At 60.6% G+C, this 56,922-nt stretch carries 51 protein-coding genes, 1 tRNA gene and 4 pseudogenes (2 of these 56 only partly in view); 35 read left to right on the top strand and 21 right to left on the bottom strand.

The features are described 5' to 3' along the window. The 5 genes from edd to QA644_RS02005 form a co-directional block, all read right to left on the bottom strand. Window positions 1-943 carry the 5' portion of a phosphogluconate dehydratase gene (gene edd / locus QA644_RS01985; protein ID WP_074066709.1) on the bottom strand. It extends 878 nt beyond the left edge of the window, so only the first 943 of its 1,821 coding nucleotides appear in the window; the start codon lies at window positions 941-943; its stop codon lies beyond the left edge, outside the window. 65 nt (window positions 944-1,008) lie between these two features. Beyond that, entirely contained in the window at window positions 1,009-1,707 is a 699-nt protein-coding gene (gene pgl, locus QA644_RS01990) for a 6-phosphogluconolactonase (protein WP_074066710.1), read from the bottom strand. Window positions 1,708-1,718: 11 nt separating this feature from the next. Further along, window positions 1,719-3,194, bottom strand: a complete 1,476-nt coding sequence (zwf, locus tag QA644_RS01995; protein ID WP_283070844.1) for a glucose-6-phosphate dehydrogenase — start codon at window positions 3,192-3,194, stop codon at window positions 1,719-1,721. A gap of 135 nt (window positions 3,195-3,329) precedes the next feature. Further along, a complete protein-coding gene (locus tag QA644_RS02000; protein ID WP_283070846.1) occupies window positions 3,330-4,628 on the bottom strand; it encodes an FAD-binding oxidoreductase in 1,299 nt (432 codons plus the stop codon). Between the two features lie 12 nt (window positions 4,629-4,640). Next, the gene (locus tag QA644_RS02005; protein WP_283070849.1) at window positions 4,641-6,077 is read right to left on the bottom strand and encodes a glutamine synthetase family protein; all 1,437 of its coding nucleotides are present in this window, start codon (window positions 6,075-6,077) and stop codon (window positions 4,641-4,643) included. A 121-nt stretch (window positions 6,078-6,198) separates the two neighbouring features. Between QA644_RS02005 and QA644_RS02010 the strand changes: the two genes are divergently transcribed. The 5 genes from QA644_RS02010 (at window position 6,199) to QA644_RS02030 (ending at window position 13,755) form a co-directional block, all read left to right on the top strand. Further along, window positions 6,199-7,386, top strand: coding sequence for an NAD(P)/FAD-dependent oxidoreductase (locus QA644_RS02010; RefSeq protein WP_283070850.1), 1,188 nt, complete (start codon window positions 6,199-6,201; stop codon window positions 7,384-7,386). Between the two features lie 150 nt (window positions 7,387-7,536). Continuing rightward, complete coding sequence (locus QA644_RS02015; RefSeq protein WP_167377832.1) at window positions 7,537-7,680, top strand: hypothetical protein; 144 nt, start codon at window positions 7,537-7,539, stop codon at window positions 7,678-7,680. Between the two features lie 296 nt (window positions 7,681-7,976). Beyond that, a complete protein-coding gene (locus tag QA644_RS02020) occupies window positions 7,977-10,508 on the top strand; it encodes a HAMP domain-containing methyl-accepting chemotaxis protein (protein WP_283070853.1) in 2,532 nt (843 codons plus the stop codon). A 217-nt stretch (window positions 10,509-10,725) separates the two neighbouring features. Further along, window positions 10,726-12,570, top strand: a complete 1,845-nt coding sequence (locus QA644_RS02025) for a methyl-accepting chemotaxis protein (protein WP_074066716.1) — start codon at window positions 10,726-10,728, stop codon at window positions 12,568-12,570. A gap of 315 nt (window positions 12,571-12,885) precedes the next feature. Continuing rightward, on the top strand, window positions 12,886-13,755 hold the full coding sequence (locus QA644_RS02030) for a LysR family transcriptional regulator (RefSeq protein ID WP_283070854.1): 870 nt from the start codon (window positions 12,886-12,888) through the stop codon (window positions 13,753-13,755). A 3-nt stretch (window positions 13,756-13,758) separates the two neighbouring features. On the opposite strand, the gene QA644_RS02035 is transcribed toward QA644_RS02030, so the two are convergent. The 3 genes from QA644_RS02035 to aceA all read right to left on the bottom strand — a co-directional run bounded on the left by QA644_RS02035 (window position 13,759) and on the right by aceA (window position 16,507). After that, window positions 13,759-14,850, bottom strand: a complete 1,092-nt coding sequence (locus QA644_RS02035) for a helix-turn-helix transcriptional regulator (RefSeq protein ID WP_283070855.1) — start codon at window positions 14,848-14,850, stop codon at window positions 13,759-13,761. A gap of 108 nt (window positions 14,851-14,958) precedes the next feature. Then, window positions 14,959-15,195, bottom strand: coding sequence for a hypothetical protein (locus tag QA644_RS02040; protein ID WP_022717214.1), 237 nt, complete (start codon window positions 15,193-15,195; stop codon window positions 14,959-14,961). Window positions 15,196-15,217: 22 nt separating this feature from the next. Then, entirely contained in the window at window positions 15,218-16,507 is a 1,290-nt protein-coding gene (aceA, locus tag QA644_RS02045; protein WP_283070857.1) for an isocitrate lyase, read from the bottom strand. Window positions 16,508-16,691: 184 nt separating this feature from the next. Between aceA and QA644_RS02050 the strand changes: the two genes are divergently transcribed. From QA644_RS02050 to QA644_RS02070, 5 genes are all read left to right on the top strand, one after another. Further along, a complete protein-coding gene (locus QA644_RS02050; RefSeq protein ID WP_283070858.1) occupies window positions 16,692-18,104 on the top strand; it encodes a short-chain fatty acyl-CoA regulator family protein in 1,413 nt (470 codons plus the stop codon). A 139-nt stretch (window positions 18,105-18,243) separates the two neighbouring features. After that, on the top strand, window positions 18,244-19,341 hold the full coding sequence (locus QA644_RS02055; RefSeq protein ID WP_283070859.1) for a polyamine ABC transporter substrate-binding protein: 1,098 nt from the start codon (window positions 18,244-18,246) through the stop codon (window positions 19,339-19,341). A 96-nt stretch (window positions 19,342-19,437) separates the two neighbouring features. After that, entirely contained in the window at window positions 19,438-20,580 is a 1,143-nt protein-coding gene (locus QA644_RS02060) for an ABC transporter ATP-binding protein (RefSeq protein WP_283070860.1), read from the top strand. A gap of 2 nt (window positions 20,581-20,582) precedes the next feature. After that, complete coding sequence (locus QA644_RS02065; protein WP_283070861.1) at window positions 20,583-21,494, top strand: ABC transporter permease subunit; 912 nt, start codon at window positions 20,583-20,585, stop codon at window positions 21,492-21,494. A gap of 3 nt (window positions 21,495-21,497) precedes the next feature. Continuing rightward, a complete protein-coding gene (locus QA644_RS02070) occupies window positions 21,498-22,316 on the top strand; it encodes an ABC transporter permease subunit (protein ID WP_283070862.1) in 819 nt (272 codons plus the stop codon). A 3-nt stretch (window positions 22,317-22,319) separates the two neighbouring features. Here QA644_RS02070 and QA644_RS02075 read toward each other — a convergent pair whose 3' ends face one another. Continuing rightward, window positions 22,320-24,209, bottom strand: coding sequence for an AsmA family protein (locus tag QA644_RS02075; protein ID WP_194729010.1), 1,890 nt, complete (start codon window positions 24,207-24,209; stop codon window positions 22,320-22,322). A gap of 165 nt (window positions 24,210-24,374) precedes the next feature. Here QA644_RS02075 and QA644_RS02080 point away from each other — a divergent pair, with 165 nt between their 5' ends. Beyond that, the gene (locus tag QA644_RS02080; protein ID WP_239595460.1) at window positions 24,375-26,327 is read left to right on the top strand and encodes an acetoacetate--CoA ligase; all 1,953 of its coding nucleotides are present in this window, start codon (window positions 24,375-24,377) and stop codon (window positions 26,325-26,327) included. Between the two features lie 218 nt (window positions 26,328-26,545). Here the strand turns inward: QA644_RS02080 and QA644_RS02085 are convergent, their stop codons facing one another. Beyond that, entirely contained in the window at window positions 26,546-30,088 is a 3,543-nt protein-coding gene (locus tag QA644_RS02085) for an ATP-binding protein (protein ID WP_283070863.1), read from the bottom strand. A gap of 215 nt (window positions 30,089-30,303) precedes the next feature. On the opposite strand from QA644_RS02085, the gene QA644_RS02090 reads away from it, so the two are divergent. The 5 genes from QA644_RS02090 to QA644_RS02110 all read left to right on the top strand — a co-directional run bounded on the left by QA644_RS02090 (window position 30,304) and on the right by QA644_RS02110 (window position 32,171). Further along, window positions 30,304-30,753, top strand: coding sequence for a phasin (locus QA644_RS02090; RefSeq protein ID WP_039844018.1), 450 nt, complete (start codon window positions 30,304-30,306; stop codon window positions 30,751-30,753). A gap of 130 nt (window positions 30,754-30,883) precedes the next feature. Beyond that, window positions 30,884-30,960: transfer RNA gene (locus QA644_RS02095), tRNA-His, on the top strand. Window positions 30,961-31,162: 202 nt separating this feature from the next. After that, window positions 31,163-31,408, top strand: a complete 246-nt coding sequence (locus QA644_RS02100; RefSeq protein ID WP_022717225.1) for a helix-turn-helix transcriptional regulator — start codon at window positions 31,163-31,165, stop codon at window positions 31,406-31,408. 135 nt (window positions 31,409-31,543) lie between these two features. After that, a complete protein-coding gene (locus QA644_RS02105; RefSeq protein ID WP_283070864.1) occupies window positions 31,544-31,981 on the top strand; it encodes a DUF4174 domain-containing protein in 438 nt (145 codons plus the stop codon). A gap of 25 nt (window positions 31,982-32,006) precedes the next feature. Further along, window positions 32,007-32,171: a hypothetical protein gene (locus QA644_RS02110; protein ID WP_239595455.1), complete on the top strand. Its 165-nt coding sequence runs from the start codon at window positions 32,007-32,009 to the stop codon at window positions 32,169-32,171. Here the strand turns inward: QA644_RS02110 and QA644_RS02115 are convergent. Together QA644_RS02115 and QA644_RS02120 are read right to left on the bottom strand one after the other, a co-directional pair. Further along, window positions 32,168-33,049 (bottom strand): LysR family transcriptional regulator, encoded by an 882-nt coding sequence (locus QA644_RS02115; RefSeq protein ID WP_283070865.1) that lies wholly within the window; start codon window positions 33,047-33,049, stop codon window positions 32,168-32,170. The genes QA644_RS02110 and QA644_RS02115 overlap by 4 nt on opposite strands. Beyond that, window positions 33,046-33,411, bottom strand: a complete 366-nt coding sequence (locus QA644_RS02120; protein ID WP_283070867.1) for an antibiotic biosynthesis monooxygenase — start codon at window positions 33,409-33,411, stop codon at window positions 33,046-33,048. The genes QA644_RS02115 and QA644_RS02120 overlap by 4 nt, the downstream gene beginning before the upstream one ends. Before the next feature lie 199 nt (window positions 33,412-33,610). Between QA644_RS02120 and QA644_RS02125 the strand changes: the two genes are divergently transcribed. From QA644_RS02125 to QA644_RS02175, 11 genes and pseudogenes are all read left to right on the top strand, one after another. After that, entirely contained in the window at window positions 33,611-35,107 is a 1,497-nt protein-coding gene (locus QA644_RS02125) for a CoA-acylating methylmalonate-semialdehyde dehydrogenase (RefSeq protein ID WP_283070869.1), read from the top strand. 155 nt (window positions 35,108-35,262) lie between these two features. Next, window positions 35,263-35,701 (top strand): annotated as a pseudogene (locus tag QA644_RS02130) (DUF898 family protein); the annotation flags it as partial. Next, window positions 35,698-36,143, top strand: a pseudogene (locus QA644_RS02135) (M48 family metallopeptidase); the annotation flags it as partial. The pseudogenes QA644_RS02130 and QA644_RS02135, both read left to right, overlap by 4 nt. 128 nt (window positions 36,144-36,271) lie before the next feature. Then, window positions 36,272-36,748: an iron-responsive transcriptional regulator RirA gene (gene rirA / locus QA644_RS02140; RefSeq protein WP_074066732.1), complete on the top strand. Its 477-nt coding sequence runs from the start codon at window positions 36,272-36,274 to the stop codon at window positions 36,746-36,748. A 342-nt stretch (window positions 36,749-37,090) separates the two neighbouring features. Further along, a complete protein-coding gene (locus tag QA644_RS02145) occupies window positions 37,091-38,686 on the top strand; it encodes an ABC transporter substrate-binding protein (RefSeq protein WP_194729017.1) in 1,596 nt (531 codons plus the stop codon). Window positions 38,687-38,772: 86 nt separating this feature from the next. Next, window positions 38,773-39,777, top strand: coding sequence for an ABC transporter permease subunit (locus QA644_RS02150; protein ID WP_239595453.1), 1,005 nt, complete (start codon window positions 38,773-38,775; stop codon window positions 39,775-39,777). A 25-nt stretch (window positions 39,778-39,802) separates the two neighbouring features. After that, window positions 39,803-40,699, top strand: coding sequence for an ABC transporter permease subunit (locus QA644_RS02155; RefSeq protein ID WP_239599607.1), 897 nt, complete (start codon window positions 39,803-39,805; stop codon window positions 40,697-40,699). After that, the gene (locus QA644_RS02160) at window positions 40,699-41,715 is read left to right on the top strand and encodes an ABC transporter ATP-binding protein (RefSeq protein ID WP_074070171.1); all 1,017 of its coding nucleotides are present in this window, start codon (window positions 40,699-40,701) and stop codon (window positions 41,713-41,715) included. Before QA644_RS02155 ends, QA644_RS02160 begins: the two co-directional genes overlap by 1 nt. Continuing rightward, complete coding sequence (locus QA644_RS02165; protein ID WP_074066735.1) at window positions 41,712-42,665, top strand: peptide ABC transporter ATP-binding protein; 954 nt, start codon at window positions 41,712-41,714, stop codon at window positions 42,663-42,665. The genes QA644_RS02160 and QA644_RS02165 overlap by 4 nt, the downstream gene beginning before the upstream one ends. A gap of 28 nt (window positions 42,666-42,693) precedes the next feature. Then, the gene (locus tag QA644_RS02170; RefSeq protein WP_239595449.1) at window positions 42,694-43,227 is read left to right on the top strand and encodes a gluconokinase; all 534 of its coding nucleotides are present in this window, start codon (window positions 42,694-42,696) and stop codon (window positions 43,225-43,227) included. A 76-nt stretch (window positions 43,228-43,303) separates the two neighbouring features. Beyond that, the gene (locus QA644_RS02175; RefSeq protein ID WP_239595446.1) at window positions 43,304-43,690 is read left to right on the top strand and encodes an ester cyclase; all 387 of its coding nucleotides are present in this window, start codon (window positions 43,304-43,306) and stop codon (window positions 43,688-43,690) included. Between the two features lie 24 nt (window positions 43,691-43,714). Here the strand turns inward: QA644_RS02175 and QA644_RS02180 are convergent, their stop codons facing one another. From QA644_RS02180 to QA644_RS02190, 3 genes are all read right to left on the bottom strand, one after another. Beyond that, window positions 43,715-44,962, bottom strand: a complete 1,248-nt coding sequence (locus QA644_RS02180; RefSeq protein ID WP_283070871.1) for an FAD-binding oxidoreductase — start codon at window positions 44,960-44,962, stop codon at window positions 43,715-43,717. A gap of 77 nt (window positions 44,963-45,039) precedes the next feature. Then, window positions 45,040-45,543 (bottom strand): isoprenylcysteine carboxylmethyltransferase family protein, encoded by a 504-nt coding sequence (locus tag QA644_RS02185; RefSeq protein WP_283070873.1) that lies wholly within the window; start codon window positions 45,541-45,543, stop codon window positions 45,040-45,042. After that, entirely contained in the window at window positions 45,540-46,592 is a 1,053-nt protein-coding gene (locus tag QA644_RS02190; protein ID WP_283070875.1) for a type III polyketide synthase, read from the bottom strand. Before QA644_RS02190 ends, QA644_RS02185 begins: the two co-directional genes overlap by 4 nt. Window positions 46,593-46,761: 169 nt before the next feature. Between QA644_RS02190 and QA644_RS02195 the strand changes: the two genes are divergently transcribed. The 6 genes from QA644_RS02195 to QA644_RS02220 all read left to right on the top strand — a co-directional run bounded on the left by QA644_RS02195 (window position 46,762) and on the right by QA644_RS02220 (window position 51,394). Further along, window positions 46,762-47,307, top strand: coding sequence for a tetratricopeptide repeat protein (locus tag QA644_RS02195; protein WP_074066741.1), 546 nt, complete (start codon window positions 46,762-46,764; stop codon window positions 47,305-47,307). 37 nt (window positions 47,308-47,344) lie between these two features. Beyond that, the gene (locus QA644_RS02200) at window positions 47,345-47,950 is read left to right on the top strand and encodes a sigma-70 family RNA polymerase sigma factor (protein WP_039844034.1); all 606 of its coding nucleotides are present in this window, start codon (window positions 47,345-47,347) and stop codon (window positions 47,948-47,950) included. Further along, a complete protein-coding gene (locus QA644_RS02205) occupies window positions 47,947-48,738 on the top strand; it encodes an anti-sigma factor (protein ID WP_239595433.1) in 792 nt (263 codons plus the stop codon). The genes QA644_RS02200 and QA644_RS02205 overlap by 4 nt, the downstream gene beginning before the upstream one ends. A gap of 78 nt (window positions 48,739-48,816) precedes the next feature. Beyond that, window positions 48,817-49,344 carry a hypothetical protein gene (locus QA644_RS02210; protein WP_283070878.1) on the top strand — a complete coding sequence of 176 codons (528 nt, stop codon included), beginning with the start codon at window positions 48,817-48,819 and terminating at the stop codon, window positions 49,342-49,344. Window positions 49,345-49,421: 77 nt separating this feature from the next. Next, window positions 49,422-49,586 carry a DUF1328 domain-containing protein gene (locus QA644_RS02215; RefSeq protein WP_022717247.1) on the top strand — a complete coding sequence of 55 codons (165 nt, stop codon included), beginning with the start codon at window positions 49,422-49,424 and terminating at the stop codon, window positions 49,584-49,586. Window positions 49,587-49,771: 185 nt separating this feature from the next. Then, window positions 49,772-51,394: an ABC-F family ATP-binding cassette domain-containing protein gene (locus tag QA644_RS02220; protein WP_239595427.1), complete on the top strand. Its 1,623-nt coding sequence runs from the start codon at window positions 49,772-49,774 to the stop codon at window positions 51,392-51,394. A gap of 24 nt (window positions 51,395-51,418) precedes the next feature. Here the strand turns inward: QA644_RS02220 and pepT are convergent, their stop codons facing one another. Next, on the bottom strand, window positions 51,419-52,651 hold the full coding sequence (gene pepT / locus QA644_RS02225) for a peptidase T (protein ID WP_283070881.1): 1,233 nt from the start codon (window positions 52,649-52,651) through the stop codon (window positions 51,419-51,421). A gap of 113 nt (window positions 52,652-52,764) precedes the next feature. Here pepT and QA644_RS02230 point away from each other — a divergent pair. After that, window positions 52,765-53,154, top strand: a pseudogene (locus tag QA644_RS02230) (DUF2950 family protein). A gap of 197 nt (window positions 53,155-53,351) precedes the next feature. Here the strand turns inward: QA644_RS02230 and QA644_RS02235 are convergent. From QA644_RS02235 to QA644_RS02255, 5 genes and pseudogenes are all read right to left on the bottom strand, one after another. Then, window positions 53,352-54,410, bottom strand: coding sequence for an adenylate/guanylate cyclase domain-containing protein (locus QA644_RS02235; protein ID WP_283070883.1), 1,059 nt, complete (start codon window positions 54,408-54,410; stop codon window positions 53,352-53,354). A gap of 137 nt (window positions 54,411-54,547) precedes the next feature. After that, entirely contained in the window at window positions 54,548-54,997 is a 450-nt protein-coding gene (locus QA644_RS02240) for an SRPBCC family protein (RefSeq protein ID WP_239595417.1), read from the bottom strand. Window positions 54,998-55,184: 187 nt separating this feature from the next. Continuing rightward, the gene (locus QA644_RS02245) at window positions 55,185-55,529 is read right to left on the bottom strand and encodes a DUF899 family protein (protein WP_283070886.1); all 345 of its coding nucleotides are present in this window, start codon (window positions 55,527-55,529) and stop codon (window positions 55,185-55,187) included. Between the two features lie 104 nt (window positions 55,530-55,633). Continuing rightward, a pseudogene (locus QA644_RS02250) lies at window positions 55,634-55,897 on the bottom strand (hypothetical protein); the annotation flags it as partial. Then, window positions 55,878-56,714 carry a thioredoxin family protein gene (locus QA644_RS02255; protein WP_283070888.1) on the bottom strand — a complete coding sequence of 279 codons (837 nt, stop codon included), beginning with the start codon at window positions 56,712-56,714 and terminating at the stop codon, window positions 55,878-55,880. The gene QA644_RS02255 and the pseudogene QA644_RS02250, both read right to left, overlap by 20 nt. 119 nt (window positions 56,715-56,833) lie before the next feature. On the opposite strand from QA644_RS02255, the gene QA644_RS02260 reads away from it, so the two are divergent. Further along, window positions 56,834-56,922: the 5' end (the start) of a helix-turn-helix domain-containing protein gene (locus QA644_RS02260; protein ID WP_283070890.1), read on the top strand. Its footprint extends 1,132 nt past the window's final position; 89 of the gene's 1,221 nt are visible here — the first part of the coding sequence; the start codon lies at window positions 56,834-56,836; its stop codon lies off the right edge, out of view.

Raw genomic sequence — 56,922 nt, forward strand, 5'->3', positions numbered from 1 at the left:
CGCGCGCCATGGCGACGAGATGCAGCGTGTGGTTCGTGGAGCCGCCGGTTGCGTGCAGGCCGACGACGCCGTTGACGATGGAGCGCTCGTCGATCATTTCGCCGGCGGGCGTGAATTCGTTGCCGAGCGCAGTGATCGCCAGAGCGCGCTTTGCCGCCTCGCGCGTCAGCGCTTCGCGCAGCGGCGTGCCTGGGTTGATGAAGGAAGAGCCGGGCAGATGGAAGCCCATGATCTCCATCAGCATTTGGTTGGAGTTTGCCGTGCCGTAGAAGGTGCAGGTTCCCGGGCCGTGATAGGACTTGGACTCGGCTTCGAGCAGCTCGGCGCGGCCGACCTTGCCTTCCGCATAGAGTTGGCGGACACGAGACTTCTCGTCGTTGGGCAGCCCGCTGGTCATCGGCCCCGCCGGCACGAAGATCGAGGGCAGGTGGCCGAAGGAGAGGGCCGCGATCACGAGGCCCGGCACGATCTTGTCGCAGACGCCGAGGAAGAGTGCCGCATCGAACATGTTGTGCGACAGACCGATGCCGGCAGACATGGCAATCAGGTCGCGGGAAAAGAGCGACAGCTCCATGCCCGGCTGGCCCTGCGTGACGCCGTCGCACATGGCCGGAACGCCGCCGGCGACCTGGGCAATGCCCCCAGCTTCCGCCGCAGCTTCGCGGATGATCGCCGGATAGGTCTCGAACGGCTGATGGGCCGAGAGCATATCGTTGTAGGCGGTGATGATGCCGAGATTGGGCACGCGGTCGCCCGCCAGTGCATCCTTTTCGGAGGGGGAACAGATCGCAAAGCCGTGGGCGAGGTTGGCGCAGCCGAGTATCGAGCGGCTCACGCCGTTGGAAGTCGCGGCCTGCAGGCGTTCCAGATATCGCTCGCGCGTCGGTTTTGATCGTTCGACGATGCGGGATGTGATCGCGGAAATGCGTGCGTTAGCGGACATGGGAGGTATCCTGCCTTGGTTGCTCTCAAGTTTTACGTTCGGCGGCTGTGCCCGAAGGCTTGGTCTTACGGCGCCCAGTAGATTTCGACCGGGGAAGCCGCCCGGCGCAGAACGGCCCGGATCGGCATCTCGGCCTCTTCTCCGGCATCTTCCGCTTTCGACAGCGTATCTTTCTTACCCGCGCCTTCGATGTGAAGCACCAGGAGCCCGGCATCCTGAAGGCTGGAGAAGGTGAAGGTCAGGCGCGGCTCGCCGGCGCCTTCCGCTTCCATCGTGATGATGCCGCGCGGCGTCGCCGGATCGAGCGCGGCAGCAAGGTTGCTGCCGCCGGGAAAGAACGATGCCGTGTGGCCGTCGCCGCCCATGCCGAGGATCACCACATCGAACGGGTTGCCAATCGCTTTCGTCTCGGCAGTCGCAAGCTTTGCCGCATCTTCGGCAGAGCCTGATTTCTGATAGAGCGGCAAAAAGCGCGCCGCCTTCGCCTTGTTCTGCAGCAGATTGTTCGCGACCAGCAGATGGTTCGAACGCTCATTGTCCGCGGGAACGAAGCGCTCGTCAACAAGCGTGACGGTCACCTTGCTCCAGTCGAGGTCGCGGACGGAGAGCTCTTGGAAGAAGGCTTTCGGGGTCGAGCCGCCGGAAACGGCGATGCTGGCCGCTGCGCGGGCTGTGATCGCGGCAGAAAGCCGCTCCGTCACCTTGTCCGCAAGGCCGCTTGCAAGTTCCGCTGCATTGGTAAAAGCATGCAAGGTTGCTGCCATCGCTCGCGATCCTAGATGTTGTCGTGCCAGGTGCGGCCTTCACGCTCGATGAGCGCGATGGCCTGGCTTGGGCCCCAAGTGCCGGCGGTATAGCCTTGAACGAGCTGGCCGGTTGTTTCCCAACCCTTGAGCATCGGATCGACCCACTGCCAAGCGGCTTCAACTTCGTCGCGGCGCATGAAGAGCGTCTGATTGGAGCGGATGACGTCCATCAGCAGGCGCTCATAGGCGTCCGGATTGCGCACATTGAAGGCTGACGCAAAGCTCATGTCGAGCGAGACGTTGCGCAGGCGCATGCCGCCCGGGCCGGGATCCTTGATCATCAGCGACTGCTTGACGCCTTCGTCCGGCTGTAGGCGGATGATGAGCTGGTTCTGGTTGATGCGGCCGGCCGCCTGGTCGAAGATTGCGTGCGGGATTGGCTTGAAGGTAATGACGATTTCCGACATGCGGCCGGTAAGACGCTTGCCGGTGCGGATGAAGAACGGAACACCCGCCCAGCGCCAATTGTTGATCTCGGCCTTGATGGCAACGAAGGTTTCGGTGTTCGAAACGCCGCCTTCGAGCTCTTCGAGGTAGCCCTTGACCGGGCCGCTGCCGGAGGCGCCGGCGCGATACTGGCCGCGCACGGTGACCTGCTCGACGTTGGAAGCATCGATCGGCTTCAGGGCGCGCAGGACCTTCAGCTTTTCGTCGCGGACCGCCTCGGAATCCATCGATGACGGTACTTCCATGGCGGTCAGGCAGAGGAGCTGCAGAATGTGGTTCTGCACCATGTCGCGCAATGCGCCGGCGGTGTCGTAATAGCCGGCGCGGCCTTCGAGGCCGACGGCTTCGGCAACCGTGATCTGCACGTGATCGATGTAATTGGCGTTCCACAGCGGCTCGTAGAGGGCGTTCGCAAAGCGCAGCGCCATCAGGTTCTGCACCGTTTCTTTGCCGAGATAGTGGTCGATACGGAAGATCTGCTCTTCCTTGAAGACACGGCCGATCGTATCGTTCAGTGACAGCGCCGAGGAAAGGTCGCGGCCGATCGGCTTTTCGACGACGATGCGCGTCGACTTGGTGATCAGCTTGTGTTCGGCGATCTTCTGCGAGATGTCACCGAAGATGCCGGGTGCGACGGCGAGGTAGAAGGCGCGGACGCGGTCCTTGCCGTCGTCCAGCAGCTTCTTCAGCTGATCCCAGCCGCCGTCAGAACGCGCGTCGACGGAGACGTAAAAGAGGCGCTTGCAGAATTTCTCGACTTCCGCCTCGTCATACTCGCCCTTCTTCAGATGCTCCTTGAGGGCATCCTGCGCGAACTTGCGGTATTCGTCATCGGAAAGCGGGCTGCGCGAAGCGCCGATAATGCGCGTCGGCTCGGTGAACTGGCCCTCGATCTGGCGGTGATAAAGTGCGGGAAGGAGCTTGCGCTCGGCAAGATCGCCGCTGCCGCCGAAGACGACATAATCAAAGGGTTCGACGGGAATGATCTGGCTGCTCATGAGCTCTTCTCTCAATCAGGCTGGTTGCGGCCGTTTTAATCTAATCGATTTAAAAAAGCCAGTGTGCGATGCAATGAATCTGTCGGGTCTCGGTTTTAAAGCGAATTGCCCCGGGAGGAAATCCCGCAATCGCCCTTAAAACTTGTCGCGCAGCGCGAACCACGACAAGGCGAGGAAAAGCAGCGGCGCGCGCATTGCCGCACCACCGGGAAATGCCGGAATATCGAGCGCCTTGAAGAGCTCGAGATCGGCTGATTTTCCAAGCACCGTTTCTGCATAAAGTTTGCCGCAGTAATTTGACAGCATCACTCCATGGCCCGAATATCCGCCGATTGAGGTGACGCCCGGCATCACTTCGCGCACGAAGGGCTGGCGCGGCATCGTTATGCCGACGCTGCCGCCCCAGGCGTGCGTGATCTCGATGTCCCTGAGTGCCGGATAGATTTCGGCGATCTGGCGGCGGATATGCTCGCTGATATCGCGCGGATTGTCGGCGGTATAGGCTTCCCGCCCGCCGAAAAGCAGTCGTCCATCCTTGGACTTGCGGAAATAACGCACGACGAAACGCGAGTCGGCGACGGCTTCCCCGCCGGGAAGCACGGCAGGATATTTGTCGAGCGGCACGGTTGCGCCGATGAAGGAGCGGATCGGCATGACATGGCTTGCCGTCACCGGCTCCAGATTGCCGATATAGCCGTTGCAGGCAATCAGCGCGCGGGACGCGGCAATTGTGCCCTTCGGCGTTTCGATCGTCACCTTGCCGCCGCCCTGGCCGATTGCGGTCGCCTTGGTCATCTCGAAAATCTGCGCCCCGGCATTGGCCGCAACGCGCGCCAGCCCGATCAGCAGCTTCAGCGGATGAATGTGGCCGGTGCCGGTGTCGCGCACGCCGCAGTAGTAGCGTTTGGAGCCGAGGCGTTCGTGCGTCTCTTCTGTGTCCATGAACCGCACATGCGGATAATCATAACGAAGGGCTACGATCTCGGCATTTTCGTAGTAGAAGCGCTTGTAGCTTTCCTTGTGCGAGACGTTCATCTGGCCGGGCATGAATTCGATGTCGATCTGATGTTCGGTCGCAAAATCGAGCAGGTGTTTCTTGGAAGCCTCCGCAAGATCGAAGAGCGCTTTGGAACGCTCGTAGCCGATCTTCTCCTCGAGTTCCTCCGGCCACCAGCGCTGGCCGGTGCCGAGCTGCCCGCCGTTGCGGCCAGATGCCCCGTCGCCGAAACGGCAGGCATCGATCAGCACGACCGAGACGCCAGCTTTCGCCAGATTGTATGCCGCCTGCAAGCCGGTATAGCCGCCGCCCACGATGGCGACGTCGCATGTCTTCGATCCGTCAAGCTCCGGATAGGTCGGCCGCTCGCCCACCGTCGCCTGGTACCACGAAACGCCCGGCGCGATGGGGCTCTGCCAGTTTTCTTGCACCGTCATGCGGCGGCCTCCTCACACGTTGAGCAGCAGGAATTCGCGCTCCCAGGGGCTGATCACCTGCATGAAGGTTTCGAACTCTCCCCGCTTCACGCCTGCATAAAGGCCGATGAATTCCTTGCCGAACACCTCCTCGAATGCCGGTTCGTCTTCCAAGAGTGCCACGGCTTCGAGCAGGCCGCGCGGAAGGTCGATCGACCCTTCATTGGCTGCGTCCTCGGTCGGTGCCGTCGGCTCGATCTCCTTGATGATGCCGAGAAGGCCCGATGCCAGCGAAGCAGCCAGGGCCAGATAGGGGTTGGCATCGGAACTCGGCAGCCGGTTTTCGACGCGCCGTGCCTGCGGGTCAGAAACCGGCACGCGGAATGCGGTGGTGCGGTTGTCGTAACCCCAGGCGTTGTTGACTGGGCAGGACATGTCCGGCGCAAGGCGCCGGTAGGAGTTGACGTAGGGCGCCAGCATCACAAGTGCGCTCGGCACATATTTCTGCATGCCGCCGATGAAGTGGAAGAACTCCTTCGACGCCGATCCGTCGGAATTGGAAAAGACGTTCTTGCCGGACCCGATGTTGACGACCGACTGATGGATATGCATCGCCGACCCTGGCTGACCCTGCATCGGCTTCGCCATGAACGTCGCATAGATATCGTGCTTCAGCGCAGCCTCGCGGATGGTGCGCTTGAACATGAAGACCTGGTCGGCAAGCTCGATCGGGTCGCCATGGCGCAGATTGATCTCGAGCTGCGCTGGGCCCTCCTCATGGATCAGCGTGTCGATCTCGAGGCCCTGTTTCTCGGAGAAATGATAGATATCGTCGATCAGTTCGTCGAACTCGTTGATGCCGGCGATCGAGTAACCCTGGCCGCCGAGGATCGAGCGGCCCGAGCGTCCCTTCGGCGGGCGCAACGGATAATCCGGGTCGTCGTTGTTGGCGACGAGATAGAATTCGATCTCCGGCGCGACGACAGGTTTCCAACCGCGTTCGGCGTAAAGTCCCATGATGCGCTTGAGGAGGTTGCGCGGTGTATAGGGAACCTCCTCGCCTTCCGAATTGACGATATCGCAGATCACCTGCGCCGTCGGATCAGTCTCCCAAGGAACGACGGAAAGCGTCGAAAGATCGGGCATCAGCTTGAGGTCGCTGTCACGGGGCTCGTAGCGGAAGCTCTCGGTCTCCTCGGGATATTCGCCGGAAATCGTGTGGCGATAGATCGCCGAGGGCAGGGCCAGCGACGTATTGGACGTGAATTTCGATGTCGGCATCATCTTGCCGCGCGGAACGCCGGCGAGGTCCGGGGTGATGCACTCGATGTCCTCGATGCCGCGTGCGCGAAGCCACTGCGCCGCTTCCTTCCAGCTTGCCACACCGCGCGAAGATCCGGGATCTGGGGGAATTTTCGTAGAGGCAGGCACGTTTCTGGCAGGCTTCAGCGTCGTCTTCTTGGGTGACATGACACACATGTTCGCGGTTGATCGGAAGGTCATCATAACTGGAGTTTGGCAATTGGCGAGGGGCGGGAGCGTTGACTTTCGCCATTTGATAGAAAAAGAAGGCGCCATTCACAGAAGGGAAATGGGCTTGAGACTGAAGAGCGACGTGATCGTCATAGGCGCGGGCGCCGCCGGAATGATGTGCGCCATCCGCGCCGGGCAGCGCGGCCGCTCAGTGGTCGTGCTCGATCACGCGAAAGCGCCGGGGGAGAAAATCCGCATCTCGGGCGGCGGCCGCTGCAACTTCACCAATATCCATGCTGGCCCGAAGAACTTCCTGTCCGCCAATCCGCACTTCTGCAAATCCGCCCTTGCACGCTTTACGCCTGCCGATTTCATCGCCATGGTCGACCGGCACGGAATTGCCTGGCACGAAAAGTCGCTCGGCCAGCTCTTCTGCGACAACAGTGCCAAGGACATCATCCGGATGCTGCTCGACGAGATGCGGGCGGCAGGTGTGCAACTTCGGATGCAGACCGAAATGCTGGCCGTTGAAAAAGACAGCGACGGCTTTCGCGTCAGGACGTCCGAAGGCGAATACGAGTGCGCCTCGCTCGTCGTGGCGACCGGCGGCAAGTCGATACCGAAAATGGGTGCGACGGGTTTTGCTTACCGCATCGCCGAACTGTTCGGTCTCGCGCTCGTCGAAACGCGCCCGGGTCTCGTGCCGCTGACGCTGGATCCCGTCCTGCTGGAAAGCATTGCGCCGCTTTCGGGGATCTCGGCGCCGTCCGAAATCAGGCATGGAAAAACCGGCTTCCGCGAGGCCCTGCTCTTTACCCACCGCGGCCTCAGCGGCCCGGCAATCCTGCAGATATCCTCCTATTGGCGGGAAGGGGATGAGATCGCCATCGATATCGAGCCGGATGTCGACCTTCTGCTGCATCTGAAAAAAGCCAAGCAGGCGAACGGCCGCCAGTCGGCCCAGACGGCGCTCGGTGAAATCCTGCCGAAGCGGCTGGCGCAATATCTGACGGAACGCGAAGCCATTTCCGGCCACATGGCCGATCTCTCGGACAAGGGGCTTATCCGTCTCTGCGATGCAGTGCAGAACTGGAAGATCAAGCCGTCCGGCTCGGAAGGCTATCGCACCGCCGAAGTGACGCTTGGAGGCATAGATACCGCTGGGCTCGACTCCCGCACGATGCAGGCGAAAAGCGCACCCGGCCTCTATTTCATCGGCGAATGCGTCGATGTGACGGGATGGCTCGGCGGCTATAATTTCCAGTGGGCCTGGGCCTCGGGTTTTGCCGCAGGTGAATCCTTGTAGGCAGGAATCTGGAGCAGGAGATTCAAGACTCGTTAAGAAGGTTGCGCCATCGTGTCCCAATGGCCGTTAGGAAAGAGCTTCCTAAATTGCGCTTTACCGGCAAGCCGTTTTGATGGATTGTTGAGTCTTGAAAGAAGTGAGGATCTTCGCATGAACAGGAACGCTCGACGCGCCCGCGCCATCGCAATCGCTCAGGCAAAGCCTGATACGAAGCTTGCGGCCTCCCGCTTCCTCATGCTCGCGACCGGTGCAACGGCGGCACTTGTGACGCTCCTGATCGTTCAGGGCTTCTGACACATCCCTTTCGTCATACTTTTTGCGCTTTGTCCTTGCGCGGCAAACTGCTGGGCGGACACGCTGATGCGAGAAGACACGATTTTCAAATCGGTTCAGCTTATCTGAATATTAAGATATCTTCTGTCACATTCACCGCGAATGTTTGGGCATCGCCGCTTTTGTGCCGGAGATGATTTGGCAATGATTGCCGCCTGACCCTCGGGTTCCCCAGTGTCCCACAATCAGCTCGATGCACTCGGCCGGCGCCGATTTCAGCCGGTGGGAGGAGTGGTGTATGGAAGGCCGGTATCGCCATGTTTATTGACAAGATCCTTTCGCGCTTCAAGATCAAGACCAAGGTTCTGATCTTCGTCCTGCCTTTCGTGATCACCATTTCCGCCGTCGGCCTGACAGGCCTCTATGCCTCCGGCCTGCTGCAGGGCCGCATGGAGATTTCAAACAGCGTCCTCCAGTCGCTAAGTGGCTTCAAGGATCTGTATGGCTCGATGGGCGATTTCCTGCAGATCACCAACCAGGAAGCGCGCGACAAGCTCTACACCGACATCAAGACGCAGCGGGATACGCTGAAAGCCACCCTGAACCAGATCGGCGACAATGATGGCCGCGAGAACCTGCAAGCCGCGTCGGACGGCACGGCTTCGATTGCGGATACCGTCGGCAAGCTATGGTCTCTTCATGAACAGGAGCTGGCGCTTCGCAAGTCGATCGATGACGCACAGAAGACGCTGATCAGCAGCCGTTTCAATGTCAATTTCGACGCACAGCAGCTCCAAGAAAATATCCGCAACGACGAAGGCAATGCCACCGCGACGCTCCGCGCCGCCGATCGGCTGTTGAAGGGTGGCGATACGCTTGCCTCCGTCATGACTGCCTTCAACAAGGCGCAGGTGCCTGCCGACAAGCTGAAGGTCGTCACCGACGCGATCCCGCAGATCGCAAAGGCGCAGCGCCTCATCGAAATCTCCGTGCCGCAAAACCAGAAGAGCATGACGCAGTCGATTGCCCAGACGATCAACGACCTGAAGACGCAGGCGGCAGCTCCTGATGCAGCGACCGATGAAGCGATTGCCAACCTTGGCCGCCTTGTTTCCCGCTTCCGCCAGATGTCGACCTATACGCAGTTGACGGCTACGCAGATGATGCGGGAAGCGACGACGACGTTCGTCGAGCTCGACGGCCGCATCGCTCAGACGAACTCCGTTCTCGAAGACACTCGCCGTCTTGAGACCTCGATCTATTCGCTACAGCTGGTGCTCGGCGAATTCACCGCCAAGCCGAACCCGGACAACCGCGTTCGCCTGCATCAGGAAATCACGACGCTTGGCACCAACCTGAATACGCTGCTTGCGAGCGCCAAGGGCATGGACTTCGCGGAAGACATCGTTGCCGCCATGTCGCCCGCACTGGCTTCCATGGACAGCGACGGCGAAAAGCTGGTCGCGACAATCGGCCAGCGTACCACTGACTATGCAGCCGCCCGTCAGCAGCTCGATAGCGTCTGGGGCCAACTGACCACCTTCGCCGAGCTGCAGAAGCAGTCGGCAGGAACCGAGCGCACGCAGGCAAACAGCATCTCCGTTCTGACGACCGGCCTCGGCATCCTCGTCTCGATCGTCGGCGGTTTCGCCCTGGTGCTGACGCTGCAGCGTCCGATCGGCCAGATCACTGCCGCCATGCGCCGCATTGCCGACGGTGCGCTGGATACCAGCATTTCCGGTGAGAAACGGTCCGACGAGATCGGCGACATGGCCCGCGCCCTCGGCATCTTCAAGGAAAATGCGATCTCGAAGATCCGCATCGAGGAAGAAAGCGAAGAAGAGCGCGCAGCCGCCGAACAGGAGCGCCAGCGCAACGACGCCGAAAAGCGCGAGATGGATCGCCAGATCGAGTTCGCCGTCAACGAGCTTGCCGCCGGCCTCGAACGTATGGCGCAGGGCGACATTTCGACCACGATCGAAACGCCGTTCATCGGCCGCCTCGAGCAGCTGCGCCAGGATTTCAACGGCTCGATGCTGCGCCTCCAGGCAACGATGAGCCAGATCCGCGACAATGTCGAAATGATCCAGGGCAACGGCAATCAGATGGCTCAGTCCGCCGAAGATCTCGCAAAGCGCACGGAGCATCAGGCCGCTTCTCTCGAGGAAACGGCGGCTGCTGTCGATGAGATCACAGTCACCGTCCGTTCCTCGGCGGCGCGTGCCAAGGATGCCGATCAGGTCGTTCGCGAGGCCAAGCGCAGCGCCGACGATTCGGCAACCGTCGTCAGCAACGCTATCGACGCGATGACCCGCATCGAGGACGCATCGCGCCAGATCGAACAGATCATCGGCGTCATCGACGAGATCGCCTTCCAGACCAACCTCTTGGCGCTGAACGCCGGTATCGAAGCCGCACGGGCGGGCGATGCAGGCAAGGGGTTTGCAGTCGTTGCCATGGAAGTTCGCGAACTGGCGCAGCGTTCCGCCGCTGCCGCGCAGGAAATCAAGGGCCTGATCAACAAGTCGACGACGGAGGTCAGCTCAGGCTCGCAGTTCGTGCAGGAGACTGGTACCGTGCTTGCAAAGATCAGCGCGCAGATCGTGACGATCAGCCAGCATGTCGAGATGATCGCCCGTGCAAGCCATGACCAGTCGAGTGCGCTGCAGGAAGTCAACGCGACCGTCAATCAGATGGACCAGATGACCCAGCAGAATGCCGCGATGGTGGAAGAGACGACAGCCGCGAGCCGCGAACTTGCCGGTCAGGCGGATGCGCTTCTCGGTCTCGTCCAGCAGTTCAAGATCGACGGCGAAGGCTCCGACTCAGAGTTCTATCGCGCGGCATAGACTTTGCGCCATCTTGCCATTCTCAAAGCGGCTTCGGTCTCCGGAGCCGCTTTTCCTATGGTTGCAAACTGGCCATCCCGGTGCGGCTAATCCGGAAGGCAGGAAAGCAGCTGTCAACGGGCCAGTGGCAACTTCTTAGAAGGCAAGCCGGCTGCGAGAAAAATCCTTAACGCTTTTCTCTTATTCTTTCTTTTGGTTGTACTCACCGGAGGTCTTCATGCCGCGATTCTTTTCGACGTCCATCGTGCGTCAGGTGGTTGCGATCACGCTTGCTCTGCTCGCCATCAGCACCGCGGCGATCGTCGCTGTCACATACCACAATCTCGGCCGATACGTGATGGAAAGCGCCGTTTCGGACGCAAAGGGCGCAAGCCGCACGATGGCGGTACTCTATGGTGCGGCGGATGCGAACGCGGCTGTCGGCGTGACGGGGGATGAGCTTCTCTCCGTGACGGAAGATGGCATTCCCGAATTCAAGGACCATGCCCTCGTCGATCGCACGGCCCAGTCGATCGCCGGTGTCGCGACGGTCTTTCAGAAGCAGGGCAATGACTATGTCCGCGTTTCGACCAACGTGAAGAAGGAAGATGGCAGCCGCGCTGTCGGCACCAAGCTTGCAGCCGATCATCCCGCGCAACCGGTTCTCGCGAACGGCAAGGCCTACTACGGTCCGGCGCAGCTCTTCGGCCGGAATTTCATGACTGGCTACTTCCCGGTCAAGAGTGCCGCCGGCGCCAATGTCGGCATCCTCTTCATCGGCATTCCGATGGAAGTCTATTTCGCCCGCATCAATCACCTGCAGACTATGGTTCTCGGCGTCGGCGCTGCCGTCATGCTGCTTGTCGGCGTGCTTGCCTTTTTTGCGATCCGCGCCTGCGTGAAGCCGTTGTTTGCGCTGACGCAGACCGTTCATTCGATCTCCGCCGGCAATCTTGACGGCACAATCCCCTGCCTCGAGAAGAAGAACGAATTCGGGGAGATTGGACGTGCTTTGGCCGCCTTCCGCGACAGCGCACGCGCCCAGCAGGATCTCGAGGCGCAGGCTGCGGAACAGCGGGCGTTGAGCGAAGCCGAGCGTGCCCGCAACGACGCCGATAAGCGTTCGCTCGATGGTCAGATCGACTTTGCCGTGAACCAGCTTGCGGCCGGCCTCGGACGCCTCGCTAAGGGCGATGTCTCACAGACGATCGAGACGCCGTTTGTCGGCCGGCTGGAGCAGTTGCGCGTCGATTTCAACGCATCGCTTGTCCGCCTGCAGGATACCCTCGTGCAGATTCGCGAGAACGCCAATGCCATCCAGCGCAATAGCGGCGCGATGCTGACATCAGCCGGCGAGCTTTCCAAGCGAACCGAAGCGCAGGCCGCCAGCTTGGAGGAAACAGCAGCTGCCGTCGAAGAGATCACTGTGACCGTGCGCTCGTCTGCAGGGCGCGCTCGCGAAGCAAACAACGCGGTCACCGCCACGAAGAAGACCGCCGACAGCTCCGGGGTCGTCGTCAGCGAGGCCGTGGCCGCCATGGGGCGCATCGAGCAGGCTTCGCAGCAGATCGAACAGATCATCGAAGTCATCGACGACATCGCTTTCCAGACGAACCTTCTCGCCCTCAATGCCGGTATCGAAGCGGCGCGTGCCGGCGAGGCGGGCAAGGGCTTTGCGGTTGTCGCACAGGAAGTCCGCGAATTGGCACAGCGCTCGGCCGATGCCGCCCGCGAGATCAAGGGTCTGATCGAGAAGTCCAGCCAAGAAGTGACGGCAGGCTCTGCGCTGGTGCAGAAAACCGGCAGCGTGCTCGCCTCGATCAGCGAGGAGATTATTGCGATCAGCAAGCATGTCGAAACCATTGCCACGGCGAGCCAGGATCAGTCGGCGGCGCTGCAGGAGGTCAACGGTTCGGTCAATGCCATGGACCAGATGACCCAGAAGAACGCTTCGATGGTCGAGGAAACCACACAAGCAAGCCGCCAGCTCGCCGACGAGGCCGACACGCTGATGAGCCTGCTGCAGCAGTTCCGCATCGAAGCGTCGGCGCAGTCTCATGGCCGGGCAAGGCAGGCAGCCTGATCGGGCTTATCGGGCTTGCAGCTTGAAGGTATGGAGGAGGATCGCGCCGGAAAGGCGCGGTCCTTCTGCCTTTTGAGGCTGATGCTTGTAAGCCACGCGGTGAAGCTTATAAAAGGCGAGCTTCCAAAATCCCTGTAGAAGTCATCCTCAGTCCTCTTACGCTTTTGGATTGGCTGGCAGTTCTGCGAAAGGCCGAGGAAATTGGCAATCATGATCTGCTCGATCATTGGTGATGTCCTCCGTTAAAGACATCCCTTCAAATACACATCAAAAATCGCTTCATAAACATCGAAGATCCGGCTATGTTTTTCATCAATGAAAAATACCCCATGGGACTCCTATCAGCTTTTCCTGCAGGTCGCGCGCCGCGGCGGGCTGACCGGCGCGAGTGTCGCGAGCGGCTTGAGCCCGGCCACGGTCGGCCGGCGTATGCTTGAACTGGAGCAGGAAACGGGACGGACGCTCTTTGCCCGCAGCCAGACCGGCTACCGCTTGACGGCCGACGGTCAGACGCTCCTCGACCATCTCCAGGAGATGGAAGCGGCGGCCCGGAAAGTCGATGCCTGGCGCCAGGCCGGCGAGGGCGGCGCAACGGTAAAGATCGCAGCCGGGACCTGGGTGGCCTGGCTGCTGACAGAAAACTTCTCCGCAATCCGCATGCCTGCCGACGCTTTCAACATTGTGCTGACGATCGGAGAGGCGCGGGCCAATCTCGCCTACCGCGAGAGCGATATCGGCATCCGCGCTTTCGAGCCGGACGAAGCCAATCTCGCCGCTCGGCTTTTGGGCGAAGTCGCTTATGCCGTCTATGTCCGGCGCAATGCCGGCGAGTTGGAAAACCGATGGATTGCGGTCGCTGAGGATGAGGCCATTTCTGCCTATCTCCGCTGGCCGTACCGCCAGACGCCGGAGCCGATCGTGGCGACGGTCAACCGGCCGCGGTCACTGCCGGACCTCGTCCGTGCCGGTGCGGGAAAGGCGGTACTCCCCTGCTTCGTGGGTGATCTCGATCCGGAACTGCAACGGCTGGGCGGCGAGCTCGCGGAGCTGCGCCACCGGCAATGGATCGTGTTGAACAACGAGGATCGCCATCGCCTGGAAATCCGCACGGCCGCAGATCGTATGACGAAGCTGCTAAAAAGCTATGCCGATCTTTTTGCCGGCAAGCGCGCCAGCCGCAGCTGAATTCTACGGCATCAGACGTCGCACAAGCGCGACCTGGCTGTTCACGCCGAGCTTGGAATAGATGTTCTTCAGATGCGTCCGGGCCGTCTCGTAGCTGATGCCATGCAGCTTGGCCGTCTCGCGCGGCGAGAGACCCGCGGCGATGGAGGAGGCGATCCGCAGTTCGGCAGCAGTCAGTTGCCGCTTTGCAGGCAAACGATCGTTCAATTCGGGGCACGCAACGGGTATTCGCTCGATGACGACTGCTGCGGTCGGCCCCTGCAGGAACTCGGTCATGAAATCGGAGGTGAGGCGCACGAGCGTGCATTTGAACGAGGCGCAGGCAGAACTGAACCTCGCGGTGAACGGCCCTGCCGCGGCGGGGGGGCGGTAGCGTGAAAAAGAGGCGAGATGCTCGAGGAAATCCCGATCGCTGGAGCTCAGACGTCCTGTTGGCGTGACGCTGATCCCGACATCTGTGGCGAGCATCTGTTCCGCGGCAAGATTCATCGATCGGATCTGGCGGCCTTCGCTGACATAGATGAGCCCGACGCCGATCGCGTCGAACAGCGAACGGCCCATCTCATTGCCTGTTTTGTCCCGGCGCATGAAATCGAAGGCCCGCTGCAAATGCGGCGCAAGCCGCGTCAGGAGATCGGCATTGATCCGGTTAAACCCGGTGTCGGTGCTCGATGTCAGCGTCGATAGATTGAAGGACCGGTTGTTCTCGCGAAGGATCGTCACGCCAACGCTGCTGCGGCAGCCGATACTGCGCAGAAAGTCATTGTAGAATTCCGTTTTGACGAGTTCGACATGCGGCAGCATCTGGTCGGCGATGACGCCGAGGCCGACCGGCCGGACGGCTGCCTTCGGCATCCACGGGTTTATGGTGCAATAATACCGGTTGTAGCCTTCCAGGCCGGTATCGTCCAAGCCTGAGCAGAGCGAAAAGGCACCGGCGCCCGCCACGCTGTCATGGTAGAAGAGCGTCGTCTTCGCATCGGGCATTCTCGTACTGAGGGTGTCGAGAAAGTCCTGCCAGTCCGTTTCGCCAAACAATGCGCCATAGACGAGGTCAGTAAGAGATTCAAGATTGGCGTGCGTCGTGGCGGGCATCCGGCGTCTCGTATGAGCGGATGCTTATTATGCCCGCCTTTCGTGACAGTGACAATTACGTCGAATAACGCAGATGGCGGCGCCGGAGCGGCGCCGCCATCTCTGATCCTACATCCTGTTGGCGACGACGACGGGGATCAGGAGATCGCCCCAATTGCCGTCTCCGCCATGGTGGCGGGCGGAGCGCACGAGTTCGACCGAGACCCCGGCCTCTACTGCCTTCATCACGGACTGATTCAGCCGGTGTAGGTCGTTTGCGAGCATGCGGATCGTGGCCTGCTGATCGGCGCTCATGCTGGAGGATTGTTCTTCCGCTCTTTCGCGGACACGTGCGATGGAAGCCATGGCCTTTTCTCCTTTGGTGTGGCTACTCGGCTGCGGGTTTGAACTGGGCATGTTCGGTCGATTCCTTCATTGCGGTCGTCGAGGACTTGCCGCCGGTGATGGCGAGCGAGACGGCATCGAAGTAGCCGGTCCCGACTTCGCGCTGGTGCTTGGTCGCTGTGTAGCCCTGTGCCTCGGCGGCGAACTCGGCCTGCTGCAGTTGCGAATAGGCGGCCATCTGCCGGTCCTTGTAGCCGCGCGCCAGTTCGTACATGCCGAAGTTCAGCTGGTGGAAACCAGCGAGCGTGATGAACTGGAATTTGTAGCCCATCGCGCCGAGTTCCCGCTGGAACTTGGCGATCGTCGCGTCATCGAGGTTTTTCTTCCAGTTGAACGACGGTGAGCAGTTGTAGGCAAGCAGCTTGCCGGGATGGACCTTGTGCACGCCCTCGGCAAAGCGCCGCGCCTGCTCCAGATCCGGCTTGGAGGTTTCGCACCAGATGAGATCGCAATGCGGCGCATAGGCAACGGCACGGGCAATGCAGGGCTCGAGGCCATTGCGCACCTGATAGAAGCCTTCGACCGTGCGCCCGGCATCGTAGTCGACGAAGGGCCGATCGCGCTCGTCGATGTCCGAGGTCAGAAGCTTTGCCGCTTCCGCATCCGTACGGGCGATGACGAGCGTGGGAACCCCCATGACGTCTGCGGCAAGCCGCGCCGCGTTCAGATTGCGGATGTGGGCCGCGGTCGGAATCAGCACCTTGCCGCCGAGATGCCCGCACTTCTTTTCCGATGCCAGCTGGTCCTCGAAGTGGACACCGGCAGCGCCAGCTTCGATATAGGCCTTCATGATCTCGAAGGCATTGAGCGGTCCGCCAAAGCCGGCTTCGGCATCGGCAACGATCGGCGCAAACCATGTTTCGACGGAAAGTCCCCGATCCTCCGATGTCTCGATCTGGTCGGCGCGCTGAAGCGTGCGGTTGATCCGCTTGGCGAGTTCTGGTCCGGCATTGGCGGGATAAAGCGACTGGTCGGGATACATCGCCGAAGCTGTGTTCGCATCGGCTGCGACCTGCCAGCCGGACAGGTAGATCGCCTTCAGTCCGGCACGGACCATCTGCATTGCCTGATTCCCAGATAGCGCTCCGAGCGCATTGACGAAATCATCGTGATGCAGCAGTTGCCACAGCCGGTTCGTCCCCATCTCGGCAAGCGAATAACGAAGTTCGACGGAGCCCCGCAATCTCTTCACGTCCTCGGGCGAATAGGGCCGCTCGATACCGTCAAAACGGCCTGCCGGAGCATTGCGGATAAGCTTGTCAAATCCTGTCACGATTTCCTCCTTCGCGATAATCATGGCCTCATCAGCTATGTGACATAATTTACAAAAACACTCGAGATGCCAGGAAAAGCTTGATTTCTAGGAGGGAAATGAGGTTAGGTTGCGAGAGCATTTACAACGTTATCTTGTAAATTTGTGAAAGTTTGTAAATTCGTTTCGATACGGGAGGTGTCGAATGGTCGAGCGGAAGATATTTGCTGGTCCGAAAGTTCGCCGGATTCGCAACGGCCTGGCGGTCACGCAGACGGCGATGGCCGAGGCATTGGGAATTTCGCCATCCTACCTCAATCTGATCGAGCGCAATCAGCGGCCATTGACGGTGCAGCTCCTCTTGAAGCTGGCGTCGGTCTACAAGGTCGACCTTGAGGAGCTGCAGAGTGAGCCCGGAAACAATCTTGCGCAATTGCGCGAGGTTTTTGCCGATCCCTTGCTTTCGGGCGAACTGCCCGGAGACCAGGAACTCATCGAAGTCGCAGAAGCCGCGCCCAATGCGGCAAGCGGTGTCGTGAAACTCTATCGCGCCTATCGCGAGCAGGCTATGCGGCTTTCCGATTTTGCGGTCCTGATGGCGGGAGAGGGGCAGGCGCCGGCCGCTGGCGCGCGGCTGCCGGCAGATGAAGTGCGCGACGTGCTGGAGCGCCGTTCTGCCTATTTCGGCGCGCTTGAAGAGGCTGCGGAGGCTTTCTTCGTCACTCTGCCAGCGGGTGAGCGCGCGCAGGTTCTAAAGGACTGGCTGCAGAAGGAGCGTGGCATCAGCGTCCGCATCCTGCCGGTGCACGTTATGCCCGATTTGCGTCGCCGCTTCGACCGGCATTCCATGCGGCTTTTTATTTCGGAGCGCCTTGCGGCTTCCGATCAGCTCCAGGAAATCGCCGTCGAGGTCTCAACGCTCGCGCTTCGCGACGCCATTGCGCGAGAACTGGAAACACTCAGCCTCTCGACGCAGGAGGCGAGGCGCATTGTCCGCTTCGAGCTCGCGCGTTACGCAGCACTTGCGCTGATGATGCCTTACGATGCGTTCCTTTCCGCAGCAAAAGCATCGCGTTATGACATCGATATTCTTTGCGCGCGCTTCGGCTGTTCGTTCGGCCAGGCTGCGACACGGCTGACGATGCTGCAGCGGCCAGCGAATGCCGGCGTTCCGTTTTTTGTCATGGAGGCCGATGCCGCAGGCCATCGGCTGCGGCGGGGAGGAGCGGCAGGTTTTCCTCACGCGCGCTTCGGCGGCGGCTGTCCGAAGCTCAACATCCACGCCGCCTTTCTCCAGCCGGGCCAAGTTCTGGCCGAGGTTGCCGAGATGCCGGATGGCTCCGCGTATCTTACCATAGCGCGGACGCTTGAAGGGCCGCATGCGCCCTTTGGCGAACGAGTCCGGCGTACAGCACTTCTGCTCGGCTGCGATATCGCGCTCAAAGACAGCACTGCCTATGGCCAGGCCCTCTCTGCGACCCTGCATCCGGTTGCAATCGGGCCTGCCTGTCGCCTCTGCGAAAGGAAGGGCTGTCTTGCGCGCGCCGAACCGCCTGTCACTCGCCCGCTTGGGTTAGATGAGATGGTAGCAGGGCTCAGTGCCTTCGATTTCCAGTGACCGGTGAAATCATTGAGAGTGCAGGATTTTGCGCTTGTCGCCTCACAAAATCCTTTCTAGTCTACCCGAAAATCCAGAGGAAAACGGTGTCCGGGGTGATGCCTGCAAACGCTTATAATAAGAACGGACAGGAGATAATATGAGGTCAAGAATCGCAAGACTTGCGGCCACGGCCGTCGTTGCCGTTTTTGCTGCAGCGCCGGGCTTTGCGCAGGAGCGTGTCGTCAACGTCTATAACTGGTCGGATTATATCGACAGTTCCATCCTCGAGGATTTCACCAAGCAAACCGGCATCAAGGTCGTCTACGACACCTTCGATTCCAATGAGACGCTTGAAACCAAGCTTCTTGCAGGCGGGACCGGCTACGATGTCGTCGTTCCGACCGTTTCCTTCATGCAGCGCCAGATTGCTGCGGGCGTTTATCAGAAGCTCGACAAGTCGAAGTTGCCGAACCTGAAGAACATGTGGGACGTGGTGATGCAGGGCGTCGCCACCTTCGATCCGGGCAACGAGTACAGCGTCGACTACATGTGGGGCACGACCGGCATCGGCTATAACATGGACAAGGTGAAGGCCGCGCTCGGCACTGACGAAAAGCCGAACTGGGATGCGCTTTTCGATCCAGCCAAGGCCGCTAAGCTCAAGGATTGCGGCATCTATATGCTGGACTCGCCGACGGACGTCATTCCGTCCGTTCTTGCCTATCTCGGCCTCGATCCGAACAGCAAGAAGCCGGAAGAGCTGGAGAAGGCACAGGATGTCCTGCTCGCCGTCCGTCCCTTCGTGCGCAAGTTCCACTCCTCCGAATATATCAGCGCGCTCGCCAATGGCGATATCTGCATTGCGCTCGGCTATTCGGGCGACGTGTTCCAGGCGCGCGATCGCGCGGCCGAGGCAAAGGCTGGCGTGAATGTCGACTATTCCGTTCCTGCCCAAGGCGCGCAGATCTTCTTCGACGTCTTCGGCATCCCGAAGGATGCGTCGCATGTCGAAGAGGCGCATGAATTCATCAATTACATGATGAGGCCGGAAGTTGCCGCCAAGGCATCGAATTTTGTCTTCTATGCCAACGGTAACAAGGCGTCGCAGCCGCTGCTGGACAAGGCGGTGATTGATGATACGGCGATCTATCCGACGCCGGAGGTCATGGCTAAGCTCTTTACGGTGCCGCCGCTCGATCCGAAGACGCAGCGTCTCGTGACACGAATCTGGACCAAGGTCGTTACCGGCCAGTAGTCGAGACTCCGGCCCGGACGGAAACGCCCGGGCCTTTTCTTGACGACTGCCGGCCGTGGGGAGGGCCGGTTCTCAAATCATGTCTCGGGGAACAATATGAAGTCACTTGGCAATATTCGCCGCACCTTCGCGCCTTGGGCCGATCCGGCTTCCAAGCCGTTTATCTCCTTCAAGAACGTGACGAAGAAGTTCGGCGACTTTACCGCCGTAAATGACCTGTCGCTGAATATCTATCATCGCGAATTCTTTGCATTGCTCGGCGCATCGGGCTGCGGCAAGTCGACATTGTTGCGCATGCTTGCGGGCTTCGAGCAGCCGACCTCCGGCGAAGTGATCCTCGACGGCACGAACCTGGCAGGTACTCCGCCCCACAGGCGGCCGGTCAACATGATGTTCCAGTCCTATGCGCTCTTCCCCCACATGACGGTCGAGAAGAACATCGCTTTCGGCCTTCGCCAGGACGGGATGCCGAAGGACGAGATTATCGAGCGCGTTATGCAGATGCTGAAGATGGTGAAGCTGGAGCAGTTTGCCTCCCGAAAGCCGAACCAGCTTTCCGGCGGTCAGCGTCAGCGCGTGGCGCTCGCCCGCTCGCTTGCCAAGCGCCCCAAAGTATTGCTGCTCGACGAACCGCTTGGTGCACTCGACAAGAAGCTGCGCGAGGAAACGCAGTTCGAGCTCATGGACCTGCAGCAGAATCTCGGCCTCACCTTCGTCGTCGTGACCCACGACCAGGAAGAGGCGATGACGATGGCGGATCGCATCGCAGTCATGAGCCACGGCAAAGTCATCCAGGTGGCGACGCCGGCGGAAATCTACGAGGCCCCGAACTCGCGTTTCGTTGCGGATTTCATCGGCGATGTGAACATCTTCGACGGCCAGGTTGCTTCCACCGGGGCCGGTACGGTCGAGATTGCGGTCGACAGCGGCCTCAAAATCAAGGTCGCGACATCCGATAAGCCTGCGAAGGGCAGCAATGCCGGCTTTGCGATCCGCCCTGAAAAACTGAAGGTGCTTCGTCATCCGCCGCCGAACTCTTCGGTTAATGCGGCCTCCGGCGAGCTTTGGGATATCGGCTATCTCGGCGATATGACGGTTTTCCATGTCAAGCTGAAGAGCGGAAAGGTCGTGAAGGCTTCCTCGCTCAATGCGCAGCGTGCGGTCGATGATCCTTTCACATACGATCAGGAAGTCTGGATCTCCTTCGCCGAAGATGCCGGCGTGCTGCTGAGGGATTGACCATGGGCAAGCTCGGTTCCGCGATCTACAGCCGCCTCGTGATCATCGTTCCCTATGCTTGGTTGCTCATCTTTTTCCTCGCGCCGTTCTTCATCGTCTTCCGCATCTCGATGTCGGCAACGGCGATCGCGATGCCGCCCTATACGCCCGTCTTTTCGCTCGGCGATGGCTGGACCGGCTTCTGGGACAAGGTATCGACCTTCTCTTTCGAAAATTACAGTTACCTCATCGACGATCCGCTGTATTTCAACGCCTATGTCTCGAGCGTCGTTATCGCCGCGATCTCGACATTCCTGACGCTACTCATCGCTTATCCGATCGCCTATGGCATGGCGCAGGCCCCTCGCAGCATCCGTCCGACACTGCTCATGCTCGTCATCCTGCCGTTCTGGACGAGCTTTCTGATCCGCGTCTACGCCTGGATCGCGATCCTGAAGCCGGAAGGCTTGCTCAATCAGGCGCTGCTGGCCACCGGGATCATCGACAGTCCGCTCATCATCCTGAACACCAACATCGCGGTCTATATCGGCATCGTCTACTCCTACCTGCCGTTCATGGTTCTGCCGCTCTATTCATCGCTGGAAAAGATGGACGGGACGCTGATCGAGGCGGCGCAGGATCTCGGCTGCACGCCGATCACGGCCTTTTGGCGTGTGACGTTCCCGCTTTCGCTCCCGGGCGTTATCGCCGGCTGCATGCTGGTTTTCATCCCGGCCGTCGGCGAATTCGTCATCCCCGACCTGCTCGGCGGATCGCAGACGCTGATGATCGGCAAGACGCTCTGGAGCGAGTTCAATTCGAACCGCGATTGGCCAGTCTCCTCCGCAGTCGCGACGATCCTGCTGTTGATCCTGGTGATCCCGATCGTCTTTTTCCAGAACGCGCAAGCCAAAGCCGACGAGCAGGGAAGGTAAGCCATGCTGCAATGGACCCGCTTCAATATCGTCTCGGTCACGCTCGGCTTCGCCTTCCTCTATCTGCCGATCGTCCTGCTCGTAATCTTCTCGTTCAACGAATCGAAGCTGGTCACCGTCTGGGGCGGCTTCTCGACGAAATGGTACGCACAGCTGCTGTACAATCAGGCTTTGCTCGACGCTGCTTGGGTGACGGTGCGCGTGGGCTTGCTCTCCGCCACGTTGGCTACCATCCTCGGCACGCTCGCAGCGCTCACGCTCGTGCGCTACACGCGGTTTCGCGGCCGCATGCTTTTCTCCGGGATGGTCTATGCCCCGCTCGTCATGCCCGAGGTGATCACCGGCCTTTCGTTGCTGCTGCTCTTTGTGGCGATCGGATTTGACCGCGGCTTCTGGACGATCACGCTGGCGCATACGACGCTGACGATGTGCTTTGTCGCGGTTGTCGTGCAGTCGCGTCTGGTGAGCTTCGATCATTCGATCGAAGAAGCGGCGCAGGACCTCGGCGCTCCGCCGGTCCGGACCTTCTTCGAGGTGACGCTGCCGATCATTGCGCCTGCCGTCTTTTCGGGCTGGATTCTGGCATTCACCTTGTCGCTCGACGACCTCGTGATTGCGAGCTTCACGTCAGGCCCGGGCGCCACGACCCTGCCGATGCGAATCTATAGCCAGGTGCGCCTCGGCGTGACCCCGGAAATCAATGCGGTCTGCACGATTTTGATCGGTATCGTGACGGTTGGGGTCATCTGTACCTCGATCGTCTCCAAGCGCCGCGAGATACAGCGGGAACGCGATGAGCGTGCGGCAGCCAACGCGCCTTGAAAATCACTGGACGCCGGGTGGCTGCTGATTGATCAGCGGAACCGGCGAAATCACCGGGTTCGGCCAAGAGCCGCCGACGAAGAACGGCAGAACCGGCAACACTGCCTTCTTGGCGTCATCCGTCGCCTGCAGCGATCCGGAAAGGGCCAGTCCTTTGGATTCGTACGGGATGATGCCTGAAAGGGTCAGCGTCTCGTCTGCACCTTGAACGCTGACGCCGCGAAGCTCAGCCGAGCCATCCGCGAGAGTGGCAGCCACATCGATCCGATTGAATTCGAACGCGCGGCCCGAAACGGCGCTCAGCGGGAAAAATTTCTGTTGAGCGGCCTGGCTTCGGATGGCTTCGATGTCAAGGCCGGCGATCGAGCCCGCATTGCCGTGGAATGCCAGCTGTCCGCTCACGTCGGCAGCACCTGCCGTCCAGATCGGCTTGTTGGTTTTCAGCGAAATGTCGAGCGATCCATTCGCGAGCGGTAATGGGCCCTTCAACTGCAGCCGTTCGATCAGCCCAGCAAAATCGGCACCGCGGATCGAGACCTGCAGCTTGCCGCCGCCGTCGAAGTTCCCGCGCGTTGCCTCCAGATGCGCCGTCATCTCTCCGCCTTCGAACTGGCTGTCGCCGATATCGAATTTGGCTTCGTTGCTGGAAACGATGATGCTTGCCCCGACATCAGAGAGCTGGAAGGGCGGAAGCTGCATTTCCTTGGCGGAGAGCCTGAGGTCGACATCAAGCTTCTGCAGCAGACCGCCATCTTCCGGCGCGCCCGCTTCGCCGGCGGCCAGGCGAAGAGTAAAGGCGTCGAAGAAGGGCTTGAGGTTCATACGGTCGAAGGCCAGCGTGCCGCCAAGTCTTGCCCGCGCGTTTGTGCCAATGGAGATGTCCATGACGCCGGTTGCATTCGCATCGTTGAGCCCAAGCGCGACTTCGTTGAAGCGCAGGCCGTTGGCGGCCGAAAATATGTCGCTCTCGATCGAAAACGATCTCAGCGTCTCAACGTCCGGAATGGATTTGCCGGACCAGGCCAAAAGCGCCGGCAGGTCGGGAATATTGACCGACATGTTGCCGGATAGTCCGACAAGACCTGAGATACCGCCGATACCGGTGAATTCTGCCGTCACGAGCCTGGAGGTGAGTGCGGTTTTGATCTGAGCAACCTTGCCGCCGAAGATCAGCAGCGGGCTACCGGACGAGAAGTCGAGCTTCAAATCTTGCCCGCTCGTTCTCGCGATCAGCACCGCCGTCATCGGGCTTGAAAGCCGCGGCCAGGTGATATCGGCAGTCACGCCTTCGAAATGATAGGTCTTTCCGCTTGCAAGATCGGCGACATTGAGCGTGCCGTCTTCGACGGTGATCGCACCGATCGTCGCATCAAGCCTTTGATCGAGGACTTCGGCTCCACCTTCCTGGCGCGCGCTGGTGATCGCCTTCGCAAGCTGCCCGGCATAGGTCCAGTCGATCAGCCCCTGTTGGTCGCGCGTGAGGGAAAGATTGGGGCGCAGCAGGTGGAATTCATGAAAGCGGGCGCTGCCGCGGATGGCGTCGAGGAGGCTGAAATCGGCCGAAAGGCTCTCGATCGTGCCGAGCAGCTTGTTGCCGCGGCTCTCGGGCTGGCGGATGGTGATCTGGTTCAGCGTAATGCGCGGTGTCGGCCAGAATTCGAGAACCGGCGTGCCCTTGATTTCGGCCTGATAGCCGGTCCATTTCGACAATACGTCCTCGATGCCGGAGCGCACCAGTGCGCTCGAAACGAGGTAAGGGGCGGCAACACGAAGCGCCACGAAAATGATGGCGACGAAAAGGATCAGGCTGGTTGCAATTCGAGCGAAACCCGGCAGCCAGCGGGAAACGGGTATCATCTTGCGTCGCCATTTTGGTTGTCTTGACGTACCCATAAGCTCCGCCAGTATTTTCAGCTGCTTATCCGTTAGCTATCGATTTCGCCGGATATATGAAACGAAAGATATATGCAAATCTCGGTGAGCCTGCGTCCGAAAGCGATGCACACTTTATAATGCGGTGCAGCATGGTATATAGCGGATAATAGGGGAGGAGATTAAATGAGTGACACCGTGCCGCTTTGGGTGCCTTCGAAAGAGTCGATTGAGGCAAGCCCGATGCATGCCTTCGTGCAGCGCTGCAACGCCGAGTTTGGCCAAGAGTTCGAGACCTATCTGGACCTTCATGCCTGGTCGATCGATGAGCCCGAAAAGTTCTGGACCTCGGTTTGGGCGTTTTGCGGTGTGAAGGGGGAGCAGGGCGCACGAGCGCTCGCCGACGGTGATCTCATGCTCAAGGCTCGTTTCTTTCCTGATGCGAAGCTGAACTTCGCCGAGAACCTGCTCTCGAGCGAAGGGCCGGCTGACGCGATCGTCTTCCGCGGCGAGGACAAGGTGGAATATCGCTGGTCGTGGGACCGGCTGCATGCGCTCGTATCCCAGCTGCAGCAAGCCTACCGCGCGCTCGGCATTGGCGAGGGGGATCGCATCGCCGCGATGATGCCCAACATGCCGGAGACGGTCGCCTGCATGCTGGCCGCCGCCTCGATCGGTGCCATATGGTCGTCCTGTTCACCGGATTTCGGCGAACAGGGCGTGCTCGACCGCTTCGGCCAGATCGGCCCCAAGCTCTTCATTGCCTGCGACGCCTATTGGTATGGCGGCAAGCTGCAGGATGTGAAGGCGAAGGTTGCTTCGGTCGCAAGGAGCCTCGGTGCGCCGGTCGTGATTGTCCACTATGCCGGCGATGCCGCAGCGGTTGCGAGCGAGACCCCGAAGGCCAAGACGCTGGAAGAATTCATCAAACCTTACCAGCCAAAAGCCGTCGAGTTCGTGCGGCTTCCCTTCGCGCATCCGCTTTATATTCTCTTCTCCTCCGGCACCACCGGCGTGCCGAAATGCATCGTTCATTCCGCTGGCGGCACGCTATTGCAGCATCTGAAGGAGCATGTGCTGCATTGCGGCCTGAAGCGTGGCGAGAGGCTCTTCTATTTCACCACATGCGGCTGGATGATGTGGAACTGGCTTGTGAGCGGCCTTGCGGTGGGTGTCACGCTTTGCCTGTTCGACGGCTCGCCCTTCGCGCCGGACGGCAATGTGCTCTTCGACTATGCGCAGGCTGAAGACTTCGCGGTCTTCGGCACTTCCGCGAAATATATCGACGCGGTGCGCAAGGGCGGGCTGACGCCGCGCACCACCCATGATCTTTCGAGCCTGCGTCTCATGACATCCACGGGATCGCCGCTTTCGCCCGAAGGCTTCACTTTCGTCTATGAAGGCATCAAGGAAGACATCCAGCTAGCCTCCATCTCGGGCGGCACGGATATCGTCTCGTGCTTCGTGCTGGGCAATCCGCTGCAGCCGGTCTGGCGCGGCGAAATCCAGGGGGCGGGCCTCGGCCTTGCCGTCGACGTATGGGACGATGAAGGCAAGCCTGTGCGCCAGCAGAAGGGCGAACTGGTCTGCACCAAGGCCTTCCCGTCGATGCCGGTCGGCTTCTGGAACGATCCGGACGGCGCGAAATACAAAGCGGCCTATTTCGAGCGCTTCGAAAATATCTGGTGCCATGGCGATTTCGCCGAATGGACGGAGCATGGCGGCCTTGTCATTCATGGCCGCTCCGACGCGACGCTCAACCCCGGCGGTGTGCGCATCGGCACCGCCGAGATCTACAATCAGGTCGAGCAGATGGAAGAGGTGGCCGAAGCGCTCTGCATCGGCCAGGATTGGGAAGACGACGTCCGGGTGGTGCTTTTCGTTCGCCTCGCGCCGGGCGCCGCATTGACGGACGACCTCGTCAAGGCCATCAAGACCCGCATCCGCACCGGGGCCTCGCCGCGCCATGTGCCGGCGAAGATCATCGCGGTCCGCGATATTCCGCGCACCAAATCCGGCAAGATCGTCGAGCTTGCGGTGCGCGAGGTCGTGCACGGGCGGCCGGTGAAAAACAAAGAGGCGCTCGCCAATCCCGAGGCGCTCGACCTTTTCGTCGGGCTCGAGGAATTGCGCGTCTGATTTCAATCAAATGCACCCAAACTATAAGCTATCGTTTGATAGTTTCCGTCGCCTGGAAACCTTTCGTTAAGAAAGGTTGGTCAAAGGTAAAAGAAGTTGGGGCTGCGCATGAACGAAGCAGCTTGCCTGCGGGCTCCCGAAACATGATGTTGATCGACTAAGCTCTTGTTGAACAGCACCAAATTCCAGGCAGCCATTCGTGGCTGCCTTTTTTTGATTCAGCCTGCCAGCACGCGCTGTGACGGGAAGGTGACCTCAACCAGCGTGCCCTCGTTCGGGGCCGAATTGATCGAGAAGATTGCCCGGTTTGCATCCACCATCGCCTTGGTCAGCGGCAAGCCGAGACCCGTACCGTCGCCGCGGTGGCGCGACTGGGCGGAAACCTGCCGGAACGGCTTCATCGCTTGGTCGAGTTCGCTGCGCGTCATGCCGATGCCGGTATCGCGCACACGCAGCACGACGCTGCCATTCGCTTCATATGACGTTGAAACCACGATCTGACCGCCTGACGGTGTGAAGCGGATGGCGTTGGAAAGGATGTTGAGGGCGATCTGCTTGACGGAGCGGAGATCGGCAACGACATTCGGCACCGACTGCGACAGCGCCGTGCGGATTATGACGCGTTGTCCGTTTGCCTGCGGCTGGACCAGAGCCACGGCCTCCGAAATCGCCTCGTTGAGGCCGACGGATACGAAATCGAGATCCATCTCGCCCGCTTCGATCTTCGAGATATCGAGCAGATCGTTGACAATATCGAGAACATGGCGGCCCGAGCGGCCGATGTCGTTCGCATATTCGATGTAGCGCGGATGGCCGATCGGTCCGAAGCGCTCGCTCGCCATCATGTCCGAGAAGCCGATGATGGCGTTGAGCGGCGTGCGGATTTCATGGCTGATGCGCGCCAGGAAATCCGTTTTGTGGGCATTCGCCGTTTCGGCGGCGCCCTTCGCATTGCGAAGCTCGTCCTCGGTGCGCTTCCACTGGGTGATGTCGCGGATGACGGCGCAATAGCCGCTCGAGGAGGTGAGCCGGCCCATGGTCATGAACAGCGGAACAAAGCCGCCAGATGACTCGCGGCCGATCACCTCACGCCCGTCGTTCAGAACGCTTGCGACGCCATGGCCAGAAAGGCCGTTCAGATAGTCGAGCACCGCCTTCTGGCTCTCATGCGCAAAGAGCATCACGAAGGGTTTGCCGCGGGTCTCTTCCTCATCATAGTTGAAAAGCGCGCTTGCCGAGCGGTTCATCGATCGGATGTCGCCTTCTGCGCCGATGACGACCACGCCGTCCGTCGCCGTTTCCAGGATGGAGCGAAGTTCTTCCACCTCGACCTGCAGCTTGGCGACCTTTTCGACCATGCGGTCGGAACGGATGTCCGGACGGGTTTCTTCGTTCTGAGCCGGCGCGATGTCGCTTCCCTCGACAGGCATCAGCGCCAGCATGAGCGCGCTGGATTCTTCCCAGCGGATCGATTGCAGGCGGGCGGTGACCGGTACGAGCGAGTCGTCGGCCGTCACGAGCACCATTGCGCCCGGGCGTCCCGCTTTTTCATCCAAGTCGCGGCGTTGAAGCAGCGCGTCGATCCCACCCACATCGCTGAGATCCTCAAGCGAAGCATAGCCGGTCAGACGCATGAATTCGGGATTGGCGTGGATCAGCGCATCGCCGGCATGGACGAGCACGGCAACCGGCAACTGGTCGACGGTGTTGGCCGATAGCCCGTCCGTCATCTTCACCCGCGGCGGGATGGCACTGTGCAGCACTTCGATCGGGCTGAAGGTTTCGTGCAGGCCCTCGGTGGCGTCGTCCTCACTCGGCTCGGGCGTTTCGACGTGCTCTTCCGCTCGCTCCGCTGCATCGGCCGGTTCTTCGGCGGCCGTGCTCGCGCTCTCGAAGATTGCCTCGTTCGGCTCGCCTTCGGATGCAGCTCCTGCCGGCTCTGTGGTAGCCGGGCTCTCTGCAGCATCGGGCTCGGCGGGAGCCGGCTCATCGTCGCGAACGCCGAAAGCCTCCAGGCGTTTGGCGATCTCGCGGAAGTTTGCCTGCTCGGCCGCGCTCAGCGTCGGGCCTGCACCATGGAGTTGAACGATCTTGTCCGTCAGCCGGCGGCTCGGCGTTTCCACCACGCGCAGGACTGGCGGCTCTTCGCGAGGCACGGTTTCGGAGGCTGCCTCGGGCTCAGGTGCGGCTTCCGGCACTTCCGGCTGGGGCTGCACGTCGGATGCCTCCGGAGCAGCCACTTCCGGCGGCTGTTCGAGGCTGGCCGTGTCGCGGCCGAAGGCATCGGCGCCGAGCGTCAGACCGAGCGCCAGCGGATCCTCGGTGGCATCGGAAAGCCGGACAACGCCGAAGCCGCGGAAGCCGTCGAACTCCCGGCTGCGCGTATAGGTCGGCAGCGCGGCGAGATCGACGGGAACGGTCAGGCTCGTCCCCTCGATCGGCCAATGGATCGTCTTGCCTGACCATGTGTCCCGGCGCTCGAGTGCTTCGGCGATCTTGCCTTCGGGATCGAGGTTGAAGAGTGCCGCAATGTCGGTAAAGGCAACGCCGATGATATTGGCTGCGTGTGGACCAACGGCGTCGGCGAATTCACCCGACACTTCGCTGAAGTGGCCGTCGGCGTCGATCTTCCACACAAAGCGCGTCGCGCGGCTGTTTGGCTTGAACGCAAAGCCGTTTGCTGTCGGCGGGGCGGCGACCTTGTCTTGGCCGTCATCTTCGGTTTCGTGCCCCGGATTGCTACCGGCAGGTTCGATCTCGCGCCGCACCTCGGCATCGGCAGGCTCTGTGCCGGTCTCCGCGTCTACCGTATCGTCGCCGGCCGGCTCAGCGCGGTCGGTAAGCGGCATCTCGGGTTCGGACAGGATAAACTCTTCGGGTTCTTCGTGGTCGATGAGCGGCTCATCTGCGGCTTCCGCTACGGGCTTGGTTTCCTCGCCGTCGACAATTTCCAGCCCTTCTTCGACGTCCTCGATATGCGCAACTGCATTGAGCGCGTCGTCGAATTTCGCGCCCTTCGGCTCGTCGATATGGTTAACGGCGGCTGTGGATAACGGCTCTTCCGGCGCTGCCGCGTCGATCGGGTCGAGATTGCCAAGCACGGTTTCGACGGCAAAGAGAAGATTGAGCGCCGGTTCGTCGCTGAGCTTGCCGACGGCAGCGGGCAGGTAACCCTTGCCGGTTGCGACCGGCCGCTTGACGAGCCGGTCGGGATGGGCGCCTGCAAGGTTCGTCAGCGTCTTGGCGGTCTGCTGGGTGATGCCGAGCGACGCAAAGCCGGGCGAGGACGCAATGACGTCGCCTTCCGCGCCGATCACGGCCATATGCGTATCGGGATCGTCGAGCCCCTGTAGCATTCTCGCTGCGGTTTCTGCGGCAGGAAGCGGTTGTGAAGAAACAGGAACCGAGAACAAAATGCCGCGCTCGCCGGACGAAAGCCCGATCATTTCGGCCGTTGCTTGGGCCGGAGCCCGCTGGAAGCCTTTGGCGATCCGGATCATTAGGCTTCTGGTGTCGCCGATCGCGGCGAGCTGGCGAGCGGTCGTCTCGATCTGGCGGAAGGTGATGTCGCTGCGATTCACGCCCTGATCGAGAAGATCATACACGGCGGTCTGGCTGAAGAGTTCCGCGCCGGCGCCATTGGCCCAGAGCAGGCGGGAAAGGTCGGCCGAGAAAAGCACCATTGCTTCGCCACGCGAAAAGCGTTCCCGCACCCGTTGATGCACGGCAATGTCGATGAACGGGTATTGGACTGCGGGCATGTCGGAACCTTGTCCCTTTCGGCCTCTTGAAAAATTAACAGTCTATTAATAACGACGCGCCGGAAATGGGTCCAGCGTGGGGGTCGGGTTTCGGGTGGAAAGGTTAATTCGTTGTGCGACGCACAATTATGTTGCAATGCACAATGGAATGCCTTATATAAGATATATCCAAACTATGCAGGCGTTATCCGCCTGAACCCAAGGAGCTTAATTCGATGGCTAACATAAAGATCGACGACGTTTTTTCAATGTCCTCCTTCGACCCGTCCAAGTTCGCCGAATCCTTCCGCGACTTCGCGGAAAAAGGCGCCCAGCAGTCGCGTGAGGCCTATGCAAAGATGAAGGCCGCCGGCGAAGATGCGGGCAAGACCCTCGAAGCCACGGTTCAGACCGCGCAGGCCGGCACGGTCGAAATCGGCCTGAAGGCGATCGACGCACTCCGCACGAACGCTGAAAATTCCCTCTCGCACATGGAAGCTCTGCTCGGTGTGAAGTCGATTGCAGAACTCGTCGAACTTCAGACCGCTTTCCTGCGCAAGCAGGCGGAACTGACCGTCGAGCAAGCGAAGTCGATGCAGGAAACCTCCAAGCAGGTTGCCGAGAAGCTCGCAAAGCCCAGCAAGGAAGCCGCCGAAAAGGTCATGGCCTCCTTTAAGGCTGCCTGATCCCATACGGGTGCAATCAAACAAAAGGCTGGACCGTATGTCCGGCCTTTTTGTACATTGAGGGGAGATAGGACTTGAATTAATTTCCAAGTCCTCGTATGTGACCCCCGTCGCGCCGGGCGCGATTTGTGCGGTTGTAGCTCAGTTGGTTAGAGCGCAGGTTTGTGGCACCTGAGGTCGGTGGTTCGAGACCACCCAACCGTACCATTCCTCTCAAAAAACCGAAATTCGGCAGATCCACTTCGGCCGTCCGGCTTGTTATCTGCTGAACTATTGCCCTCTGGCACCGGCTCCCTATCTAGCCACCGCAGCGCAGGTAAACTTTGTGTTATATTGCGTTGCAAAATGTGAGCCGGAATGTCATTTTGTGCCGGGGGTTACATCAGAGTGCTTTTAGAAGGAGACTTTAATGTCCATTTCTCTCAAGAATCTGGATGAATCCAAAGCGACGGTGGTTTCCGCGATGAACGTTGCCGCCGAGGTCAGGAAAGCGCGTGAGGCCGTTGGGTACAGCGTAGATGATCTGGCGGTCACCTGTGGCCTCGTCACCAATGAAATCATCGAAATCGAAAATGGGGAAAATGCAGATCCTGCAAAATTGCGGCGCATTGCTGCCGCCTTGCAGGTTCCGCCGTCCGATTTCGTTCCTCTGTAAGGCTACACTGTGAACGAACTAAAAAGCCGGTCAAATTTTGACCGGCTTTTTTTTTTCGGCTTTGCGCCATGCCGTCCGAAATGATGGAACCTGCCCATCCTCCCGCCGTTTTACAGGTGACGGGAGAGAATGAGAATGTCAAAAACGCTTCTTTACGGTGCAACCAAGGTCGAGGAGACGGATGGCGCTCAGGCGCCGGTCGCAAGCCTCGAAGAGTTCCGGTGGAAGAGCCGGGTTCTGGTCATTTTCGCCGACAGGGACAATAGCCGCGCTGCGCGCCAGGAAAACCAGCTGCTTGCCGATCGCACCGGCTTGGGCGAGCGCGACATGGTCGTTTTCAAGATTTCCGGCAGCACAGTCAAGCCGATCTTCGGCGCAGGCGGCAATCTAAATGAAGGGGCGCTTCGAAAGGAGCTTGGGACTCCCGATGCTGGTGAATTCGGAGCCGCCCTTGTCGGCAAGGATGGGACGGTGAAGCTCAAGGTGAGCGAGCCGGTGAGCAACGGCGAACTCTTTGCCATCATCGACAGCATGCCGATGCGTGCGGCCGAAGCCCTGAAACCCGACAAGTGAGCAAATCGAAGACGGAAGGAGCAGGATGTCCGTTCCCAACGAACCTATCCCCGATCAGCCACCGATGCCCGGGCCTGGCTGGAAACCGGAGCCGCCTGTCAAGGAGCCGGATCCCGATCGCCTGCCGGATGAGACGCCCAATCCCAATCCGGACGAAAACGACGAGCCTCCAAAACAGGCCGGCAGTTAGAGAAATATCTGCCGTTCCGCGCCGACCAGTTCCTGAAGAAAGTCGGCGACGGTGCGTACGCGCACCAGATCGCGGGCGCTCTCGTGATAGGTCGTCCAGTAGGCACGCCGGATCGAGACATCGGGCAGGATACGAACCAGTTCGTCATACTGCCGGGCGATGTAGTCGTGCAAGATTCCGATGCCGGCGCCGGAACGCACCGCTTCGGTCTGACCGGTCGCCGAGGAGATCTCAAAGCCAGCGCTCCAGTTGCGCATGACCTCGCCGGTGAAATTCAGCGATTGAGAGAAGAGCAGGTCCTCGACATAACCGATGCGGCGATGCTGCTTGAGCGCCTCGTTGTTGTCGGGCATGCCGTTTTGTTCGGCGTAACCGCGCGAGGCGTAGAGCCCCAGCGTATAGTCGGTCAGCTTTGAAGATACGAGCCGACCCTGTTCGGGCCGTTCCAGCGTGATGGCGATGTCCGCCTCGCGTTGCGAGAGTGAAAAGGAGCGCGGCACTGGCACCAACTGGATTTTGAGCTCCGGATGACGCTCGATCAGCCGTCCGATACGCGGGGCCAAAAAGGAAACGCCGAAGCCGTCCGGCGCCCCGACGCGGACCGTGCCAGCGATAGCCGTGTCTGTGCGGCCGAGGTTGGCCTGCGCGGCGAGCATTTCCGTCTCCATCCGCTCTGCCGAGGCGAGGAACACTTCGCCTTCGGCAGTCAGTTCGCAGCCATTGGTGCGGCGAGTGAAGAGGCGAGTCTTTAGTGCCTCCTCGAGCGACGTCACGCGCCGCGAGAGGGTGGCGTGGTTAAGCCCCAGCCGCTTGGAGGCGGCAAGGATCTGCCCCGTTCTCGCTACGGCGAGGAAGATGCGGACGTCGTCCCAATTCATGTCCTTAAGTCCTTGCCCGAGTCCCGAACCTCCGTCGCCAAGTGATCGCCGGTCTTAGCGCGCAGAATGACGGGATCGACATCAATGAGTGAAAGCGACCTGACCATGCGGGCGGTCGACGTCTTGTACTTGAGGAAATGCGGCGTCTGGAGATGCGCTTCGTAGTCCTCCTGGCTGGCATAGACTTCGAAGATGCAGATTTTTTCCGGACGATCCTTGATCGAGACCGCGTATAGGGTCAGCACGCCTCGTTCGGACGTGACCGACGCCTCGATTTCTTCAGCCAGGAGCGTACGATAGGCATCGAGCTCCGCAGGGTCTATCTCCAGTTCCGCCATTCTCACGACACGTTTGCCGCTCATCGATGGACGACCTCCTCTTGCGTTCGGCCTCTTGCGCGCGCGGCTGTCCAGGGTTGCGCCTTGGAGAAGGCCTGCTGGAGGAGTGCACGCACGTTAGGGCTTCGATTTTTGCACAACGGTTGCTTATCGCATTGCATTGATTTGTGCAAATTGAAGTGCGATGATGCGCTATCAACGGAAATCAAGAGGAGGCACATCCATGCGTGAGATCGGTCATTTCATTGGCGGCAAGCATGTTGGGGGCAAAAGCGGCCGCAGCAGCAACGTCTACAACCCGGCAACCGGTGAGGTTCAGGCGACGGTGGCGCTCGCAAGCGTCGAGGAAATCCGTGCCGCGGTCGAAAACGCCAAGGCGGCGCAGCCAAAGTGGGCCGCAACCAATCCGCAGCGCCGCGCCCGCGTCTTCTTCAAGTTCGTGGAACTCTTGAACAAGCATATGGACGAGCTTGCCGAGCTGCTCTCCAGGGAGCACGGCAAGACCGTTGAAGACTCCAAGGGCGATATCGTCCGCGGTCTTGAAGTCTGCGAGTTCGTCTGCGGTATCCCGCATCTGCAAAAGGGCGAATTCACCGAAGGCGCAGGTCCGGCGATCGACATGTATTCCCTGCGCCAGGCCGTTGGCATTGGCGCTGGCATCACGCCATTCAACTTCCCAGCCATGATCCCGATGTGGATGTTTGCGCCGGCAATCGCCTGCGGCAACGCCTTCATCCTCAAGCCCTCCGAGCGCGACCCGTCCGTTCCTCTGCGTCTGGCCGAACTGATGATCGAAGCCGGACTTCCGGCCGGCATCCTGAACGTCGTCAACGGCGACAAGGCCGCCGTCGATGCGATCCTGACGGACCCGGATATCGGCGCCGTCACCTTCGTCGGTTCCACGCCGATCGCCCGTTACGTCTATGGCACCGCCGCCATGAACGGCAAGCGTGCCCAGTGCTTCGGCGGCGCGAAGAACCACATGATCATCATGCCGGATGCCGACTTGGACCAGGCCGTCAACGCGCTGATGGGCGCAGGCTACGGTTCGGCTGGCGAACGCTGCATGGCGATCTCGGTTGCGGTTCCCGTCGGTGAGGAAACCGCAAACCGCCTCGTCGAGAAGCTGACCCCGAAGATCGAGTCGCTTCGCATCGGCCCTTATACCGATGAGAAGGCCGACATGGGACCGCTCGTCACCAAGGAAGCCTATGCCCGCGTCAATAGCCTGATCGATCGCGGCGTCGAGCAGGGCGCGAAACTCGTCGTCGACGGCCGTGGCTTCAAGCTGCAGGGTTATGAAGACGGCTATTTCGTCGGCGGTTCGCTCTTCGATCACGTCACGCCTAACATGGATATCTACAAGACCGAAATCTTCGGACCTGTGCTTTCAGTCGTTCGCGCCAAGAACTACGAAGAGGCCCTCGATCTGCCGATGAAGCACGAATATGGCAACGGGGTCGCCATCTATACCCGCGACGGCGATGCCGCCCGCGACTTCGCCTCGCGCATCAATATTGGCATGATCGGCATCAACGTCCCGATCCCGGTTCCGCTCGCCTACCACTCCTTCGGCGGCTGGAAGGCCTCCAGCTTCGGCGACCTCAACCAGCACGGTACGGACTCGATCAAGTTCTGGACCAAGACCAAGACCGTCACCGCCCGCTGGCCGTCAGGCATCAAGGACGGCGCTGAATTCGTCATGCCGACGATGAAGTAGTATCGAAAAGCAAGTGAATACCGATTGGGGGCCGCGGCCCCCAATTTTGCGATTTTAAGTTGTTAAATTTGCATACGTGCTTCTCAACATGAGGAAGAGTGGCTCGTTTTCGCCCAGACGCCGTATAGGCCGGCGAAGGGGTAGGGAAACAGCGAATGCTTTTTAAGCACCAGATGCTGGCGGACACGCCGGCAAATCCGTTTCAACGCGCGAAATTCACGGGCAGCGCTTCGGAGTATTTCGGCATCTGGATCGTGAACGTGCTTCTCACGATCGTCACGCTGGGTATTTGTTCGGCCTGGGCGAAGGTTCGCCGCAACCGGTATTTCTATCGCTTATGGCCTGGCAGCCCTTGTCTATCGCGCAGCGGTTCACAACATCGTCTGGTCATCTATGACCATCGATGGGCGTCACCAGCTCAGTAGCGATCTGGGTCGCGGACATTATGCCTGGATCGCTCTGTCGAATTTGCTGGTAACCATCTGCACCTTCGGTCTGATGCGCCCTTGGGCGGCGGTGCGTCAGGCACGTTACATTGTCGAGCATACCGCAATCCGTGTCGACGGAGAGATAGATGAGGTTGTCACCGCTTTGCGCTTCCGGACGGCATATCGTCCTGACGGATGAACTCGTGGAATTGGCAGGCGGCGACACCGAAATGATTGCCGCCGTTCTTGCCCACGAAATCGGCCATGTCGAGCATAAGTACAGCCTGCGTCAAATCTATCGCGCCGCCGGCATCGCTGGCTTGGTAATGCTGATTGCGGGAGACGTCGGCTCACGTGTTGAAGATGTCCTGACCCAAGGCGGTGGATTGCTGGCGCTTTCCTACTCGCGATCCGCCGAAAGCGAAGCCGATCGCAGGTCCGTCGACCTCATGAGAAGGTCCGGTATGGACCCGGCCGCGATCGTGCGCTTTTTCGATATGATCGAGACGAAGCTCGGCGACCACTCCGAAACCAGCATGCTCTCCACCCATCCCGGTACGCCAGAGAGGAAAGAGGCCATCCTGAAATACGCCGGAAACGCCGACTGAAATGGCGCGGCCGTGGCTGGCGGTGCAAACGTGAATGTAAATTTCATATTTTGGAATTGTTCAAAACTACGAAAGCCACTATATAGCATCCATCCGGGTATCCAGCCCACGCGATTCAGGAGAACGGCATGCGATTGACGAAGCAGACCAACTATGCGGTTCGCATGTTGATGTATTGCGCTGCCAATGAAGGACATCTGAGCCGGATTCCCGAAATTGCCAAGGCATACGGGGTTTCTGAACTCTTTCTATTCAAGATTCTGCAGCCGCTGAATAAGGCGGGCCTGGTCGAAACCGTCCGGGGCCGCAACGGTGGCGTCCGGCTCGGCAAACCGGCGAAGGAGATCAGCCTCTTCGACGTCGTCAAAGTGACCGAAGACAGCTTTGCGATGGCCGAGTGCTTCGAAGACGGCGCGGTCGAATGCCCGCTGGTCGACAGCTGCGGTCTGAACACGGCGCTGCGCAAGGCGCTCAACGCCTTCTTCGACGTGCTGGCCGAATATTCGATCGACGATCTCGTAAGGGCGCGCCCGCAGATCAACTTTCTTCTCGGCCTGACTGGCGAAGGTTACCGCAAACCCGCCATCAGCGCTCCGGCTGCCTGACGCCTGACACGTAATAGTCGAATATGCTCATTTACCGCAGCTGCAGCATGCAGCTGCGGTTTTTGCGTTTAGCTCCTCCGGATTGAATGCCGAGAGGCAATTTCGCGTATCCAAAAAGCGCGAAATTATACCAAAAGCGACAAAAACTCAGCTTCTTACGTCCGATTATTTCCAAATGAGGCCGATTTTTGACGGAAAATTTCTAAAGTTGTCCAACTGGAAAAATTTTCTGCGGATACCGTTGCTTTCAGCAAATAAATATCGTTCCATCGGCCCGCTGATCGGGAATATTTGTGCTCGATCTCCAAAGATCAAAAAAGAACAAACCTGGGAAACAAAATTATGAAAAAGCTCTCCGTCCTGCTGGCAGCGACGGCCCTGGCTTCGGTCATGGCGACGTCGGCCTGGTCAAAAACCCTTGTCTATTGCTCTGAAGGTTCGCCGGAAGGCTTCGATCCGGGCCTCTACACCGCAGGCACGACCTTCGACGCGACCTCGCGCACGGTCTACAACCGCCTCGTCGAATTCAAGCACGGCAGCACCGAGATCGAGCCGGGTCTTGCTGAAAGCTGGACCGTTTCCGACGACGGCACGGTCTATACCTTCAAGCTGCGGTCGGGCGTCAAGTTCCAGACGACCGAGTTCTTCACGCCGACGCGCGATCTCAACGCCGACGACGTCATCTTCTCCTTCGAGCGCCAGCTGAAGGCCGACAATCCGTGGAACAAGTATGTCGAAGGCGGTTCTTACGAATACGCCGCCGGCATGGGCTTCCCGGAGCTCATCAAATCGATCGAGAAGGTCGACGACCTGACGGTCAAGTTCACCCTGGCGCATCCTGAAGCGCCCTTCATGGCCGACCTCGCCATGGACTTTGCTTCGATCCTGTCGAAGGAATATGCCGACAAGCTCGCGGCTGACGGCAAGATGAACCAGATGAACCAGATGCCGCTCGGCACCGGTCCGTTCACCTTCGTCGCCTACCAGCCGGATGCCGTCATCCGCTACAAGGCCAACGAGAGCTACTTCAAGGGCAAGGAAAAGATTGACGATCTCGTTTTCGCGATCACCTCCGACGCTGCCGTCCGCGCGCAGAAGCTGAAGGCCGGCGAATGCCACATCATGCCGTACCCGAATGCTGCCGACGTAGCCGAATTGAAGAAGGACGAGAACCTGACCGTCATGGAACAGGCCGGCCTCAACGTTTCCTACGTTGCCTACAACACGCTGATCCCGCCGTTCGACAAGGTTGAAGTCCGCAAGGCTCTCAACATGGCGATCAACAAGCAGGCGATTATCGATGCCGTCTTCCAGGGCGCTGCAGCGATTGCCAAGAACCCGATCCCGCCGACGATGTGGTCGTATAACGATGCCGTCGAAGACGACAAATATGATCCGGATGCGGCAAAGAAGATGCTTGCCGATGCCGGCGTCAAGGATCTCAAGATGAAGCTCTGGGCGATGCCCGTCTCGCGTCCGTACATGCTGAATGCTCGCCGCGCAGCTGAACTGATGCAGGCCGACCTCGCAAAGATCGGCGTCGAAGTCGAGATCGTGACCCATGAATGGGCCGAGTACCTGAAGCTCTCCTCCGCCAAGGACCGTGACGGTGCCGTCATCCTCGGCTGGACCGGCGACAATGGCGATCCGGACAACTTCATGGACACGCTCCTCGGCTGCGACGCTGTCGGCGGCAACAACCGCGCGCAATGGTGCAACAAGGAATTCGACGACCTGATGACCAAGGCCAAGACGACGGCAGATGTTGCCGAGCGCACCAAGGCCTACGAGCAGGCTCAGCTGATCTTCAAGAAGGAAGCTCCCTGGGCAACGCTCGACCATTCGCTCGTCTTCATTCCGGTCAGCAAGAAGGTTTCCGGCTTCGTCCAGGATCCGCTCGGCTACCACCGCTTCGACGGCGTCGACATTTCCGAATAACAAGAATTATGCAAGAATGCCCGGCTAACGCCGGGCTGGCCGGCGGTCAGGCTCCCTGACCGCCGGAAACTATTGGAACATCTGCCATGTTGCGATTTCTCATCGGGCGCCTCGCGGTCCTGATCCCAACATTCCTCGGCGTCACGCTCATTGCCTTCTCGTTCATCCGCATGCTTCCCGGCGATCCCGTCATGCTTCTGTCGGGTGAACGCGTGATGGCGCCTGAGCGTCACGCCCAGATCATGCACGATCTCGGTTTCGACCGGCCCATGTACATTCAGTACTTCGATTACCTCGGCAAGGTGCTGCAGGGCGACTTTGGAACGTCGATCGTCACGAAGCGCCCGGTTCTCGGTGATTTTGGCGCGCTCTTCCCGGCAACGCTCGAGCTCTCGCTTTGTGCCATTCTTCTCGCGGTCTGTCTTGGCGTGCCCGCCGGCGTGTTTGCTGCCGTCAAGCGAGGCACGTGGTTCGACCAAAGTGTGATGGGGGTCGCCCTTGTCGGCTATTCGATGCCGATCTTCTGGTGGGGCCTGCTGCTCATCATCTTTTTCTCCGGCTATCTCGGCTGGACGCCGGTTTCGGGCCGCATCTCGCTCATGTATTTCTTCAAGCCGGTCACCGGCTTCATGCTCATCGACAGCCTGCTGTCGGGGCAGGCGGGCGCCTTCCGCTCCGCCGTCAGCTATCTCATTCTGCCGACGATCGTGCTTGCCACCATTCCGCTTGCCGTCATCGCGCGCCAGACGCGCTCGGCGATGCTCGAAGTGCTTGGCGAAGACTATGTGCGTACTGCCCGCTCCAAGGGTTTGAAGCCAATTCGGGTCGTTGGCGTGCATGCGCTGCGCAATGCCATGATACCGGTTGTGACGACCATCGGTCTGCAAATCGGCGTCCTGCTCGCGGGCGCGATCCTGACCGAGACGATCTTTTCCTGGCCCGGCATCGGCAAGTGGATGGTCGATTCGGTGTTCAAGCGGGACTATGCGGTCGTCCAGGGTGGTCTTCTGCTGATCGCCGGCATCATCATGCTGGTCAATCTGATCGTCGACATCACCTACGGCTTCATCAACCCACGTATTCGGCACTAGGAGCGGTCCCGTGAGTACGACAAACATGCAAACCGGCACGGTCGCTGCAAAAACCGCCCACCCATCGGCTCTTGCGGAATTCTGGTATTATTTCTCGCGAAACAAGGGCGCCGTCATCGGCCTCGCCGTTTTCATCATCATTCTCGTCGTGGCGATATTTGCGCCGCTCGTTGCGCCGCATACGCCAAACGAGCAGAACCGGCAGATGCTTCTTCTTGCTCCGTTCTGGATGGAAGGCGGCAGCTCGTCCTTCCCGCTCGGGACGGACGCTGTCGGACGCGACATTCTCTCGCGCCTCATCTATGGCGCGCGCTTCTCGCTCTTCATCGGCGTTGTCGTCGTGACGATCTCGGTGATCGCTGGCGTTCTGATCGGCCTCGTGGCCGGCTATTTCCGCGGCCGCATCGATATCGCCATCATGCGCCTGATGGATATCATCCTCGCCTTCCCGTCGCTGCTTTTGGCCCTCGTGCTGGTTGCGGTCCTTGGCCCCGGCCTCGTCAATGCGATGATTGCGATCTCCATCGTCAACCAGCCGCATTTCGTGCGCCTGACGCGTGCCTCGGTCATGGCCGAGCGTGAGAAGGAGTATGTCATCGCCTCCCGCGTCGCCGGTGCCGGCACCTTGCGGCTGATGTTCAAGACCATCCTGCCGAACTGTCTCGGGCCGCTGATCGTCCAGGCGACGCTCGCCTTCTCGGCGGCGATCCTCGATGCTGCCGCCCTCGGCTTTCTTGGCATGGGGGCCCAGCCTCCGACACCCGAATGGGGCACGATGCTCGCCGAAGCGCGAGAATTCATCCAGCGCGCCTGGTGGGTCGTAACATTCCCGGGTCTTGCCATCCTCGTCACCGTTCTCGCCATAAACCTGATGGGCGACGGGTTGCGCGATGCGCTCGATCCCAAGCTGAAGAGGTCATGATGCCGCTTCTCGATATTCAGAATCTGACCGTCGAATTCCAGACGTCTTCCGGTCTCTTCCGCGCCGTCGACGGCGTATCGCTCAGCTGCGACAAGGGCGAGATCCTCTCGATCGTTGGTGAATCCGGCTCCGGCAAGTCCGTTGCGATGCTCGCCATGATGGGGCTTCTGCCCTGGACGGCGAAGATCACCGCTGACCGCATGACTTTCGACGGCAAGGAACTCATCGGCATTTCCGGCCGACAGCGCCGCAGGATCATCGGCAAGGACATGGCGATGATCTTCCAGGAGCCGATGTCGAGCCTGAACCCGTGCTTCACGGTCGGCTTCCAGCTTGGCGAGAGTCTGCGGGTGCACATGGGTCTGAACCGCAAGGAGCGCCGCGAGCGCTCGATCGAGCTCCTGAACCTTGTCGGCATCCCGGCGCCGGAAGATCGCCTGTCGAACTTCCCGCACCAGATGTCCGGCGGCATGAGCCAGCGCGTGATGATCGCCATGGCGCTCTCCTGCAATCCGAAGCTCTTGATCGCTGACGAGCCGACGACCGCGCTCGACGTCACGATCCAGGCGCAGATCCTCGATCTGCTCGTGCGCCTGCAGAAGGAGCAGGGCATGGCGCTGGTATTGATTACCCACGACATGGGCGTCGTCGCCGAAACTGCAGAGCGCGTGCAGGTCCAGTATGCCGGACAAAAGGTCGAGGAGCAGCCGGTCAAGGCACTCTTCCGCGACCCGCATCATCCCTATACCGCCGCATTGCTTTCCGCCCTGCCGGAGCGTGCCCAGGTCGGCCAGCATCTGCCGTCGATCGCCGGTGTCGTTCCCGGCCAGCATGACCGCCCGCGCGGCTGTCTCTTTGCGCCGCGCTGCGGCTATGCGACGGTCGAATGCGATCGTGGCGTTGTCCGCCAGGGGCCGGAACTCGGCCTCGCGCTCTGCAACTATCCTTTGAAGGACGGCAAGCCGCTCGGTCATCCCGGCGTGATGCCGAAGCAATCCGCTGGAGACTTCGTATGACCGGCGCCGTTCTCGAGGGCAAGGATCTTGCCCGTTTCTACACTGTCAATCGCGGCATGTTCAAACCGGAGGCGACCGTCAAGGCGCTGAACGGCGTGAGCTTCAGTCTCTATTCCGGCAAGACGCTCGCCGTTGTCGGCGAATCAGGTTGCGGCAAGTCGACGCTCGCGCGCCTGGTCACCATGATCGAAGACCCGACGGCAGGCGAGCTGCTGATCGACGGCAAGCCTGCTCGCGTCGGCGACCGGAGTCTCCGCAGCCAGGTGCAGATCGTTTTCCAAAATCCTTACGGATCGCTCAATCCGCGCCAGAAGGTCGGTGCGATCCTGGAAGAGCCGCTGAAGATCAACACCGATCTCGATGCCGCACGCCGCCGCCGCAAGGCAGAGGAAATGATGGCGCGCGTCGGGCTGCGGCCGGAGCATTACGATCGCTATCCGCACATGTTCTCCGGTGGCCAGCGCCAGCGTATCGCCATTGCCCGCGCGCTCATGCTGCGGCCGAAGGTGCTGGTGCTCGACGAGCCGGTTTCGGCGCTCGACCTGTCGATCCAGGCGCAGGTGCTGAACCTGTTGATGGATCTGCAGAAGGAAATGGGGCTTGCCTATCTCTTCATCTCGCATGGTCTTTCGGTCGTTCGCCATATCGCCGACGATGTGATGGTCATGTATCTCGGCCGCCCGGTCGAGACAGGGCCGGCGGCCGAAGTCTTTGCGCACCCGCGTCATCCCTATACGGCGGCACTTCTGTCGGCGACGCCGATCGCCGATCCCGATCGCGCCAAGAGCCGCATCCGTCTGCACGGCGAGCTTCCCTCGCCGCTGAAGCCGCCGAGCGGCTGTCATTTCAACCCGCGTTGCTGGAAGGCGCAGGACTATTGCCGCCGGGTGGAGCCTGAACTAAGTGGAGAGGGTGAACAAAAATACGCCTGTCATTTTCCGCTCGACTGAACGGACGCAGGCGACGACGGAGGACCGAATGCCGGAACGGACGAACAAGGCCCATGCAATCATCGTCATGGGCGTCAGCGGCTCCGGAAAATCCTCAATCGGCGAGAAACTGGCGGAGGCGCTGAGCCTTCGCTTCATTGAAGGCGACCAGCTTCATCCGGCATCCAATGTCGAGAAGATGTCGAAAGGCATTCCACTGACCGATGCGGACCGCATGCCCTGGCTCGACCTCATCGGTGAAGCCATGAAGGCGGCTCTTGCAAAAGACAATGGCGTCATCGTCTCCTGCTCGGCGCTGAAGCGCATCTATCGCGAGCGGCTGCGCGTCGCGGCCGGCGGCAATCTCTTCTTCGTCTATCTCGAAGGTTCCAAGGAACTGCTGAGCGAGCGGATGGGGCATCGCTCGGGTCACTTCATGCCGACGTCCCTGCTTGAAAGTCAGCTCGAAACGTTGGAAGTGCCGACCGGCGAGCCAGGGGTCGTAACGGTGGATATCGACCACACGATCGAAGACATTGCCGAGGAAGCTCGAAAGAAGCTAGCGCCGCTCGGCGTTGCCTGACCACGATCTATTGACGGCCCCTTAGAGGCGGCCATCTTTGAGTGCTCAGAGAAATCCAGTGCCCGGAGGACTTGCCTTGAGCAGGGCTGAACTTTCAGCGATTTATCGCGATTACATCGCCTGCCTGAACGCGCGGGGCTGGCAGCGGCTGGAGCGCTTTGTCGGCGACGATGTGCGCCACAATGGCCGGCGGCTTGGCCTGGCAGGCTATCGGGCGATGCTGGAGCGGGATTTCGAGGAGATTCCCGACCTTCGTTTTGACGTCCAGTTGCTGACGTCCGACCCACCCCTTATTGCATGCCGGCTGGCTTTCGATTGCACGCCTAAGGGAACGTTCCTCGGCCTTCCAGTCAACGGAAAGAGAGTCTTTTTCACCGAAAACGTCTTCTATCGCTTCGATGGGGAAAAGATCGATGAGGTATGGTCGATCATCGACAAGGCGGCCATCGAAGCACAGCTCTGATGAAAGCCGCCACTTCTCGTGCCGCTAGGGATTGAAGCGCTGCGGCGAATAGGCGGAAATATTGATGAACGGCGTCTCGCCGGTGATCAGTTCCGCCAGCACGCGGCCGGTCACCGGACCGAGCGTCAGGCCGTGGTGCGCATGCCCGAAGGCGAACCACAGGCCATTGTGCCGCGGCGCCTTGCCGATGATCGGCATCATGTCCGGCGTGCAGGGGCGCGCGCCCATCCACGGCTCGGGATCGAGCCTGCGTCCGAGCGGGAAGACGGTACGGGCGACTTTTTCTGCGCGGTCGAGCTGAACCGGTGTTTTCGGCGCGTCGAGTGCTGCGAATTCCGCACCGGTGGTCAGCCGGATGCCGCGGTTCATTGGCGCGAGGAAATAGCCGCGCTCGGCATCGAGCGTCCAGTTGTTGAGGACGGCATTGCCTTCCGCCGCATAGTGCATATGGTAACCGCGCTTGACGCCAAGCGGAAAGGAATAGCCGAGCCGCTTCGTCGCAACCGCAGCCCAAGGACCGAGCGCCATCACCGCGTCGTCTGCCTCGATCGAGCCTTCGGACGTCATGATTTTCCAGCCGGAACCCGACTGGCCGAGCGAAACGGCATCGCCGACAACAAAGCGGCCGCCAAGGCTTTCGAAATAGCTGCGGTAGGCGGCAGTCAGCGCTTGCGGATCAAGGACCGACCAGGGATCGCGCCAGCGGATGCCGCCGGCGAAGGTCTGCATGAGGCTCGGCTCCATGCGGGCAATGTCCGCGGAAGACAGCGTTTCGTAGCTGACGCCGAATTCCTTCTGCCAGCTTTCGGCCTCAGCAAGCTCTTCGTCGCGCGTTACCTCGGTCCGAAAGATCTTCATCCAGCCATCCTTGCGGACCAGCTGTTCTGCATGCGACGCCTCTATCAGGTCCTTGTGCTCCAGGATCGAGTTCTCGATCAGCGGCGCATAGGCACGGGTGATCATCTCATGGCGCCGTGCATTGGAGTTCCACCAGTACCGGGCGAGGAAGGCGAGCTGGCTCGGGAGTGCCTTCAGATGATAGTGCGCGTCGATGCGGTTGTTCAACGCGTAGCGCAGCAGCAGTCCGATCTGTTGGGGAAAGCCGTAAGGCACGACACCTTCACGCTGGATCAGTCCCGCATTGCCGTACGAGGTCTCGCTGCCGGGATCCTTGCGGTCGATCAGCGTCACCTGCCGTCCGCGCCGTTGCAGATGAATTGCCGTCGAAACACCGACGATGCCGGCACCGAGCACGATTGCGTTCTTGGTCATTTTTCCTTGCAGTCCACTGAATTCCAAGGGTGGAAAATGCCCTTAGGATTGCAATGGCGCAATTGAAAAATCGCATTTTATTTCAAAATCATTGCCGTTTTGAGTGCGGCATTTTCGGCACGGATGCGGATGGCGAGCATGAGCGCATTCAGGATGGTGAAGGCGGCCGCGTAGAGCGGCATGCCGAAGGCAAGCGGCAGGACCGCGATTTCCCCCGCAACGACCGCATAATTCGGATGCCGGATGAAGCGATAGGGCCCGCTACGGACGAGCGGCGCCTCCGGCAGAACGATGATCCGCGTCGTCCACCGCTCCTTGAGGGTGGCGAGCACCCAGACGCGGAGGATTTGCAGCAGCATGAAGATGCCGAACCAAACAAGGTTCACCGGCCTGTCCGAGGCGAGCAGCCACAACCCGCCGATCCAGGCGGCATGCAGGGAGACCATGTAGGGGTAATGTTCCGCCCCGGTCTCGCGTGCGCCTTTTGCAAGAAGCGCGGCCGTGTTGCGCCTGGAGAGAACAAGTTCGCCGAGCCGCTGGATCGTGACGAAGGTCAGAAGCGCGATGGACGCAAGCATCATGCCGTCCTCCGCAGCGTAACGCAGCTTGCAGAAAATCCCGGTCCCATGGCGATCATCGCAGCGCGCTCGGGCAGACCGGCGCGGATTGCGCGTTCCAGCACGAAGAGGACGGTTGGCGAGGACATGTTGCCATAGTCGGAAATCACCGCGCGCTCGTGATCCAGCGAACCGGGCGCGAGCGAAAGCGCACTTTCCATTGCCGCCAGCACCTTGGTCCCGCCCGGGTGGCATATGAAACGGTCGATATCCTGACGCGACAGGCCATTGCGGGCAAGGATCGCGTCGACAGCGGGACCAAGCTTCGTCTCCGCGAAGGGCGGCAGCGACTGCGCAAGCACGATGCCGAAGCCTTCGTCGTCGATCTTCCAGCCCATAATGTCGAGCGTGTCGGCAAACAGATGTTCGCCGCTCGATTCCACTTCGGCGATGCCGTCTCCACCATTGCGAAGCACGCAAGCTGCAGCACCATCGCCGAAGAGTGCGGTTGCGATGATATTGGGCCGCGTCAGCTCGTCCAACCGGAAGGCAAGGGTGCAGAGTTCGATCGTCACGAAGAGCACGGTCTTGCCCGGTTTGCCCTTCGCCAGACGCGACGCGATGCCGAAGCCCGAGACGCCGGCAGCACAGCCAAGCCCGAATACGGGGACGCGCTCTATATCCGCCCGGAACCCCATCTTTCCGGCAAGCTGCGCATCGAGGCTCGGCGTCGTAAACCCGGTGGAGGAGACGGTGACGACGCAATCGATGTCGCTTGCCTGCAGATCGGCCTGCCGCAGTGCCTTGGTCGCCGCTTCGATGAAGAGGCTGCTTGCGACCTCGGCATAAGCGTCCATCCGGTCCTGCCAGCCATGCGGCTCGTCGAACCATGAGAGCGGTCGCGCCGCATGTCGCTTGGTAATGCCCGCATTGTCGAAGACGCTCGCAAGATGCCGAAAGTCCTGGAAGCGGCCGGCAAAGAGGCGGGCCGATGCCTCGGCTGCTTCTGCCTGCGTGATGATGTGTTCGGGCACCGCAATGGCGAGGCTCAGAAATTTGACCGTATCGTTCACGGCATGCTCCTTTTGCCCCCCGGCGGTAAAGCGGAGAACACCTCTGACGGCGATTTATTCGTACCGGTTTCGTCACGAAAAGGTGATGAAAAAATGCCCTGCGCCGTCCGAATAAAATGCCGGGCAGGCGTGTTCTTTCGCGGCAACGTCATTTTCCCGGAGATATCCCATGACGACCACGATTGTCCGTATCGCTTCTCTCGTCCTCGGCGGCTGCATCGCCGCCTCCATGCTTTCCACTCCCGTCTTCGCAGTCGGCGGCGGTGGTGGCGGCGGCGCGAACACGCCCACCTGCAAAAAGGGTCAGATCTATGACAAGAGGTCGAAGCAATGCGTGAAGCAGCAGAGCGCCAATGTGACGGATGAGAACCGTACCGACTATGCCTATTCGCTGGCAAAGGCCGGCCGCTACGAAGAAGCGCTGGCGATACTCGACACCGTCAAGGACCAGAACAATGCGGAAGTACTGAATTATCGCGGCTACGCCACCCGTAAGCTCGGTCGCACGGACGAAGGCATCTCCTATTATCTTCAGTCGGTCAAGCTCGATCCCCAATATGCGAAGGTTCGTGAATATCTCGGCGAAGCCTACGTCGTCAAAGGCCGCATCGATCTCGCCAAGGAGCAGTTGAACATGATCAAGGCGATCTGCGGCACGGGTTGCGAGGAATACCAGGACCTCAACGCCGTAATCCTCGATCCATCGAAGATCTGAAAAGAGGCGGCGCGTGGGGGCAAGGAGGGATAGTCGAATGCCGGTCGCGCGCGCCACATTTCCTGCCTATAGTCGCCTGGAAACGGGATTGCCGCTTCGGCTGGCGATCCCCGGAGGACGAACTGGGGCGGAGGCGGCCATCGCGAGCGAAGCGGACATCAGGAAAGGCCTGACAGAGAACCTTGCCAGGCTCTGGCGTTATGGTCTCGTGCTCTCGCGGCAGCGCGATGTGGCCGATGACCTCGTCCAGCAGACCTGTGTCCGGGCGCTGGAACGCGGCGGGCAATTCGAACAGGGGACGCGGCTCGATCGCTGGCTGTTTTCGATCCTGCATTCGATCTGGCTGAACGAGGTCCGCTCCCGCAAGGTCCGCCAGGGCAAGGGCTTGGCTGATCCGGAGGAAGCACTGGTCTTCGACGGAGCCCGCGACACCGAAACGCATGTCATGGCAAATCAGGTGCTGCTGCAGGTGGACGCGCTGCCGGAAGCACAGCGCAGTGCCGTCTTCCTCGCCTACGTGGAAGGGCTCTCCTATCGCGAGGTGGCGGATGTATTGGCCATACCGATCGGAACCGTGATGAGCCGGCTGGCGGCAGCACGCGCGACGCTTTGCGGAGCCATTTCGGACGAGGGACGGCAATGAGCAACGATATCAACATACCCTCTGACGAAGAACTGACGGCCTTCATCGACGGCGAACTGCCGCCGCAGGACGCTGCGCGCATCGAAGCGCTCGCCAATGCCGACGAACGCGTAGCCGCCAGGCTGGAATTCCTGTCCCACAGCAACCTGCCGTTCAAGGAGGCCTTCACCCCGCTTCTCGCCGCCGCGCCGCGGGCGAGCCTCGAATCGATGCTTGCCGCAATCCCCACACAGCGGGAAAGTAGGGGCTCAAGCTTTGCGAGCCGCCGCGGCTTCCTCGGCGCGCTTGCCGCTTCGGTGGTCGTGGGTGTCATTGCAGACCGCGCCTATCTCGGCATCAGCCGCAGCCTTTCGAAGGACGAGGGCGCCGAATGGCGCGCTGTCGTCGCCGAATATATCTCGCTCTACACGTCGGACACGCTGGCAGGGCCCGTTCCGCCTGCCGATGTGCAGAGCGTTCAGCTTGCCCAGATCGACCGAAAGCTCGGGCTTGCACTTTCCCCCAGGATGGTTGCGTTGCCGGGAGTAGACTTTAAGCGCGTGCTGCTCCTGGAATATGACGAAAGACCGCTCGCCCAGATCGCCTACCTTGATCCCGAGACCGGCCCGATGGCGCTCTGCATCATCCACTCGGACAAGGGTGAAAAGGCGCCGGACATCGAAGGCCGCGAGGGCATGAACGTCATCTACTGGTCCAGCCGGAGCCATGCCTTCATGTTGATCGGCCATGCCCCGGCAGACCGGATGCAGGAAATCGTCGATAGCCTCAGGTCAAAATTGACGGCATGATTGCCGTCCCGCCATCATGATGACCAGATTGCATGGTGTTGCCGATCATCTCGATTAGACAGGGACCGGCATTTCAGCATGGATTGGATCAATCGTTATATCGACGAGCCGCTGCTTTCCGGCGCGGCGCGTACGCTGCGGGTTTGGCATGTCTACACGGCGCAGCATCCGGAGCGTTTGGAGCCGGTGTGGAACCTGGCGGCGCTTTCGTTCCTGGCAATCACAAGCCGGTACAATCTCTCCGGACAGCCTCTCGTCCTCAGCCTTGCGGCATTGTTCATGCTGGCTCTGCCGTCCATCTGGAAGCTGGCTTCCTCCGCAAGGGTGGGAAGGGGCGGCTATGACGCCCGGCGTTACAAATCGCTCCGAGCCCGAGCGATCAACAAGCGTGAGGCGGAATGGTCTCTGCGGATGACCGTTCTCTTCGCCTCGGCCGGGCTGCCATTCGTGACGCGCATTGATGATCCCATCGGATCGGCGTTCATGGCTGGCGCATGCATCTGGTTCGTGCTGACTGCGCCCGTGAAGTTCTATCTCGAAGCAGCAGAGCCACCCGCCCCCGACGAAGGCGACCGCGCGCAGCAGGGCATCCTCCAGTTCGGCTGATGCCCTGAAACCAGGCGTTCTGGAACCAATTGCCAAGGGTAGCCGTTGATAGATCAGAATCGAGAGAGGAGTTCACCATGCTGTACTACGCTTTGGTATTTCTCGTCGTAGCCCTGATCGCCGGCGTCCTCGGATTTGGCGGCATCGCAGGCGCTTCGGCTTCCATAGCACAGGTTCTTTTCTTTATATTCCTGGTGCTGTTCGTCGTATCGCTCGTCATGCGCCTGATGCGCCGCGAATAGTGCGACGAAATGAGATGTTTGAAAAACCCGGCGTTGTGGCGCCGGGTTTTTTGCGTCGCTAGGGCGCGATGTCATCCGGCATCAGCCGCGACCCCGAAACAGATCTTAATGCGGAAAAACTTGCGACAGCCTCGCCGCCCCGTGGCATAAGGCCTCCGAAAAACTTTTCTGGGTCCTTATCGCATATGATTCGTATCGAAAACATCAGCAAGCAGAACAGCCACCGCATCCTCTTCATCGAGGCGACCGCAGCGCTCAACAGAGGCGACAAGGTCGGCCTCGTCGGTCCGAACGGTGCCGGCAAGACGACCCTTTTCCGGATGATCACACAGGCGGAGCACCCCGACGAGGGGCAGGTATCGGTCGATAAGGGCATCACCATCGGCTATTTCAATCAGGATGTCGGCGAGATGGAGGGCCGCAGCGCCGTATCCGAGGTGATGGACGGCGCCGGCCCCGTGAGCATCGTTGCTGCCGAATTGCGGGAGCTCGAGGCTGCCATGTCGGACCCCGAACAGGCCGACGACATGGACAGGATCATCGATCGCTACGGCGAGGTCCAGGCGCGCTATGAGGAGCTGGACGGCTATGCCCTGGAAGGACGCGCGCGCGAAGTTCTGGCCGGTCTCAGCTTCAGCCAGGAAATGATGGACGGCGACGTGGGCGCACTGTCCGGCGGCTGGAAGATGCGTGTAGCCCTTGCCCGAATTCTCCTGATGCGTCCTGACGTTATGCTGCTTGATGAGCCGAGCAACCATCTGGATCTGGAAAGCCTTATCTGGCTGGAGGAGTTCCTGAAAGGTTATGACGGCGCGCTGCTGATGACCTCGCACGACCGCGAGTTCATGAATCGCATCGTCACCAAGATTATCGAGATCGATGGCGGCAACTTGAACAGCTACTCCGGCGACTATGCCTTTTACGAGCAGCAGCGGGCCCAGAACGAGAAGCAGCAGCAGGCCCAGTTCGAGCGCCAGCAGGCGATGCTCGCCAAGGAAATCAAGTTTATCGAGCGCTTCAAGGCCCGCGCCTCCCATGCTTCGCAGGTACAGAGCCGCGTGAAGAAGCTGGAGAAGATCGACCGGGTGGAACCGCCCAAGCGCCGCCAGGTCGTCTCATTCGAGTTTCTGCCGGCACCGCGCTCGGGCGACGATGTCATCAGCCTGAAGAACGTGCACAAGAAATACGGTAGCCGAACCATCTACGAGGGGCTGGATTTCATGGTGCGGCGGCGCGAGCGCTGGTGCATCATGGGCATCAACGGCGCCGGAAAGTCTACGCTTCTGAAGCTTGTTGCGGGTTCGGCGGAGCCGGATGAAGGCAACGTCGCTCTCGGTGCCAGCGTGAAGATGGGATATTTCGCGCAGCACGCCATGGATCTCTTGGACGGCGACCGCACCGTACTCCAGTCACTGGAAGATAAGTTCCCGCAAGCGGGGCAGGGCTCATTGCGCGCGCTGGCGGGCTGCTTCGGATTTTCCGGCGACGACGTCGAGAAGAAATGCCGGGTGCTCTCGGGCGGCGAGAAGGCGCGGCTCGTCATGGCAATGATGCTCTTCGATCCGCCGAACCTTCTCGTGCTGGACGAGCCGACAAACCACCTGGATCTGGAGACCAAGGAAATGCTCATTAAGGCGTTGTCCGAGTACGAGGGCACGATGCTGTTCGTTTCGCACGACCGGCACTTCCTGGGCGCTTTGTCCAATCGGGTGCTGGAACTCACCCCCGACGGCATTCACCAGTATAGCGGCGGCTACACGGAATATGTGGCGCGCACCGGTCATGAGGCGCCTGGCCTGCGCAGTTGAGTGGAGAGCAATAAGGGCGCGCGCTTAAGCGCGCTCTTCCCAGATTTTCGCCAGTTCGACGATTGTCTTGACCGCTTTCTCCATATCTTGTCGGCTGACCCATTCGAGCGGCGAGTGGAAGGCGTGGCCGCCTGCGAAGATATTGGGGCAGGGCAGGCTCATGAACGAAAGGCGCGAACCATCGGTCCCGCCCCGGATGCTGCCGCGCACCGGCTCCATTCCGGCGCGCCGGATTGCCTCGACGGCGTTCTCGATGATTTCCGGATGGCGGTCGAGGATGGCCTTCATGTTGCGGTATTGCGGCTTGACTTTGAAGCCGTAAGAGGAGCCGGGATAGTCCACCATGACCTCCTTTATGATCCTCTCCAGCATGGCTTCCTTGGCTGCGAGGCCACCGTCATTGAAGTCACGAACGATAAGGTTGAGGGCTGCTTTTTCCATCGAGCCTGTGACGCCCGTTGGGTGAACAAATCCCTCTCTGCCTTCGGTCGTCTCCGGTGCCACGTTCTTCGGCAGCCGGCTAATGATCGCGCCGGCGATCTTAATGGCGTTTTCCATCTTTCCCTTGGCGAAGCCGGGATGGATGGCCACACCTTGAATAGTGATCTCGACGCCATCGGCGGAGAAGGTCTCGTCTTCGATATGCCCTGCCGTCTCGCCATCCATGGTGTATGCGAACCGGGCGCCAAGCTTTTCAAGGTCGGCCTTGTCGACGCCACGGCCGATCTCCTCGTCCGGCGTGAAGAGGATCTTGATCGTCCCGTGCTTGATATCCGGATTGTCGACCAGGATTTGCGCTGCCGTCATGATCTCGGCAATGCCGGCCTTGTCGTCGGCCCCGAGCAGCGTCGTACCGTCGGTGGTGATGATGTCGTTGCCGATCTGGTCGTTGAGCGCCGGATTGTCGCCAACGCAAATGACCTGCTGCGGATCGCCTGAAAGCTTAATGTCGCCGCCGTTGTAGTTCGGCACGATTTGCGGCTTGACATTCGTTCCGGTGAAGTCCGGTGCCGTATCCATATGCGAACAGAAGCAGATGACCGGCACTGGCTTGTCCACATTGGACGGAATGGTCGCATAGACATAGCCGTGTTCGTCGAGATGCGCATCCGAAAGCCCGATTGCCAGCAGTTCCTCGACCAGCACACGGCCGAGATTCTTCTGCTTATCGGTGGAAGGCTGCGTCGACGACGTAGGATCCGATTGCGTATCAATAACGACATATCGAAGGAAGCGATCGGTAACAGTATCGGTCATAGACTCAAGTCCAGTGCATGATCGTCATCGATGGACTGCTGTAACCTTCATCCGCGTTGCGGTGAAGGCCTTTTTTGCCTCGCGCCTGTGTCAGCGGCGCAGGCAGGCTTCGTATGGCGAGTATTGACGATCAGTCGGAACTTCAGAAGGCAACGGAGGACAGGGGCTATTACGGCTACCGCTTTAAGATACTCAAGCGGCAGGGCGCCAACATCGCCGGCGGCGCCTATGACTATACCATCAACGGAAACATGATCGCCGGTTTCGGCCCCGTCGCCTAGCCGGTGACATACGGCGAAACCGGCATCCACATCTTCGTGGTCAACCGCAACGGCATCGTCTATCAGGCGGATCTCGGAGAAGGCACGGATAAGCTGGCGCCTGGCATCGAGCGGATCAAATCCGAAGGACAATTGAGCCGTGACCGAGGATTGAGCGGGTTTCACCGCTGTTCTTGGAAAGGGAATTGCGAGGAGAAATGGCTCGTTGGGGGAATCTCTTGACCTCAATCAGGACCTTCATTGGCCGACACCACCACTGGTAAGAGCGGAGCCCGAGTCGCAGCTGAGCGCAGCCTCTGGAAATGACCGGCTCAGGTGGCGTATGCCGGCCGCTGCCAAAGTCGATTGACTGCAGACGTATCGACCTCTCATGTATTGTCGCGTATCCAATGTCCTTTACCAGGCCCGGACAGCAGAGCTTAATCCTCCGGCAGGGTGAAGACCGCGCAGGGGTCGGCGATGCCGCGCAATGCGTGTTCGCCCAAGGGGATCAAGGCCGTTGCCGTCTCCTTGGCGACAGCGCCCGAGATGAGCACGTTGTGACCAAGGGGCTTGCAGAGCCCTTCGAGCCGGCTGACCAGGTTGACCGCGGGGCCGATGGCGGTAAAGTCCAGCCGGTCGGCCGCGCCGATATTGCCCCATAACATCTCTCCGAAATGCAGTGCCATGCCGAAGGGCAGCGATGGCAGGCCCTGCGCCTGCCGCGTCGCATCGAGATGAGCCATACCGGCGCGGGCAGCGGCGACCGCGCGCAGCGCCGCGTCGCATGCCTCGCCCGGCGCGCCGGCGGCCGGGAAGATGGCCAGCACGCCGTCGCCGATGAACTTCAGCACTTCGCCCCCGAAAGCATGTACCGCCCCCGTGACGCGGTCGAACCAGGCGTCGAGGGCGGCGATCATGACGGTGGGCTCTGTCGCTTCGGACAGCGCTGTGAAATCGCGCAGATCGGCGCAGAGCAATGCGGCACGGATGGTCTCGCCGGCACCCCGGCAGAGCGCGCCGGCCTGCACCTGCGCGGCGCTGCGCCGGCCGAGATAGGCCTCGAGCAGCGTTGCCAGCGCCGCCCGTGCGGCCAGCGCGGCCAAGGGAGCGGCGGCAAAGCGCGAGGCCTGTCGCAGCCGGTAGGCCTCGGCGGGATCGAATGGTCGGCACCCAGCCCAACCCAGCACCGGGCTGTCCGGAGCCGGGCCGACTGTCTCCTCCAGCACGGGGCCAAGTCCGGCAAGCCAGCCGTGTCCGGCCTGACCGGGCGGCCCCCCGGCAAAGCCGAGCGCCTCGATCACTACTCCGGTTTCGGCCCGCCATAACCAGGTGCGGCGGGCGATGATCGGATGCGGCACGGCAAGCGTCAGGGCTGCGCCGGCCAGCGGCAGGCCGTCGGCGAGCAACCGGCCGCCGAGCTCGGCCAGGAACAATTCGGGGTCGGATGAGGCGCCAGCCTCGTCGACCAGCCAGGCAAGGGGGGCGGGCAGATCCATGCCGCGATCATGCCACGGGGGCCGGAGGCTGTCATCCACGCCGTGGCGAGGGCATGTCCGCCTGCCTTATGTCGGAGGACATCCCGGCTGACCGTTGCCTGGCGATCGCCTCAAGGCGGGCGTTTCGGGAGCGGAGTTTAGTCATATCTGCCATGCATCGGATCCGGGCCCGGGTCACGTCCGGCTGCTACCTCGACCAGCCGGCCGAGGTAGTGAGCCCAGCCTTCCGCATGGCCGGCGCATTGTTCGGCATTGGGCAGGCCAGTGTGGGTCAGCCGCAGCAGCGTCCCGTCCGGCTGCTCGATCAGGTCGATCTCGACCAGGCTCGACCCCGGCGGCACGATTTCGCTGCCGTCCCAGCCGAAGCTGTAGGCCAGACGGTGCACCGGCACCACCTCGCGAAAGGAACCGCGGGCGAAGCGAGCGCCGGTGACGTTGACCAGATAGATCCCCCCAGGCTGCGGCTCGATCTCCGCCTCAGTACCCATCCAGCGCAGGATTTTCTCTGGATCTGTCAACAGGGCAAACACCGCCGAGGGCGGCGCCGGGATATGCGTCTCGCGACGAACGACAAGGGTCTCTTGCATTGGTCTCTCCTGTGGTTGCTATTGCCTGCCCCGTTTGAGGCGCAGAATGGACGGGGGTTGTCCCGCTTGGCGTGAGACAGCATGTAGGCAAACGCTCACCTGCAACAAGGGCACCGGCCACCGCTTGCGATCGCACTGCCAAGTGATTGCTGGTTATGCCACCGGGCGCCGCATCTTTTGCGTCGGATCAGTACTGATCGTGCCGGCGTAGCCACTCCATCGGGTAGTTTAAACCGTCCTCATCACGGCCTTTCGGCACGAGGTCGAGGTACCGGTAGGCGCCATTGACCATGTCGATGCCCCGCTCATAGCAGGAAAAGGTGTGGAACACCTGGCCTCGCTCGTCCTTGTAGAAGACGCTGATCCCTTCCTCTTCTGAGCCAGCAATCGCGCGGCCCGGTTGGTAGTTGTAGTACGCCTCGCCCTTGGCGATCTCTTCCGGGGTGAACGAAACATGATAGTCGAAATTGAAATCGCTGCCGGGACGACACCCATGGGAAACTCCAGCCCATGCGCTTCTTGTAGGCTTCAATCTTGGCCGGTGGAGCACGCGAGACCGACGTGAATGTCACGTCGCGATGATTCCTGTTCGTTGGCGCTTTGCGGGGCGAAAGCCGGATCGGGACGACAGGTTCCGCTTCGCAGGCTGGAGATCAGCTTCAGCCAGGGCGCCAAATGGAAGGCGCTCATCAGCAAGTACATCGGGACCATTCCGGTCAGCGGCGACGTATGAGACGCGGCAGAGCAGATCATCTCCGTACCGCCAAAGACGGTAGTCAACAGCGCCATGACCGCGAAGGTCGGGGCCGCCGCAAGGGATAGCCAATCGGCGGCACCGAGGGCCGCCAGGTTGCCGCTTTCGCCGGAGGAGCCCAAAGATTCACGCCGAGCAGCAATCATCGTTGTGACCCCCCCGGCGAAATTGCTTGTCGTACTTGTCGTGGTGGCGCCACCAGACGCCGTGCTCGTTGCGCCCTATAGGAGCACGGTCGAGCCATTGGTACATACCCCACAGGCCGTCCAGACCGCGCGCATAGCTGGAATAGGTATGGTAGACGATGCCATCGTCGAGCACGAAGGCACTGAGGCCCGGCCTGTCGCGCGTATATGTGGCAACGTCGGTTCCGGTCATGGCTGCGATCTGCGCGACCGGCCCCTCGCTGCCACGCACCTGCCATTCCTGAACGGTTTTTCCTGCGAGCGGCTCAGGTGCCGGCGGCTCGCGGTGGAAATTGTATTCTATGCTGCCCTCGCGCTGCTGCTCTTCAGTGAACCAGACGCCGAAGTCACGGTTGAAGTCGCCGCCGTTCGACGACGCCCAGGGAAAGGTCCAGCCCATCCGCCGCTTGAACCCCTGCAGCTTTGCGAGCGGTGCGCGCGAGACCGCCGAGAAGGCGACATCGTGGTTCTCGAGATGGATGACGATGCCGTTGAATCCGTCGGCGATCGAAGAGCAGGACGGGCAGCCGGCCGTATAGTCGGGACCGAACATGAAGTGATAGACGAGAAGCTGCGAGCGGCCCCTGAAAAGATCCGCCAGCTTGGCGCCCCCTTCTTCGGTCTCGAACCGGTATTCCTTGTCGATCCGAACCCAGGGCAATTCCTGACGCCGCAACGCCAATGCGTCGCTGCGCCGTGTCAGCTCCTTTTCATCCTTGAGCAGGTCGAGCCGTGCCGACAACCACTCTTTGCGTGTTCCGGTTACGTGTGCCGTCATCGTTCTTCTCCAATGGCTGTGTCGCCGTCTCAATTTCGGTGCGGCGTGTTGCTTGCTGGTCGTGAATAGACTAGGGCCGGATATCGAATGGTGGGAGTTACAAGTGTGACGGGATTCCGATGGACTCGCTGATCACTGCCGCGGCACGCGCCCTCGCCGCAGGCGATCCCCTTAGCGCATTGAAGCGGGTCGCCCTGCGCGACGACGC

Source organism: Rhizobium sp. CC1099 (assembly GCF_029714385.1).
In the GTDB taxonomy this organism is placed as follows: domain Bacteria; phylum Pseudomonadota; class Alphaproteobacteria; order Rhizobiales; family Rhizobiaceae; genus Rhizobium.

Excerpts from the sequence above, each read along its gene's own strand:
- pgl (WP_074066710.1), bottom strand. The coding sequence starts at position 1,707 with ATGGCAGCAACCTTGCATGCTTTTACCAATGCAGCGGAACTTGCAAGC.
- zwf (WP_283070844.1), bottom strand. The coding sequence starts at position 3,194 with ATGAGCAGCCAGATCATTCCCGTCGAACCCTTTGATTATGTCGTCTTC.
- QA644_RS02000 (WP_283070846.1), bottom strand. The coding sequence starts at position 4,628 with ATGACGGTGCAAGAAAACTGGCAGAGCCCCATCGCGCCGGGCGTTTCG.
- QA644_RS02005 (WP_283070849.1), bottom strand. The coding sequence starts at position 6,077 with ATGTCACCCAAGAAGACGACGCTGAAGCCTGCCAGAAACGTGCCTGCC.
- QA644_RS02010 (WP_283070850.1), top strand. The coding sequence starts at position 6,199 with ATGGGCTTGAGACTGAAGAGCGACGTGATCGTCATAGGCGCGGGCGCC.
- QA644_RS02015 (WP_167377832.1), top strand. The coding sequence starts at position 7,537 with ATGAACAGGAACGCTCGACGCGCCCGCGCCATCGCAATCGCTCAGGCA.
- QA644_RS02020 (WP_283070853.1), top strand. The coding sequence starts at position 7,977 with ATGTTTATTGACAAGATCCTTTCGCGCTTCAAGATCAAGACCAAGGTT.
- QA644_RS02025 (WP_074066716.1), top strand. The coding sequence starts at position 10,726 with ATGCCGCGATTCTTTTCGACGTCCATCGTGCGTCAGGTGGTTGCGATC.
- QA644_RS02030 (WP_283070854.1), top strand. The coding sequence starts at position 12,886 with ATGAAAAATACCCCATGGGACTCCTATCAGCTTTTCCTGCAGGTCGCG.
- QA644_RS02035 (WP_283070855.1), bottom strand. The coding sequence starts at position 14,850 with ATGCCCGCCACGACGCACGCCAATCTTGAATCTCTTACTGACCTCGTC.
- QA644_RS02040 (WP_022717214.1), bottom strand. The coding sequence starts at position 15,195 with ATGGCTTCCATCGCACGTGTCCGCGAAAGAGCGGAAGAACAATCCTCC.
- QA644_RS02050 (WP_283070858.1), top strand. The coding sequence starts at position 16,692 with ATGGTCGAGCGGAAGATATTTGCTGGTCCGAAAGTTCGCCGGATTCGC.
- QA644_RS02055 (WP_283070859.1), top strand. The coding sequence starts at position 18,244 with ATGAGGTCAAGAATCGCAAGACTTGCGGCCACGGCCGTCGTTGCCGTT.
- QA644_RS02060 (WP_283070860.1), top strand. The coding sequence starts at position 19,438 with ATGAAGTCACTTGGCAATATTCGCCGCACCTTCGCGCCTTGGGCCGAT.
- QA644_RS02065 (WP_283070861.1), top strand. The coding sequence starts at position 20,583 with ATGGGCAAGCTCGGTTCCGCGATCTACAGCCGCCTCGTGATCATCGTT.
- QA644_RS02070 (WP_283070862.1), top strand. The coding sequence starts at position 21,498 with ATGCTGCAATGGACCCGCTTCAATATCGTCTCGGTCACGCTCGGCTTC.
- QA644_RS02075 (WP_194729010.1), bottom strand. The coding sequence starts at position 24,209 with ATGGGTACGTCAAGACAACCAAAATGGCGACGCAAGATGATACCCGTT.
- QA644_RS02080 (WP_239595460.1), top strand. The coding sequence starts at position 24,375 with ATGAGTGACACCGTGCCGCTTTGGGTGCCTTCGAAAGAGTCGATTGAG.
- QA644_RS02085 (WP_283070863.1), bottom strand. The coding sequence starts at position 30,088 with ATGCCCGCAGTCCAATACCCGTTCATCGACATTGCCGTGCATCAACGG.
- QA644_RS02090 (WP_039844018.1), top strand. The coding sequence starts at position 30,304 with ATGGCTAACATAAAGATCGACGACGTTTTTTCAATGTCCTCCTTCGAC.
- QA644_RS02100 (WP_022717225.1), top strand. The coding sequence starts at position 31,163 with ATGTCCATTTCTCTCAAGAATCTGGATGAATCCAAAGCGACGGTGGTT.
- QA644_RS02105 (WP_283070864.1), top strand. The coding sequence starts at position 31,544 with ATGTCAAAAACGCTTCTTTACGGTGCAACCAAGGTCGAGGAGACGGAT.
- QA644_RS02110 (WP_239595455.1), top strand. The coding sequence starts at position 32,007 with ATGTCCGTTCCCAACGAACCTATCCCCGATCAGCCACCGATGCCCGGG.
- QA644_RS02115 (WP_283070865.1), bottom strand. The coding sequence starts at position 33,049 with ATGAATTGGGACGACGTCCGCATCTTCCTCGCCGTAGCGAGAACGGGG.
- QA644_RS02120 (WP_283070867.1), bottom strand. The coding sequence starts at position 33,411 with ATGAGCGGCAAACGTGTCGTGAGAATGGCGGAACTGGAGATAGACCCT.
- QA644_RS02125 (WP_283070869.1), top strand. The coding sequence starts at position 33,611 with ATGCGTGAGATCGGTCATTTCATTGGCGGCAAGCATGTTGGGGGCAAA.
- rirA (WP_074066732.1), top strand. The coding sequence starts at position 36,272 with ATGCGATTGACGAAGCAGACCAACTATGCGGTTCGCATGTTGATGTAT.
- QA644_RS02145 (WP_194729017.1), top strand. The coding sequence starts at position 37,091 with ATGAAAAAGCTCTCCGTCCTGCTGGCAGCGACGGCCCTGGCTTCGGTC.
- QA644_RS02150 (WP_239595453.1), top strand. The coding sequence starts at position 38,773 with ATGTTGCGATTTCTCATCGGGCGCCTCGCGGTCCTGATCCCAACATTC.
- QA644_RS02155 (WP_239599607.1), top strand. The coding sequence starts at position 39,803 with ATGCAAACCGGCACGGTCGCTGCAAAAACCGCCCACCCATCGGCTCTT.
- QA644_RS02160 (WP_074070171.1), top strand. The coding sequence starts at position 40,699 with ATGCCGCTTCTCGATATTCAGAATCTGACCGTCGAATTCCAGACGTCT.
- QA644_RS02165 (WP_074066735.1), top strand. The coding sequence starts at position 41,712 with ATGACCGGCGCCGTTCTCGAGGGCAAGGATCTTGCCCGTTTCTACACT.
- QA644_RS02170 (WP_239595449.1), top strand. The coding sequence starts at position 42,694 with ATGCCGGAACGGACGAACAAGGCCCATGCAATCATCGTCATGGGCGTC.
- QA644_RS02180 (WP_283070871.1), bottom strand. The coding sequence starts at position 44,962 with ATGACCAAGAACGCAATCGTGCTCGGTGCCGGCATCGTCGGTGTTTCG.
- QA644_RS02185 (WP_283070873.1), bottom strand. The coding sequence starts at position 45,543 with ATGATGCTTGCGTCCATCGCGCTTCTGACCTTCGTCACGATCCAGCGG.
- QA644_RS02195 (WP_074066741.1), top strand. The coding sequence starts at position 46,762 with ATGACGACCACGATTGTCCGTATCGCTTCTCTCGTCCTCGGCGGCTGC.
- QA644_RS02200 (WP_039844034.1), top strand. The coding sequence starts at position 47,345 with ATGCCGGTCGCGCGCGCCACATTTCCTGCCTATAGTCGCCTGGAAACG.
- QA644_RS02205 (WP_239595433.1), top strand. The coding sequence starts at position 47,947 with ATGAGCAACGATATCAACATACCCTCTGACGAAGAACTGACGGCCTTC.
- QA644_RS02210 (WP_283070878.1), top strand. The coding sequence starts at position 48,817 with ATGGATTGGATCAATCGTTATATCGACGAGCCGCTGCTTTCCGGCGCG.
- QA644_RS02215 (WP_022717247.1), top strand. The coding sequence starts at position 49,422 with ATGCTGTACTACGCTTTGGTATTTCTCGTCGTAGCCCTGATCGCCGGC.
- QA644_RS02220 (WP_239595427.1), top strand. The coding sequence starts at position 49,772 with ATGATTCGTATCGAAAACATCAGCAAGCAGAACAGCCACCGCATCCTC.
- pepT (WP_283070881.1), bottom strand. The coding sequence starts at position 52,651 with ATGACCGATACTGTTACCGATCGCTTCCTTCGATATGTCGTTATTGAT.
- QA644_RS02235 (WP_283070883.1), bottom strand. The coding sequence starts at position 54,410 with ATGGATCTGCCCGCCCCCCTTGCCTGGCTGGTCGACGAGGCTGGCGCC.
- QA644_RS02240 (WP_239595417.1), bottom strand. The coding sequence starts at position 54,997 with ATGCAAGAGACCCTTGTCGTTCGTCGCGAGACGCATATCCCGGCGCCG.
- QA644_RS02255 (WP_283070888.1), bottom strand. The coding sequence starts at position 56,714 with ATGACGGCACACGTAACCGGAACACGCAAAGAGTGGTTGTCGGCACGG.